Genomic DNA, 57,671 nt, shown 5'->3' with positions numbered 1-57,671 from the left:
TATGTGCAAAAGGGAGATGCGAAAGTGATTAACATTGCAGGTAAACAGCGCATGCTTTCGCAAAAGATAGCTCTTTACGGTAATGCGTTAATTTATCATGAAGCTGATAGCTTTCAGCAACAACATCGTCGATTGCTAGAGCAGGCGGTCGATCAGTTTATTGCAGGTCACCAGTTTTTAATTCAGCAAGATAGTGAAGGTGATTATATTTATCTAAACGAATCATTACAGGCTCACTACTTCTTACCGCCCACAGCTCTTGATGCCCACGTTAAACGCTACATCAGTAAAGCCCAGTTACTTCTCAATAGCCGCGAAAATTATTTAGAAATAGACAGCTCACTATTTGCCAGTAATCAGCTTGAAGCCTTACTTACAAAATTAGATCAAGCCGTAAAGCTCTTGGAGCAAAAGTCAGTGCATAAGGTCACACTACTTGCCGTTCTCGAAATGATGTTTTGGGTTATTGCAATGGTATTACTACTCATTGAGTTACTATTTGTTTTTAAACCAATGGAGAATCTAATCACAAAAGCACTTACAAGTTATAAAGAACAAAAAGATTATGCAGAACAGGTAAATAAAACGAGAGAGCGTTTTATTGCTCGCACTAGTCATGAATTTAGAACACCTTTACAAGGATTAACAGCATCCATAGAGTCTCTTGATATTAAAGAAGAGCAAAAGCTGGCTCAGCAACAAGCACTATATTGTGCTAACCGCTTGGTGGTGATGTTAGATGAGTTGCTTGATTTACAAGAAATGACCACAGGCCAGTGGCAACCTAAACTTGACCAAGGCAACTTGTTAGAAACATTAAAACAAGCGATTGCACCCTATGAATACGCTTGTCACGAGAAAAAGATTACTCTTAGCGTCAGTTTATCTGATTCGCTTAACAGCGATTTCATTACTGATCATCCGCGGTTACAACAAGTCGTTGCTGAATTGATAAATAACGCGGTTAAATTTACGCCGGTGCAAGGGCGAATAGCAATTACAGCGACTAATCAAGGTAAGCAACGCCTGCTATTAGAAGTGCAAGATAATGGTAAGGGGTTTGACGAATTACCCTCAGATATACAAGATAATGAAAATAGAACTGAGCAACATTTTCAAGGCTTAAAAACAGGGCTACTGCGAGTAAAGCACATTGTTAAAGCATTAAATGGCGACATTCAATTTTTTAATGCGCAGCCACAAGGCGCCAAAGTGGTTATAAATCTTAACTTCGTAAGTTCACCGGGCATAGAACAGTCTGCAAAGTTGCCAGGTGCTTTAAACTGCTTAATTGTTGAGGATAATCCTCTTAATGCCACGATACTAGGTCGCATACTTAAGCATTTTAACTACAGTTTTGACGTTGCTGAAAATGGTTTAATCGCCACAGATATGGCCTTGCATACTCAGTATGATGTAATTTTTATGGACCTAAATATGCCCGTAATGGATGGTTTTAAAGCGATAGATATCATTCGTAATGAGCAAGGACAGCAAACCCCAATCTTGGTTGTGACAGCGAACACCTCTAATGATGATTTACAACGAGTATATGAACTAGGGGCTAATTTACACGTATATAAACCGATTTCTGCTGACTCGGTCGAAAAAGCCCTCAGTATTTTATTTACCGAGAGCTCACAGGGATAAACCGGTATTTAGTTAGTTACTTTGATGTCGCCGACACCCACTTCAACGTCAATAGCATATTGACCATTACCACGGTAGCTTGAGTGAGAGCTAACAACTTTACGGCTAGTGTTTGCATCATTTTTTAAGCCACGAATTTTGGTATCGCCAACGCCCGTATCGAGTTCAATACGTTTATAGTCGTCAAGCGCACTATCAATTCGAACGGCACCTACGCCTAGCTCAATATCTACCGAGTTGCTAGCGTCGTTAATTTCAATATCACCAACACCCAGCTCAACATCAATGGCCATTGACTTCGGCATTTTTACATACCAGCTTTGTTGAATGTCATCGTTATCTAGTTTTAAGTTCAACGACCCTGCGCTTTGTGAATGGCTTAATTCGATATCAGATAAATCAACCTCAGATCCAAACCAACCTTTATCATTTTTAGGCTCAATACGAACAGTAACGACCACTTCGCTGCCGTCATAGTTTTCTACTTCTAAGCTGCCTACTGGAAAATCAATTTCAAGCTGGCTTGCACCACTCACTGCGAAGTTATGATTTAATTCACGTGAATCTTTCGCCATTGCGTATGTTGTTGTTAGTGCTAAGCCAATAGCTGCTACATAAAGTAATTTTTTCATTGTCTGTTTCCTGTTGATGACCTTTTATACCTTAGTCGCAGCTATGTTCAAAAAAGGTTTAAACGATTTTTATTTTTTTGTTGAATGTTGTAACGTCAGGCTAGTAATAAGCCGGAATGAGGATTCATAGTGCAATATGTTCAGTTGGTTAATGTTAATGCCAGCCTTAAGGGGCAGGGTAATGAAGAGTATCGTTTACGTGATTTAAGTTTAACTGTATCAGCAGCGCAGCAATGGGTATTACTGGGTGAAAATGGAGCAGGAAAATCAGCAGTAGCAGCTGTAATTGCAGGTTGCTCGCGTATTGAGCAAGGCCAGTTTACCAATAACTTTGCACGAATTGCTGTGGTGTCACCTGATAGACAAAAGCAATTATTGGCCGATGAGCTAAATAAAGATCAGGATGATATTATTGATGGTCTTACGCCGCTAAGTACAGTTAAAGACATTATTTTGGCCGCCAGAAGCGACCATGACATTGATACTGAGTTACTTGAGCTACTCATAAAAACATTTGATTTTGATAGTAAAATGAATAATGCATTTCGTGACCTATCAACCGGTGAAACGCGAAAGCTGATGCTGATCCAAGCGCTAATTGGACGCCCTGAGTTACTTATTTTGGATGAACCGTTTGATGGTTTAGATGTAACAGCACTGCAAACTCTTAATCAGTTATTAGCTGAATTAAGCAAACACACGACGATGATTTTTGTTCTTAACAGGTTGAGTGAAATCCCTGACTTTGTTGATCATTATGCGTTTATAAAACATGCTCAGATCACTCACCAATTAGCGCAGCCAACGAAAGAGCAGCGCCAAGATCTTTTTAAATTGCTACATTTAGCGCAAACCGAATTAAACGTGCCCGAGGCAGATAACGACCATCAAGCGCCAGCCTTAACTGATCCCATATTAGTAAAACTTAAAGATGCCTCTGTAAGTTTTGGCGGAACCGTTATTTTTGAAAAGCTAAACTGGCAAATTAATCAAGGTGAACATTGGCAGTTAACGGGTAAAAACGGCTCGGGTAAAACTTGCTTACTTAATCTAATTACAGGTGATAACCCGCAGTGTTATAACAACGATATTAAGGTGTTTGGCTATCAGCGCGGCAGTGGCGAGAGTATCTGGCAAATTAAACAGCATATTGGTTATATTTCAAATGCCTTGCATATGGATTATCGCGTTAATATAACAGCGCTTAATACCATCGTATCAGGTTTTTATGACAGCATTGGTCTTTATCAAAAAGCCACTGAAACACAGCTATCAATCGCTAAAAAATGGTTAGCCTTACTAGGGTTAAACGACAAACAAAATAGCTCATTTAGCCAGCTTTCTTTTGGCGACCAACGCTTATTATTGATAGCGCGAGCTATGGTAAAACATCCTAGTTTATTGATTTTAGATGAACCATGCCTAGGTCTTGATGAAGCGAATAGGCAACGCGTGTTGTTACTGATAGAAAAAATCTGCGCCGCGGGTACCAGCACTGTGGTTTACGTTAATCACCATGCCAGTGATAAAATTGCAGGCATCGACAACTATTTAGAGATGGCTGATTTCACAAAAAAAGCGCCATAAGGCGCTTTTTTCTGATGTTTATATATTTAGATACGGGTAATGGTGAAACCTTTATCTGTTAATTGTTTTAATAAACCATGTTGCTCAGGTAAGTGTAAAGCACCTACAGCTATGAAAAGTTTTTCTTTACCAATGCGAGTCGATAGTTGCTCAACCCAGTCATTATTGCGATCAATCAGCATAACCTGCTCACTTAGTTCACCGTATTGTGAGTCGTCAAAACTTTCGTTATAAAAAGAGGTTAACGTTTTCATGTCGCCTGACTTCCACGCCTTAATAAGACCTAAAAAGTAGGTATCGACATCAGCGAGTTGCTCAAAGGTTTCCTCAATCATTTTGTCGTTCATGATCGCTAGGTGTTCAAACATTTCCATTTGTCGTTCTAGAGTTTCTAACTCACCTACGGCAATGTTATTTTCTTTAGCGTAAGCAAGAACCTGTTTGTCTATCCCATATTGATCTGAAAATCCAACGCGTTGAAATTCCATTTGCATCATCGTAATCATAACCGCCCAAGGTGCTAAGTTCTTAAACATTGCGATATCAATTGATTTGTCAGCAAAGTACTTTTGCAGTTTCGCATAGTTAGCTGGCGATAATTCTGACTGTAAGGTTTTACCATCTTTTAGCATCATAAATGGCAATGAGCGACGTTGCATCTCCATAGGAGATATTGAGCTAATATCCACTTCAACAATCACTTTATCACTATTATCAAGGGCCTGAGTTACTTTGTTTGGCAAGCCTTTCATGCTGGTATCACCCACATGAACAGTGCCAAATAAATAAGAGGCAACCCCGTTTTTTTCTACCTTCCATAAGCCAGGTTCTGCAAAAACATGCTGACTAAAGCCAAGCACTAAAACAAGACAAAACAAAACCTTGATATGCTGAATGAGTTTCATAACTTTCCTTTTAAGCTGTCGTTATTTTCAATACTAAACTAATTTTTTGTTGGTCGTTAAATTAAATCGCTCTCAAATAGAAATTCAGCAATATCCTAGATAAAAATTAATCAATCATTTAATGGCTTATTACGAGGTATGAAATTTCAAAAAACGAACGATATCGAAAAATAAATCCGTAATAATTGTTTTTGTGCATATATTTTTCTTTAAATTCGCGTTTATCTTGTTTTTTTGAATTGATTTTTATGTTGACTTAACGGGCTTGTCGCGGTACTAATAGAAAAAGGCAGCGGGATGGCTAGATTTCCGCTACAAATGAACAGAATTTGGTTACGGATAATGCTTACTAACAAACTCACTCTTATTCTAATTAACGTCGTGGTGATTATTATTACCGCGGGGGCTAGTTAGTGCTTGGAGAAAAGTAAAGCATTTAAAAAGCCCCCCGCACTTAATAGTCCGGGGGGCTTTTTCGTTTAAAGGGTTTGAATCGCAGCAAATACACAATGTCACTGAGGAATGAGGATTTACGATGACAGGCGCAGAGTTAACAATCGATTTATTAGCCAAACATGGCGTTAAGGATGTTTTTGGATACCCAGGTGGTGCCATCATGCCTATTTACGACGCTTTGTACGGTGCGCCAGTCAAGCATTACCTGACACGCCATGAGCAAGGTGCTGGTTTTGCGGCCGTAGGCTTTGCACGTAGCACAGGTAAGTTAGGTGTGTGTTTTGCAACATCGGGCCCAGGTGCAACTAACTTAATCACTGCACTTGCCGATGCGATGATGGATTCAGTGCCATTACTTGCTATAACAGGGCAAGTGCCAACCGCTGCGATAGGCTCAGATGCTTTTCAAGAAGTGGATGTGTTGGGTATGTCATTATCATGCACAAAGCACAGCTACATGGTTGAACGTGCAGAAGACCTTGCCGAAATCCTGCAAGAAGCCATCCACCTAGCACAAAGCGGTCGCCCTGGCCCTGTGTTAGTTGATATCCCCAAAGACATTCAAATGGCGCAAGTGCCATTCCACCCTTGGCTAGCTGCAGAAGATTATTTACCTAAACTAGATCCGAACCAAGTTGCTATAGCAAATCAAATCTTAAGCGAAGCACAGCGCCCAGTAGCCTACGTGGGCGGTGGCGTACAAGCCGCTGATGCGCAAAACGAGCTTATGCAGTTTTTAGAAAAAACACATATGCCTGCGGTTTCAACCTTAAAAGCGTTAGGTAGTGTGTTACCTGATTACGATTATGACTTAGGTATGCTAGGTATGCATGGCGGTAAAGCGGCTAACTTAGCGGTGCAAGAATGTGATGTATTAGTTTGTATCGGCGCCCGTTTTGACGACCGAGTAACTGGCAACTTGAGTAAGTTTGCGGCAAAAGCAAAGGTGATCCACTTAGATATCGATGCTGCTGAAGTAGGTAAACGCAAGCCTGTAAAAGCGTCGTTAGTGGCAGATTTAAAAACCTCATTACCGCAACTTGATTGTTTTGTGACACCTGACGAGTGGTTGACTCATATCGAAAGTATGATGAAAGAGCATGCTTGGCGTTACGACTACCCGGGCGAAAAAGTATTTGCTCCTTATTTGTTAAACCAACTAAGTCAAAAAATGCCATCAACCGGCGTAGTGTGTTGTGATGTTGGCCAGCACCAAATGTGGGTTGCGCAGCATATGAAATTTAGCCACCCAAGCAATCATTTAAGTAGTGGTGGTGCAGGTACTATGGGCTTTGGTTTACCGGCAGCGATCGGTGCCCAAGTTGCTCGCCCAAATGATTTTGTGATCACCGTGTCAGGTGATGGCTCAATCATGATGAACATTCAAGAGCTGGCAACGATTCGTCGTAACAACTTACCAGTTAAAATTTTAATCTTAGATAACCAGCGTTTAGGCATGGTACGTCAATGGCAACAGCTATTTTTTGAGGGTCGTTATTCTGAAACCAATCTTTCGGATAATCCTGATTTTGTAGCACTTGCGGCAGTATTTGGTATTCCAGGTCAAACCATCACTAAAGCAGAAGAGGTCGATGCTGCGGTTGATGCGTTAGTGAAAAGTGAAGGTCCTTACATTTTACATGCTTGTATTGATGATAAAGAAAATGTATGGCCGCTCGTACCACCAGGTGCAGCCAATGATGAAATGATGACGGAGACAGTAAAATGAAACACACCCTAACGATTACATTAAAAAATCAAAGTGTCGCAGTTGAGCGCTTTTTACGCGTTGTTCGTCATCGCGGTTTTGATTTAACAACAATGAACCTAGAAATGGCTGATGGAACTTTTCATGTCACCATGACAGTCGACAGCGATAAGCCAATTTATTTACTAACATCACAGTTAAATAAATTGGTTGATGTAAGACAGGTCAGCATTGAAAACCAGTTTCACCAACAGGCAATGTAACAACGAATAAACTAATTCAACAGGTCGCTTAAGCGCTAAAACGACGGTTAAGCGAATAAATAAATTTTTGGAATGAGGAAGTCAGTGGCATGCCACTGCAACAACTGAGGTAATTATGGCTAAATTAAGAAGTGCAACAACAACAGAAGGTCGCAAACGTGCAGGTGCGCGCGCACTATGGCGTGCAACGGGGATGACAGATAAAGACTTTGGGAAGCCGATTATCGCAGTTGTTAACTCATACACTCAGTTCGTTCCTGGTCACGTTCACCTTAATCAGTTAAGTGAACTAATGGCCGAAACCATCACCGAAGCAGGTGGTGTACCAAAAGAGTTTAATACCATTGCAATCGATGATGGCATCGCAATGGGTCACGGCGGTATGCTTTATTCACTGCCATCGCGTGATTTAATTGCTGACTCAGTTGAATACATGGTTAATGCACACTGTGCCGATGCTATGATCTGTATTTCTAACTGCGACAAAATCACCCCAGGAATGATGCTGGCAGCGCTTCGTTTAAATATTCCGGTTATTTTCGTATCAGGTGGGCCAATGGAAGCGGGTAAAACACGCCTTGCTGATATCGATATCAAGCTCGACTTGGTTGATGCCATGGTTAAAGGGGCTGATACCTCTGTGAGCGATGAAGATTCAGAAAAAGTAGAGCGCTCAGCGTGCCCTACTTGTGGCTCGTGTTCAGGTATGTTTACTGCCAACTCAATGAACTGTTTATTAGAAGCGATTGGTCTGGCACTACCGGGTAACGGAACCACACTTGCAACGCACAAAGACCGTAAGCAGCTGTATGTTGAAGCGGGCGCACGCATTGTTGATTTATGCCGTGAATATTATCAAAAAGATAATGCAGCGGTATTACCACGTGCTATTGCAAATCGCACCGCTTTTATGAATGCGATGGTGGTTGATATTGCCATGGGTGGTTCATCAAATACGGTGCTTCACTTATTAGCTGCGGCGCAAGAAGCAGGTGTAGACTTTGATATGTCGCACATCGATGAGCTGTCTCGCAAAACACCATTCCTATGTAAAGTGGCACCCGCGACAAACAAATACCACATTGAAGATGTTCACCGTGCTGGTGGCATGATGGCCATCATCCGAGAGCTAGGCAAAGCTGGATTAGTTGATTTATCAGTTGATCACGTAGCAGGTCATACTATGGCTGAGATGGTTGCTAAATGGGACGCGACCGATCCAAGTAACGAAGTGGCGCAAAAATTCTATAAAGCGGGCCCTGCTGGTATTCGAACTACAAAAGCAATGAGCCAAGAATGCCGCTGGCCAGAACTTGATAATGACCGAGAAAACGGTTGTATCCGCAGTGTTGAAAATGCTTTTCGTCAAGATGGTGGCTTAGCTGTGTTATCGGGCAACCTTGCCCTTGATGGCTGTATTGTTAAAAGTGCCGGTGTTGTTGAAGAGATGCTACATTTTGAAGGCCCTGCCGTTGTTTATGAATCACAAGATGATTCGGTAGAAGGAATTTTAAATGGCGAAGTAAAAGCGGGTGATGTGGTTGTTATTCGCTACGAGGGGCCAAAAGGTGGTCCGGGCATGCAAGAAATGCTGTACCCAACAAGTTACTTAAAATCGGTTGGTTTAGGCGAAAAATGTGCGCTTATCACAGATGGTCGTTTCTCAGGTGGTACGTCGGGCTTATCAATTGGTCATGTTTCGCCAGAAGCAGCAAGCGGCGGTGCAATAGCCTATGTTGAAAACGGCGATAAAATAATCATTGATATCGCGACCCGTGAAATCACTTTAGCGCTGTCTGATGAAGAGCTAGAAGCGCGTAAGCAAAAACAATTAGCGCGTGGTAAAGATGCATATAAACCATTAAATCGTGAACGCTATGTATCGCCTGCACTTAAAGCCTATGCGTTACTTGCAACCAGCGCAGATAAAGGAGCTGTGCGCGATTTAGCTAAACTTGAGGAGCTAAGTTAATTATGGTGTCCCAAGAGCTCGATTATTTTCGCGCTATCATCCAAGCGAACATGGAGCCGCTTGCAAAAGTCACTGAGGTCAGCGAAATGGCTGAACTCAGTGCGCGATTAGGCAATCATGTGTGGTTAAAGCGTGAGGACCAACAACCGGTTTATTCATTTAAGTTACGTGGTGCTTTTCATAAGCTGGGCAAGCTGCCAAAAGGGTCTGATGTGATCACGGCTTCAGCTGGCAACCATGCACAAGGCGTAGCACTGAGTGCCTCTTTTTTAGGGCATAAAGCAACTATTGTGATGCCAGTTACAACACCCGAAATTAAAGTCAATGCAGTGCGTGCTTTAGGTGGTGAAGTGGTATTACACGGCCATCATTTTGATGCGGCTAAAGCCCATGCTTTAGAGCTCACAGAGCAGCGCAATGGGGTATTTGTACCACCGTTTGATGATCCTGATGTGATTGTTGGCCAAGGTACGGTTGCCCGTGAATTAATGCAACAGCTTAATGAGCTTGATGCAGTCTTTATTCCTGTGGGGGGCGGTGGCTTACTTGCAGGCATGGCGGTGTACATTAAATCTTTACGTCCCGATATCAAAGTTATTGGTGTTGAAGCCGACGAGAGTGCTTGTTTAAAAGCTGCGCTTGAGGCTGGCAAACCCGTTGAGCTTGACCGCGTTGGCAGCTTTGCGGATGGCGTAGCAGTAAAAATCATCGGTACAGAAACCTTTCGTTTAGCGCAAAAGTTTTGTGATGAAGTTGTCACTGTAACGGGCGATGAAATCTGCGCAGCAATGCAAGATATCTTTGTTTCAACCCGTGCTATAGCGGAGCCTTCAGGAGCACTATCAACAGCGGGTTTAAAGAAGTGGTGCCAACAAAATGGTGTGAAAGGCTTAAACGTAGCTGCGATTTTATCGGGTGCAAACTTAAACTTTGACCGCTTACGTTATGTTGCTGAGCGAACCGCGCTTGGTGAAAAGAACGAGGCACTTCTTGCCGTAACTATCAAAGAAGAAAAGGGCAGCTTCAAGCAGTTTTGCGCTTCTTTAGGTGGGCGTGCAATCACCGAATTTAACTATCGTTATGCAGGACCAGGCGAAGCACAAATTTTTGTTGGTATTGCTTTGAGACAAGGCCAACAAGAGCTTGATGAGCTGAAAGGCGCACTGACTGAAAATGGTTATACGTTTTGCGATCTATCAGATAACGAGCTGGCTAAATTGCATATTCGTTATATGGTGGGTGGTAAAGCACCGGCTCAGTTGCATGAACGTCTGTTACGTTTTGAGTTTCCTGAATACCCAGGTGCACTAGCGCGCTTCTTAGATACACTAGGTAGCAATTGGAGTATCACTTTATTCCACTACCGCAATCATGGTGGGTCAATTGGTAATGTTTTGGCTGCCTTTGCTATTGAGCCGAGTGATTATGAGGTATTTAACGAGCACTTGAACCGGTTGGGTTATAACGTTCAAGATGAAACAAATAACCCATGTTTTACGCAATTTTTAACCACTCAAGGCCAAGAGTTAGCTGATGTAAAAGCGGCTAATCAATAAAACCGATTTAAGGCTCCTTTTGGAGCCTTGATTTTTTATTGGCTTTTCCTATAGTTAATGGATGGTTTTCAAGCAAGGATGATGCGTGCGTGGAACTCGCTATTACATAGGGTTACTTTGTTTAATGTGCAGCTTGAGTGCATTGAGTAAGGATAAGGTTACCCTACAATTAAAATGGACTCATCAATTCCAATTTGCTGGCTATTATGTGGCATCACAGAAAGGCTTTTATAAAGAAGCAGGCCTTGATGTAACAATTTTACCCGCCGATCCAAACGACCCTGATACCTTCCCTAAAGTGTTAAGTGGCAAAGCTGACTTTGCAATTACTCACTCAGGCATATTGCAAAAGCGCCAACAAGGAGCGCCAGTTGTTGCCTTAGGAGCCATACTGCAGTTTTCACCTTATTGTTGGATGGTGAAAAATAACTCAGATATTTTTCAGCCTCGAGACTTTGTAGGCAAGAAGATCAGTAAAGTAAGCTCGTTGGAAAACGCCGAATTACTAGTCATGCTTCGTAAAGCTGGATTAGATTATCAACATTTAATAGAGGCAAGCACCGAAGGAGGAATTGAGCAGTGGCTTAATGGTGAGCTTGATGCGGTGCAAGTGTATGTTACCAATGAACCTTATACAATGACGCTGCGTGGTGTAGGGCACCGATTAATCTGCCCACAAAAGTTTGGTCTAAATGTGTATAGCGATATTTTATATACTTCAGAGTCGATGCTCAAAGCTAATCCTGATGTTGTTAACCGCTTTTATCAAGCAAGTATTAAAGGCTGGCGCTATGCATTACACAACATGAATGAGACGATTGCATTGACCAAAAAGCACTATGCGGTTCATAAGAGTATTCAAGAACTTGCCCATGAAGCTGATGTGTTGGTCAATTATATTCAGCCGCCAGGAATTAACATCGGCAATATGTCGATGGCTAAATGGCGATTGATTGCTGACTTATACGGACTCAGCCAAGATGAGTTTGATCAAACGTTTGCCGGTTTTATGTATCAACACCAGCAAGATGAGGGATTAGAATTATCGTGGATGCTGATTTTAGCAATTTTATTAAGCATTGCCTGCATTCCATTATATATCCACTTGAACAGAAGTAATCTGCGCTTGTAAAAACTGTTATACTACATTTTATTTGTTGTCGTTTTGTAGTTATGACCCTTGCTCAGCAGTTTGCTGCCTTAGATACTTTGCTTTTTTCAACCCGTCAGTACTGGCAATGTACCGCATTTGATTATGATGCAATCCCTTGGCCTGAACTTTCGTCTTTATTATGGGCCCTTGACGATCAACAAGTTAGTGAACTAGATAGTGACCAGAATGCGTTGTATGCCTATTTTGCAAAGGCAATTAAGGGGCTCGATGAGCTTAAATCGTTATGCGAACTTCCCACAACCCAACAAACCCGAGATGAGTTTCCATTTTGGATCAGTAACGGCATTAAAGGGCGTAAGTTCGAGCAACTACAGGACTTTGTTGCAGCGATTAGCCAGCAGAAGTCACAGTATCCAGTACTTGAATGGTGTGCTGGAAAAGGGCATTTAGGGCGCATGCTCGCTTTTAATGGAGCACCGAGTATTCATAGCATAGAACTACAAGCGCATTTGTGTGAACAAGGTCAACACAGTGCTAATCAACAACAATTACCTATGCAGTTTTCGCAAGCTAATGTACTTACCGATGATGTTACTGAGTATTTTAAAGAGCAACAGCATGCCGTTGCGTTGCACGCCTGTGGTCGATTGCATCAAACATTTATGCAGCAAGCAAGTGATGCTAAAACTCAGCAAATAAGCTTTTCTCCATGTTGTTATCATTTATTCACGGATAACGATTATCAAGCAATGAGTGAGCCTGCAAAGCAAAGCCAGCTTGCGTTGACTCATCGCGATTTAAAATTGGCACTACAAGAAACCGTCACTGCTCCGAGTCGTGTTGATAAGGTGCGAAAAACTGAAGTCGAATGGCGGCTTGGTTTTGATGCGTTGCGTAAATCAATCACGGCAGAGCAGCACTATGTTAGTGTCCCGTCGGTGAACAAAGCGATCTTTTCTGATTCTTTTAAATCATTTTGTTTATGGGCTGCTGAGAAAAAATCATTATCACTGCCAGAAGATATTGATTACCATGAATTTTTAGCAATAGGGAAACAACGAAAACGAGTAACTGAGCGTGTTGAACTCGTCCGACATGTGTTCAGAAGGGCAATTGAAGTTTGGCTCGTGCTCGATCGTGCTTTATATTTGCAACAACAAGGGTATCAAGTAACGGTTAGTACGTTTTGTGAAAAGCAGCTCACCCCAAGGAATATCTTGATCCAAGCTAATTATTAAAACATCGTAAAGAGGCGCAATGAGAAAGTTAAAAAATTTATTCGAAAATAATAGACGTTGGGCAGCGCGTACGAGTGAAAATGATCCTGAGTTTTTTAAAATTCTATCAATGCAGCAAAATCCAGAGTACTTGTGGATCGGTTGTTCAGATTCGCGTGTACCGGCTAATGAAATCGTTGACTTGTTACCGGGCGAATTATTTGTTCACCGTAATGTAGCAAATGTCGTTGTTCATACTGATCATAACTGTTTATCAGTAATGCAGTATGCTGTTGAAGTGCTTAAAGTAAAACACATCATGGTTGTCGGTCACTATGGTTGTGGTGGTGTGCAAGCGGTATTAAATGAAGCGAGCTTTGGTTTAATTGATAACTGGCTTCGTCATGTAGGTGATGTAAAAGAAAAACACATCGAACAACTTAACGCATTACCTGAAAAAGAGCGTTTAAATAGTCTGATAGAATTAAACGTTATTGAACAAGTACGTAACGTGTGCCGTACTAACATAGTGCAAGATGCGTGGGCGAAAGGCCAAGAGTTAACAATTCATGGTTGGGTTTATGGCTTAGCGAATGGTCACCTCAATGACTTAGAGTCGGTTGTGACGTGTGCTGAAGAAGCTAATGAGACCTATGGAATTGCGGTTAAGCGTGTATTTGAACGAGTGGCTGAAAAAAGCTAATACCGAATAAAGTAGAAAAAAGGAGAGCTAATTCGCTCTCCTTTTTTATTGTTCGTCTTGTTTGCTAGCAAGTTGCTGCTCAAGTAATGCAACTTTCTCTTCAAGCTCAGTGAGTTTTTCACGAGTACGAATAAGTACTTGGCTTTGAATATCAAACTCGTCACGGCTTACAAAGTCCATCTCAGCAAGTTTGTTTTGAATAGCTTGCTTAGTTTTGCCTTCGATTGTATCGGCAAGGTTTTTCACACCTTGCGGCATGTTATCAGTAATTTGCTTAGCGATTTCTTCAAGTTTTGCTGGGTTGATCATGTTCGTCCCTTGAGTCACGTAAAAAAACAATCTTACCTTATTGGCTAGGCGTAGTGTAGTGATTACGGTAAAATTGCCCGTCCTGTCTTTGGATAATTTCTTTAGGGGCTTATGAAACTCAACCCAAAACAAGATGAAGCGGTAAAGTATATTAGTGGGCCGTGTCTGGTATTAGCCGGTGCGGGCTCTGGTAAAACGCGTGTTATTACTAATAAAATCGCTTACTTGGTGCAAAAGTGTGAGTATCAAGCACGCAATATTGCTGCGGTAACCTTTACCAACAAAGCAGCAAAAGAGATGCGTGAGCGTGTCACGCAAACACTCGGCAAGCAAGAGTCGAAAGGCTTATGGGTTTCAACGTTTCATACCCTCGGTCTTGAGATCATCAAAAAAGAGCTAACCACTTTAGGCTTTAAGCCCGGATTTTCGTTGTTTGATGATCAAGATACCAATCAGCTATTAGCTGAGCTGACCGAAGAAGAGCTTAAAAAAGACAAAGACTTACTCAACCTGCTTAAGATGCAAATAGGCAGCTGGAAGAACGAATTAATTCTACCTGAGCGTGCTATTCGCGAAGCCAGAGAGCCGCAAAAAGCTTTATTTGCCCAGCTGTATGCGCGTTATCAAAATCAACTGCGGGCTTATAATGCGCTTGATTTTGATGATCTGATAATGATCCCCACTTTATTACTTAGCCAAAACGCCACTTCTCGTGAGCGTTGGCAACAGCGTTTTCGTTACTTGCTGGTGGATGAGTATCAAGATACTAATACCAGTCAGTATCAACTGGTTAAATTATTAGTGGGTGAGCGAGCTCGTTTTACCGTGGTAGGCGATGACGACCAATCAATTTACTCATGGCGCGGTGCCAGACCACAAAACCTTGTGTTATTGAGTAAAGACTTTCCGGGCTTACGTTTGATTAAGCTTGAACAAAACTACCGAAGTGCTGGGCGAATTCTTAAAGCGGCGAATATTTTGATTGCCAATAACCCTCATGAGTTTGATAAAAAGCTATTTAGTGAGCTTGGTTATGGTGAGCCTATCAAGGTCATTGGTTGTCGTGATGAAGAGCATGAATCAGAGCGAGTGGTGGCAGAGATCATTTCTCATAAATTTATGAAACGCACCAGCTATAAAGATTACGCAATTTTATACCGTGGTAACCACCAAGCGAGAGTGTTTGAAAAAGCACTCATGAGCAACCGCATTCCTTATAAGATCAGCGGTGGTATGTCGTTTTTCTCTCGCTCAGAAATTAAAGACATCATGGCTTACTTACGCCTATTGGTGAACCAAGATGACGACAACGCATTTTTACGAATCGTCAATACGCCACGCCGTGAGATTGGTACGGTCACTTTGGAAAAGCTAGGTACGCTTGCTAATGAAAAACATATCAGCTTATTTGCTGCCTGTTTTGAGCCTGAGCTTGCGCATCGACTAAAAGGCCGTGGTTTTAATGCTTTAGCTGGTTTTGCCCGTTGGGTGGTTGAGCTATCTGATAACGCTGTACGTGGTGACACCCTTGAAGCAGTTAAAGAATTAGTTAGGCAAATTAATTACGAAGCATATCTGTACGAGTCATCACCGAGTGCAAAAGCCGCTGAAATGCGCATGAAAAACGTCTCAGAGCTTTATCGTTGGATCACTGATATGCTGACAGGGGACGCAGACAATCCGCCGCTGAACCTCGCTGAAGTGGTCAGTAAACTGACCTTACGTGACATGCTTGAGCGTAACGAAGAAGAAGACGAATCCGATGCGGTACAATTACTAACGCTACATGCTTCAAAAGGTTTGGAGTACCCGTATGTGTTTATGGTTGGCATGGAAGAGGGGTTATTACCGCACCAAGTGAGCATTGATGAAGATAACGTCGAAGAAGAGCGTCGCCTTGCTTATGTAGGTATTACGCGTGCTCAGCAAGAGCTGGTAATGACCTATGCTAAGTTACGCCGTCAATTTGGTGAAACCTCAGAGACTGAGTTGAGCCGTTTTGTACAGGAATTACCGCAAGATGACCTAGCCTTTGAATCTAAAAAGCCACCGTCATCGCAAGCAGAGCGTATGGAAAAAGGACAGGCTCGTGTGGCTAATCTAAGAGCAATGCTTAAGAAGTAATCGACTTTGCGTTTGGCACGACTTGATCAAAGGGTGCCAGCGCACGTTGTTTTCCAATAAACAAAGACAAGCCATGCTTTTCTAGCAAGGTGCGGTAATTGAAAATAGACGGCCCTTTAGCGATTACTTGGATATTTTGCAGTTTAGTAATCGCCAGCACACCTTGCAGTTGTAAATGATAATTTTCTTGCTGTAGTACTCGTTTGCTGAAGGTTGAGCTTAACAGTAAGTAATCGAACTCGAACTCAGTAAGCAGATTTAGTTCACAGCGATCTTTAGCAAATTCGTTCAAGCCGATAGATACTCCTAAAGAAATAAGCTCTTTTAAGTTCTCTATTTGCACAGCTGATGCATAACGGATCTCTTGCTCATTAAATAGCAAACAGATTTTGCTCGCATGATTTACTTGTAATAGCTTAGTCAATACTTTGAAATTAATGCGTTCAAGTACTAAGCCTGAGCATGGGAATAATACTTTTTTAAGATTATTCGTATTGATTAACGTAAAAGCTTGTTCAATGAGCTTTAGCTCAACTTCAAAGTGCTGCACGCGATCAGTCGCAAACTTCTTCAAAACTTCAAAGCTAGTACTGCCTAGTACAGGGTGTTCACCAAATGCTTCGAGTAAAGACTCTGGGTGAGGTTGCTCATCAAGGGTAATGATTTCTGCACTTCTAAAGTGCATTGGCAAATCATCCAAGTGATGCATTGATTCTGATTCGTGATGAGTTAGCGACGTATTAAGCAATGGATGAAAAGATTCAAATCGATTACGACCTGCATTTTTAGCGTAATACATAGCAGCATCAGCATCGCGGATAATTTCATCAGTGTGCTTATAACTCGGTTGAGAGTAAGTAATACCAATACTCGCACCGCTTTGAATACATTGACCTTTTAAACAAAACGGCTTTTTCATTATCTCAATAATTCGCTTAGCAACATCTTGTGCTTGCTGTTGCTCTGTTAGATGAGTCAACAACACAACAAATTCATCTCCGCCTAAGCGCGCTAATAAATCATGCTCACGAATACAGTGCGAAAAGGATTCTGCAACACTAATTAAAAACTGATCTCCGGCTTGATGACCAAGCTGATCATTAATGTCTTTAAATTTATCTAAATCGATAAATAACACTGCAAATTGTTGTTCTGGATAGCGCTGGTAGTGCTGAAGTGTTTTCTCAAGCTGAGTTAAGAATAAACTGCGATTTGGTAAACTAGTGAGAGAATCATGATGGGCATCATGATAAAGCTGTTGCTCTATTTTTTTACGTTCTTCCATCTGCATTTGCAAGTGCATATTAGCTTGGCGTAATTCTTTGGTTTTTTCGGCCACTCTATGTTCAAGCTTTTGATGGCTTTGTTTAAGCGCTTGATTGGCTAAATGTGCTTGGATAACGTTGGCAATTTGATGTGAAACAAAGGTAATGAGCTCACAGTCATCTTGGCTAAATTCATGTTTGTTATTATATGCTTGGCAGACTATTAAACCGATAACACCTTGCGATGTTTTAAGAGGGGCACCTAACCAGCTCGTGGCTGTTTGTTCTCGGGGAACATTAACAGGCTTCTCAACTATGCCAAGTTTAACCAGTTCTTGTTCTCTTTTACTATCAATAAGCTGACATTTTTCGGTACTTAGCACTAATTCACTGTACCCTTTAGCAAACGGACGCGGCTTAGCATTGTTATTATATTCATCAACACAATACGGAAAGCTTAACCAGTTTGTGTTTTCATCATACAGTGCAATATATAAATTATCTGCGTATGTAATTGTTTTAATAATTTCATGCACATGCAGATAAACATCCTCTAAGTTTTCACTGAGCGTAGCTAGCTCTGAGATTTTAAACAGGATCTGTTGTCGCTCGAGGGCATTTTTCCGATGTTGAATTTCTTCGTTGAGGGCTTGGTTACTTTGCGTTAGTGCACGAGTACGAATTTTTACTTCTGATTCTAGTAATTCACGTTTTTTGACCCGCTCAATCGCTGTTGCTAAGTACATCGACATCGCTTCGAGTAGTTCAATTTGCTGCTCGGTATAGCCATTTTGTTCATCGTAACTTTGTGCAACCATTACACCAATGATTGTTTTATCTCGGTATACAGGTACACCCACCCAATGCTCCGCCGGGGTTCCAAATACTTTAAACAGACCTTGCTGCTCGGCTAGCTCTGTTTGTTGTTTAGTAAAGTAACTGGTTTCTCCGTGTTTAAACACATACCCCGTTAATCCTTCCTTAAAGTACTGCTCATATTTTAAAGGCACCGATAAACCATCTTTTTCATCGGCAAAATAAGACAGTTCGAGGTTATCGTAAACAGGATTGTGTAAAACGACGAAAAAATTCTTACTAGGAATAAAATCTTGTAAAATTTCGTGAATAGCTGGATAGAGTAGGGTTAATTCGGCAACAGTGCTGGCCTGCTCTGATAATTGTAAGAGAGCATTTTGCAGGTGATGTGATTGCTTATACTGTTGTAAAAGCGATTTTAAACGAGCATTTTTACGGGCTAGTTTATCAATGTGTGTTGCTGAATCTTCCAATGATTTAGAACCAGATCTTATTATTGTTTAAATATCGTCCTATATAGTTCCACTTTTTTATTAGATCGTCAAGTAACAGTTGTTAACAAAATACTAATTAATTGTGGGGCTAATTCGGCGACAGAGCTAGCCTGGCGAGCAAAAATGGGCACAAAAAAAGGGCTTAAAAAATTTAAGCCCTTAGTATTAGTTTTTGAATTGTTACTTGCTAGTCATAAAGTCGATAGCAGCACTGATTTCTTCATCAGAACAATCCATACATGTACCTTTTGGTGGCATCGCATTAAAGCCATTGATAGCATGATCTAATAGTGTATCTTTACCTTTAGCAATACGAGGAGCCCAATCATCAGCTGATTTAGGAGCACCTAATGCACCAGTACCATGGCATGCAAAACATGCTGCTTGATAAACTTGTTCACCAGAACGAGGGCCTGTAGGCTCAGCAGCGGCCGCAGCTTTATCACCTTCTAGATATACAGAACCAATTGGCGCTAGACGCTTTTTAATTGCATCTTCAGTCAAAGAGTTGTCATACGCTTGTGCATATGCCGTTGTTGCTAGCAGTAATAATGCAGCTGATAGTTTTTTCATTTTGCCTTGCTCACTTCGATTTGAACGTGATCAATCACGATATCTGACGGAAATTAGAACGATTATAACGCTAAGCCACAATTTATAAAATGATCTAAAAGGCTTTTTCTTGATAAAAAACGTCATTTTTTTGCGTTAGCGCAAGAAAAGCCAGCATTAGATGCTGGCCTTAACATAAGTAATTAAACGAGTTCTAAGACCTTATTTACTAATTTTTCGATACCTGCATCTGCATCTAAAATGCTTTGCGCCAGCATATATGCAGGAGTCGTGACCACTTTGTGTTGCTCATCAACAACGATATCATTAACTGCACAGCTTTGGTGTGAACCACCAAGTTGTTCAATGGCCGCTGCTGTATCTTCATCATTACCAATGGTTGTTTTGACTCCTTTACCATAGATCATTGGTAACATTGCCGGTGCAATACACATATATCCAGCTGCTTTGTTTGCATCAACAAAGGCCTTTGCTGTTGTAAGTACATCATTTTGCACTTGGGCATCAGCACCTTTCACTGCAAAGTCAGATAAATTTTTCGCGGCACCAAAACCACCTGGTACGATTAAGGCATCAAACTCATTCACATTAAGCTCGGTTAATGCTTTTATTTCACCACGTGCGATACGTGCCGCTTCTACTAATACATTACGGTTTGGCGTCATTTCTTCGCCCGTTAGATGATTAATAGTGTGCATTTGCTCAATATCAGGAGCGAAACACTGATAGCTTGCACCTGCTTTAGCAATGTGTAGTAAAGTTAGGACGGCTTCGTTGATTTCTGCACCATCATAAACACCGCAACCCGCTAAAATTACAGCAACTTTTTTCATTTTTTGTCTCTCCTTAATGTGACTAACGCTAGTGTAACAATTATGCGAGTCAGGCGACAAAATAAAAAATTTTTGATGCTCAGTTACTCGCAAAGCATGATGAATGGCTGTTTATGCCATTTCATAAATAGCTAACGAAAAAAAAAGTATAAAGGATCGCTATGATCTTTGATCCATTATGCTAGAATACTCCTCCGGTTATGAAAAGGGATGTTAATTCGGTATCGAATAAGCACAAGGTAAATCGCTGCTAAAACCGTTTTCCACATCGGATAAAAATAATAAAAAAAGAACCACGCATTATCTTTTTTAAATAAAAACATAGTCTTAATAAAACTTTCCTAAGTGTTTTTACATTTTGGGAGGATTAACTGTGTCCGTTATCTACATAGTTATCCACAGGTTGCTATTGAGTTAAACGCTTGTTGGTTAATAATTCACAGTCGTTTTCTTCATAGCCTTATGGCATGCTTACAAACAATTTAATGTTATTCAATTAGGATCCAATTTCACCATGGCTCAGATCCCTGAAAATCCACTAATTCTTGTTGATGGTTCTTCTTATTTATTCCGTGCATATCATTCGCCACCGCACCTTACTAATTCTAAAGGTGAAGCGACAGGTGCTATATACGGTGTTGTAAATATGCTGAAGAGTTTGATCAAACAATATGATCCATCACATATGGTTGTAGTGTTTGATGCGAAGGGAAAAACCTTTAGAAATGATATGTACAGCGAATACAAAGCTAATCGTCCACCTATGCCGGATGACTTACGCACACAAATTGCGCCCTTACATAACATTATTAAAGCAATGGGTTTTCCGCTTATCAGTATTGAAGGTGTTGAAGCCGATGATGTGATTGGTACTTTTGCACGTATTGCCTCTGAGCAACAGCGCCATGTGCTGATCTCTACCGGCGATAAAGATATGGCGCAGCTAGTAAATGAACATGTAACGCTTATCAACACAATGACCGATAGCATCTCAGATCCAGAAACTGTGGTTGAAAAGTTTGGTGTTGGACCTGAGCTGATCATTGATTACCTTGCCTTAATGGGTGACAAAGTCGATAACATTCCGGGTGTTGATGGCTGTGGTCCAAAAACGGCGGTGAAATGGTTACAAAAATACGGATCATTACAAGGTGTTATTGATCACGCTAGTGAGATCAAAGGCAAGATTGGTGAAAAGCTTGCTGCAGCACTTGATCATTTGCCACTTAGCTATGAGCTGGCAACCATAAAATGTGATGTTGAAGTTGAAACGGACCTTGAAAGTTTCAAACTACAAGAGCCAAACCGTGATGAACTGATTGCACTTTATGGTGAATGTGAGTTCCGCCGTTGGTTAGCTGAGCTACTTGATAACCCTAAAGATGCTGACACTCATTTAGATGTACCAACAGAAGCCAACGAACTACCTAAAGTGGCTGATGCGCACTACGAAACAATCTTAACTGAAGAGCAGCTTGATACCTTAGTTGCGCAGTTAAATGACGCCGAGCTTTTTGCCTTTGATACTGAAACAACCAGCCTTGATTACATGCAGGCCCAATTGGTTGGTATGAGCTTTGCGGTTAAAGCCGGTGAAGCGGCTTACCTTCCGGTTGCTCACGATTACCCAGATGCGCCAGAGCAATTAAGCTTAGACACAGTTATGGCAAAAATTGGCCCAATCTTAGCTGACGAAAACAAGGCAAAAGTAGGCCAGAATCTAAAATACGATAAAAGTGTATTAGCGAATACAGGCTTTGAGTTAAAGGGTATTAAGTACGACACTATGTTGGAGTCGTATGTATTTAATAGTGTAGGCAGCCGTCATGATATGGATTCGCTGGCACTTAAATACCTAGGCCACAAAAATATCAGTTTCGAAGATATTGCAGGTAAAGGTAAAAAGCAGCTGACATTTAATCAAATTGAGCTCGAAAAAGCCGCACCATACGCTGCTGAAGATGCAGATATAACGCTTCGTCTTCATCAAGTGTTATGGCCAAAAATTGATGCTGATAGCCAATTAAAATCGGTATTCGAAGACATTGAATTACCACTTGTGTCGGTGCTTTCTGATATTGAACGTACCGGTGTTGCAATTGATAGCAACATGCTGGCAGCTCACAGCCAGCGTTTAGGCGAACGTTTATTAGAGCTTGAGCAAGAAGCCTATGATATGGCTGGTGAAAAGTTTAACTTAGGTTCACCTAAGCAGCTGCAAGCAATCTTGTTTGAAAAGCTAGAGCTTCCGGTTATCAAGAAAACACCAAAAGGTGCACCGTCGACGGCAGAAGAAGTATTGCAAGAACTTGCTCATGATTACCCGCTACCTAAGGTAATTATTGAACACCGTGGTTTATCGAAACTGAAATCAACGTACACAGATAAACTACCGTTAATGGTGAATGAGCGCACTAAGCGTGTGCATACTTCTTACCATCAAGCGGTAACAGCAACGGGGCGTTTAAGTTCAACGGATCCAAACTTACAGAATATTCCAATTCGTTCGGAAGAGGGTCGTCGTATTCGTGAAGCCTTTATTGCTGCACCTGGCCATAAAATTGTCGCTGCCGATTACAGCCAAATTGAATTGCGTATCATGGCGCACTTATCACAAGATAAAGGCCTACTTACCGCGTTTGCTAATGGCTTAGATGTTCATAGCGCCACCGCAGCAGAAGTATTCGGCGTTAGCCTTGAAGAGGTTACCAGCGATATGCGCCGTAAAGCCAAAGCGGTTAACTTTGGTTTAATTTATGGCATGTCCGCGTTTGGTTTATCACGTCAGTTAGATGTACCACGTCATGAAGCACAGCATTATATTGATAAATATTTCGAGCGTTTCCCGGGCGTACTTGAGTACATGGAAACTACCCGTGAAAAAGCGGCTGATAAAGGTTATGTAGAGACTATTTTTGGTCGTCGGTTACATTTACCAGAAATCAACGCCCGTAACGGTGCTCGCCGCAAAGCCGCTGAGCGTGCAGCTATCAATGCGCCAATGCAAGGTACTGCTGCTGATATCATCAAAAAAGCGATGCTTAAAGTTCATCAGTGGGTAAACGCACAAGCTGAAGGGTCAGTGAAGCTTCTAATGCAAGTGCACGATGAATTAGTGTTCGAAATTAAAGAAGAGTGTGTTGACGACTATAAAGCTGAAATCTGTAAGCTAATGTCAGAAGCTGCCACTCTTGATGTGCCACTGATTGTTGAAGCCGACAGCGGTGACAACTGGCAACAAGCACACTAATAGCTGCAATAAATGAGAGCTGTCAGCTATCAGCCGTCAGCTTTCAGACTGAAAGTTAGCGAGTTTCTAGGGGAAAGTTAGAGCTGTCAGCTATCAGCCGTCAGCTTTCAGACTAAAAGTTAGCGATTCGCTTGACCGTTATACCGTATTTATCTCGAATCTAGCTTCCAATTTAAGGGTCGCGGCATAAAGGCGCTGCTACAGGTAGGCGTGAAGCTTGTTTCGCGCGTCTGACCGCTGAAGGCTGAAAGCTGATCGCTTCTGTATATAGAACATCACTTCTAGCGACCCGACTTAACCAAAAATAAATCATTACTCGTTAACTATAACCCCAACTCTTGTAACCTTTTTACATGTTGACGATAAAGCTCAACAGGGTCGACTTCGCGTAAATGATGCAAACCTATAAATTGATTGATTTCGTCTAAATGATTCATCTTATAATCATCTTTAATGACATGACCTAAGTGACTACTACAGCGTGAAATCAGGCCATCATCTTGACCTACGATCAATATTGATCCAAGCAGCATAGATAAGTCGGTTGGATCAAGAATATTGGTAAGCGCTGCTGTGCCACTCCACGAAAAATAATACACCCCATTACTGGCAAGCATTTGTCCTTGCTCGCATGCCGTTGGCGGTAAACCTTCTGGGTACTTTTGATTGAATACAGAGGCTCCTTGGCTGGTTAAGCTATGTAGTGCTGCTAACGGATCTTGCGGTAAATCACTGTGACCTGATAGTAACGAAATCATGCTGCCTAGTGCTGCAAATACTAGCTTAAACGAATGTTCAGATGGTGAGTTTGGTTTTATTTCTTCGCGAATAAGATCAGCAAGTGTACTGCCATAGTTTGCCCCCCCGATACTGGTCACAGAGGCAACTAAGTTAGGCGAGAACGAAGCGACATAGCGAACCGTTTGCGCTCCTTGACTATGACCAATTAAGTTAACCTTTTCTGCGCCCGTGAGTGCCAAAATATGATTAACCTGAGCCAGTAATTGTTGACCACGAAACTCTGAACTGTGAACAGCTGACACAGCAGCAACAAAAACCTGGTGGCCATCAAGCGATAAAGTGCTAGGGATATTATGAAAATAGTCAACGCCTAATAGGCTATCAAAACCTAACAGCCCATGTACCAAAACAATCGGGTATTGAGTGCTATTATTTTTCGCGTGACAGGGCAAGCTCAGCGAAATGAGTAAGATGGTAGCTAGTGCTAGGAGGCATTTTTTCATTCCTTTTTACTCTTGTGCTAAGTTTTTGCCATCAACATGTATTAATAATGCTGCTATTTTCTCTTATTAATTTAACGATACCTTAAATAACCACTTGATGTAATGTTAATTATAGGTAAACAAGAAAAGATAGTTTTAGAGTTTCGTTATATGTTTATCAAATCGAGCGTTTTCTTTGCGGATGCAATTTCTTTTTAACGCGGACTTTGTTAAAGTCCGCGCCGTCCTCATCCTGTAGGACATCCTGTTGATGATGCATCTGAAAAGATGCAACGTATTGATAGCTTCTCCCCAGTTTGCTATACCGGCTCGCTTGTTATTGAGCGAGCCGTTTTTTCTCTTCTTATCATACAATTCATTGCACAAATTAACGCAGGTGATACCATCTAATAGATTGTTATTATCTTCGAAGGAATGCGTTATGTTTAAATCTGTGGCCTTTGCCGCCTTATCATTATCAAGTTTATTAGTTGCTCCTTTTGCTAGTGCAAACTGGCAGGTTAACAATGAGCAAAGCAAGGTTAGCTTTGTATCTATCAAAAAGAATTCAATTGCTGAAGCGCATCATTTCAAAAAAGTATCAGGTACGTTGAATGAGCAAGGTCAATTCAAGTTAATGATCGATCTTAGCTCTGTTGAAACGCTAATTCCTATCCGTAATGAGCGCATGACTAAATTGTTGTTCGAAACAGCTGAGTTTCCTCATGCAGTTTTAACTGCTGATTTAAGTAAATCATTATTAGCATTGAAGCCAGGACAACATGTATTAACTGGTTTGAAAGCCGAGCTTGACTTCCATGGCAATAAAAAAGAGTTAACGATTGATGTACTGGCAAACATGTCACCCAATGGTGATGTGACAGTTTCTTCGTTCTCACCAGTGATTATTAATGCAGATGATTTCAAAGTAACAGAAGGCATTGCACAGCTACAAAAGCTTGCTGGTTTACCATCTATTGCAACAGCTGTTCCTGTAACTTTTTCTTTGACGCTCGATAAAGATAAGTAATGCAGTCGCTTGCCGAGCTAGAAGCTGCACTTGCAGAGCCTGATAAACCTTTTGATCAATGGCAACCAGACAATTGTGGTCAGTTGCCTATTGAGATCAATGGTCAAGGAGTGTGGTTTTATGCTGGCAGCGAAATTCAACGGGAGGCAATGGTCAAACTATTTGCCTCCGTACTTTGTAAAGAAGCCAATACTTACTATTTAAAAACGCCAGTAGAGAAAATGGCGATTACAGTCATTGATGTGCCATTTGTTATTGTTGATTGGTATTTTGAAGAGACCGAGCAAGGGCAGGCTTTATGCTGTGTTGATAATCTACAACGCACTTGGTTAGTGACATCATCGCAACCACTACAATTACGCAAATTTGAAAATCTGCAGGTACCTTATTTACAGTTAGCACATGGGTTAGCGGCAAGAGTATCGAGAAATGTTTATTATCAATGGGCTGAAATAGCCTGCTCAGACGAGCAGGGCTACTTTATAGAGTCATTAGGTAAGCGTTATTACTTGGCCTAAGCTTCTGGTTCTTCTTCAGATTCAGGAGTTTGAACTTCAATTGGCCCTAAGAACCATTCATCTAGCTTTTTAGCAACTTCTGGTAAGCCTGTTCCTTTTAATGATGAAAATGCATGAACAGTAATATCACCTTCCAAGCTACTTAGCTCACGGCGAACTTGTAAAACTTGTGCTTTACGTGCGCCCTGTTTTAATTTGTCGGCTTTAGTTAAAAGTGCAAGTACTGGGATCTCACTGCCAACGGCCCAGTCAATTAAGTCACGATCAAGATCTTTTAGTGGGTGACGAATATCCATTAAAATAACAATCCCTTTTAAACTTTGGCGCTTTTGTAAGTACTCACCTAACGATTTTTGCCATTTCTTCTTCATTTCGATTGGCACTTTCGCAAAGCCATAACCAGGTAAGTCGATAAGGCGTTTATCAGCATCAAGCTCAAAAGTATTGATCAACTGAGTACGACCCGGCGTTTTAGAGGTACGTGCTAACTTTTGATCAGTTAGCGTATTAAGGGCACTTGATTTACCCGCATTAGAGCGACCAGCAAACGCGACTTCAATCCCCGTATCAGCAGGCAAGCGTGAGATGTCAGGTGCGCTAGTAACAAAGGACGCAGTATTGTATTTGATACGAGATTTGAGCACAGGCTCTCCTAATCTTTTATAAATAATGTTGAACAGTGACTAAAATTCACTTAAGACGCGTATTTTATACTATTAAAGCAGCATTCAAAAGCGTATTTAAGCGTGCTAAATTTAGTTACATAGTGGGAAAATTTCTAGATAGAAACTTAATCTAAGTCAAATCCCTATAAATTATGAGCTTAAAGTGGGCAGAAAACGTGCCAGAGAATTTATTATCGTGTAGAATATAGAAATCACAACATCCATATTGTAGATGATACAGGGTCGGAAACAGAGAATTCACCATGAAAAAAATAGCACTATCTTTAACTATATTGCTTGGAACGTTGTCAGCAAGCAACGCAACAGCATTTGATGGCGATGTAAACGCAGGTAAAGAGAAATCGGCAACGTGTGCGGCCTGTCACGGCCCAGACGGTAATGCACCGGTTAATATCTACCCTAAAATTGCAGGCCAACACGCAGATTATATCTATAAACAATTACAAGAGTTTAAATTAGGTATGACGTCTGGCGGCAAAGAAGGCCGTATGGATCCAGTAATGAGTGGTATGGCTATGCCGCTTAGCGATCAAGACATGAAAGACCTAGCAGCTTACTTCTCTTCTTTAAATATGTCTGAAGGTTCAACACCTAAAGATGTAGTAGAAGTGGGTCAGCAGCTTTATAAAGCCGGTGATGCAGAGCGTGGTATTCCAGCATGTGCTGCGTGTCACGGTCCTCGTGGTAACGGTACATCACTTGCTAAATTCCCAAAGATTTCGTTCCAACACCCAGAATACATCAAGTCTCAACTTGAAAAATTCCGTGATGGTACACGCAATAATGACCTAAACGGCATGATGCAAGACATCGCTAAAAAATTAACAGACAAAGACATCGAAGTTCTTTCAAAATACTTAGGTGGCTTACACTAAAGTCTGATTGCCGAATGTAAATATTGGCATTAAAGTGTACAAATTGTAAAAAAAGCAGCGCAAGCTGCTTTTTTTTCATATTTATCTCATCGAAATTTCTTACTTCCTTGTGAGACATTGCCCACACTTCAATGTGAGCTAAATCTTATTTTTATTTTTTTTTATAATATAACAAATTGTTTTAAAAGGTAATTGTCGTTTTTTAATCTTTTGACTGTAAGAAAAGTTATATAAATTAGTTGTAACAAAATTATTAATGAGTAAATTAACCACTGTCGCTGAGACAATAAAAACAACAAGGACAAAGCAATAAGGAAAGTGATTGCGGCAAATCTTTAGGGGGTTACATCGTTTGATGTACTAAAGGAAATAACAAAAAAGTGTCAGGATTGACCGAGAATAATAAAAGCTCACGGAAGTTTAATAATAAAAACAAAATGGAATGCTACACGGAAGGTTTAAAAATAACAAAATGGATAAAAAATAATAATAAAAATAATAAAGACTAAAAGTCGAAGGGAGAAGTGTCCAAATTATTGGCGCTCAGATTAGTAGGCGGTAGAGATGTTTTCTCTACCGCCTTTTTATTTGTCCTGTTACAATAGCCACCGTTTGTACTAATACCAATCGACTTAAATATTTAGCTGCTAAATAACTTAACACGATTGATATGAGGGTATGAAAAGTGCGCAGTTCGTCATGTTGACAAACCACATCCGCACACCGAATTCTTCTGGTTATGCCAGCATTACAATGCCGCTAAAGGTGTTGTGCACAACCTCTTAAGTGAGACGATCAAGATATGAGTAGAAAGAAAAAGTCGCGTAAAATTCCATCAAATGGCCCGGTACGTCTGAGTAAAGAAAAACTTAGAGAGATGCGAGCGTTGAAGGAGCAGCGAGTTAAAAAGACCAAAGGTGCTAAACCAGGTTCTCGAAACGCCCCTGACGTGCAAAAGGGAGAGAACACAAAGGCTAATAACCAACCGAAAGATAAACGTGTTGGTAGCAAAAAGCCAGTTTCATTAGTTGCACCTAAAGCTGAACCAAAAGTTGAAATGAAACGTAACTTAAAACCAATGGTTGAGCTTAAGAAAGTTAATGAGCCAGAGCTAACACCAGAGCAAGAGCTAGAAGCATTAGAAAATGATGAGCGCTTATTAAAGCTTGTTGAGCGTCACGAACGTGGTGAGCTGTTAACAGGTAAAGATGCTAAGTACTTCAATAGTCGTATCGCACGTCACCAAGAGTTATGTGAACTGCTAGGTATTGAAGACGAAGACGAGTACGAAGATGACTTTGAAGATGATTCATACGATGAAGGTGAATCTGACTTCGATAAGTACTTATCTGATGACCTAGCAAACGAATGGTTAGATGACGAAGATGAGGATGAACGATGAGCATACCCTTGATTATTGCCATAGTTATTGGTGCGGCAATTATCGCAGGACTTGCGTTTTATGCAGGACAACTTCTGTATAAACTAAAAGAGCAAAATAAGCTTATCGCTAAGAAAAAAGCTGAGTATGCGCTAAAGCTTGCTGACTCAAAAGCAAAGCGTAATGCAAAGTTAGCCGACAGCATTCATTTAATTGCCCGTGCGATGAATGAAGAGCAATGTGAGTTCTCAGAAGGCTGTCTACGCATTTGGGTGCTGATCTCTCAATACAGCTTTGCAGAAGAGTTTGAGTTAAGTGAGCGCTACCCAGGCATATTCAAAATGTACGAAGTTGTAAAAGACATGCCAACGCACGATGCCCGTAAAAAGTACTCTAAAAAAGAAATCTTTAAAATGGACACCACTCGTTGGCGTGCTGAAGAGCAGCATAGCGATGAGATTAAAGCCGATTGCGCACGTATCATTGAAGAGTTTAAAGCAGCTCCAGGCAGCGAAAACGTAGTATTTAATTAAGCCGACGTATCGTTGAATTAAGCTAATTAATGAGCAGAGCCTAGGCTCTGCTTTTTGTTGTTAAATTACTCGTGAGAAACGAGTTTGCTTTATTTGTTGTTGTAGGTGCGCATCAAAGCACATACAAATAATACGAATAAATAAATTACCGCGGGCTGTTACTGTGATCTTATCTTGGCTAACAGACACCAAGCCATCAGCTAGTAATGGGTCCAGTGCTTGCAATGCCTCACAGAAATAGCTGGCAAAGTTGATATTAAACTGTTTTTCGATTGAGGGAATATCCAGCTCAAACTGGCAGATCAATTGTTTGATCACCGCTGCACGTAAAGTATCGTCATCAGTTAAAGCAACACCTTTACAGATTGCACTGCCATAGCCTTCTTGCACAGCTTTGTAATAGTGCTTCAACTCTTTTTCGTTTTGTAAAATGGCATTGCCTATTTGCGAAATAGATGACACACCCAAACCTAATAAGTCACACTGACCATGTGTTGTGTAACCTTGGAAATTACGGTGTAATTTACCTTCATTTTGGGCAATCGCTAGTTCATTATCCTTACGAGCAAAGTGATCCATACCGATAAACTGATAGCCCGCCGCTAACATTTGCTCAAGTGTATTTTTGAACATAGTAAGTTTATCGCCAGCAGAAGGTAAGTCAGCGTCTTTAATTTTACGTTGCGCTGCAAATCTATCTGGTAAATGAGCGTAATTAAACACAGACACGCGATCAGGATTTAGCTCAATCAGCTGTGCAATTGTCTCTTTAAAGCTTTCAGGTGTCTGTAATGGCAAACCGTAAATCATATCAGCATTAATAGATTTAAAGCCAAGCTCACGAGCCTCGCTAATTAAACCTTTTACTGACTGCACGCTTTGCGGACGATTAACCGCCAGCTGTACAGCATCATTAAAATCTTGAATACCAAACGAGACACGATTGAAGCCAAGCTTACGCAGATGTACTAACATGCCATCAGCTAAAGAGCGAGGGTCAATCTCAATTCCGCGCTCAGCATCATCAGCAAAATTAAAATGCTGCTCAACTAACGCCATTAAGCGGCTCATTTGCTCTGTAGATAAAAACGTTGGGGTACCACCCCCTAAATGCAGTTGCTCAACGTTATAATCAGCAAAAAGCGTTGCCTGCTCAGCAATCTCAAGCGCTAAATTATCGAGGTATAAATCGGCTTTAGACTGATGACGAGTGATCACCTTATTACAACCACAGTAATAACAAAGCTGACTGCAAAAAGGGATATGGATATACAACGATAAAGAACGGCTTTTCGATGCCGCAATCGCGTTAATCATATCTTGTTGGTTATAACCATCAGCTAGAGACAACGCAGTGGGGTAAGATGTATATCTTGGCCCTGAAATATTGTATTTATTGATCAAAGATTGATCCCAGCTTGGTAAATTTATCACAGTCAGCACTCCGCAATTGATTGAGCGGCTATTTTAACGAGTTTAGTGATTTAGCTATTTGATCTAGAACAATGTCGGAGGCTAGAAATCAATCGACATGCTTTAAGGTCGTTGAAAAAACAAAGAGTTTACTATTTGAGCAAATAGTTTAAGGATTTTTAAAATAAAGAGTTTTGCTAGTGACAAGGTTACAAAAACTTTTTATACTGCAACCCGCTTTAGTGAGTTAACCCTCCTAAACGCATCTCAAAATTAGCAAAAGCTAATACAATGGCCCCTTAGCTCAGTTGGTTAGAGCACACGACTCATAATGAGCGGGTAGGAGCAGTAAGAGTAGAAAAGCAAGTCCAAGCTTTAAAAATGTGGCCCCTTAGCTCAGTTGGTTAGAGCACACGACTCATAATCGTTAGGTCCCCAGTTCGAGTCTGGGAGGGGCCACCATCTCCACTAAATATGTGGTCTGTATGGTGAAAGACCATAATCTTTTTACTGTTTTACCAGATAAGTCGCCAATCCCGACCAAGGTCAACTAGGACCACCTCAATTTTCCCTAAATTTCATTTTAAAAAGTAGTCACGTTTGATAGGGGATCGCCCCTAGTAACGAAATTCGTGTAATTTTTTAGTAACTATGAATTTGGTTGAAACCCTGATTTTAACAGGGCTTAATCTCTAACAGCTCTATCAAAACGCTCATATCCAATAACAACATGGTCAAGCACATCGATACTGAACATCTTTGCGGCTTGTTTAATTTGTTCGGTAAAATGAAAATCTTGCTGACTTGGTTTTGGATCACCTGATGGATGGTTATGAATTAGAATAATAGCTGGTGCGTTAATTAAAATGGCTGTTCTCAATACTTCAGCCGGACGAAGTGATATCTGATTTACCGTGCCAATCGCTATAACTTCATAATTGATGATTTGATGCTGGCTGTTCAAGTTCACCACGATAAAACGCTCTTTGGTTTCATATTTCAAATGCTTAAACACTTGATAGACCTTCTTTGGACTATCAAGTGTTACATTCAAAATGTCATCATCTACTTCCCTAAAGGTATATACACAGCTTATTTCACGTAATATAGCCACGCCTAGACCTTTGCTTTTCTTGGTCCAGTAACGGCTTTTAGCTGAGTATCTAACTCTCCTTTTTCAACACCCTGAATTAAGGTGTCGATTGTTGTCAGTAAATTTTCTTGCTTACCCACTTCAATCGCAACTTTACCTTTCTGTAATTCCAATGACTTGTTGCCATACTTTATTTCAAAGAACCAAGTATCATTCACTTGATAGAACCACTGTCTTAGCTTCTTAGGTTGCTTTACTCGTTTCTTCTCTCCGGTAATACCATCGGTTATCCAAACCTCTTTATAAGCGGTATACACCTCATTTTCCAATAAGCAAGCAGCCATAGCACGTTGTTCGTTTAATCGGGCAATCAGTTTTTCGCGTTTAACTTGAATAGGCTCGATAGCTGGAATAGTCGGGCGGGCTGTACATTTCAGTTTTGCTAGTGTTGATTGACTCATTACTTCACCTGTTGGTTAATTTAGACCCAATTACCATCCAGCGATTAACCTATTGTTGGCAACAGCCAATTTCTTTATTTAGATGACGCCTTTTTACTGTGCTCCCGTTGTCTCTTGCAAGAAGGTGCAAGAAAGTTAACTGATACTTTCAAGGAGGCACCATGCTAACGCAGAAACAAATTAACCAGATCGCTGAAATGCTAATTGAATCAGATATCCATAACGATGATGATATTGGTGAACACATAGGATTAATTTTGGAGAACATTGCTGGTATTGAGCTATTGGATAATGACCAACTTAATTCGCTGCATTCAAAAATTGAGCAAGCAGTAAAAAACCTCAAAAGCTCATAGAAAGCCCACCTGCTTAGCCTGAACCCGAATAATTTGGTGCAGAGTTTATTTCACCTGAAAGGATATCCAGATCCGCTCACTTTATTCTACTTATCAGGTAACGACTTCAAGGTCTATTCATGTAAAATCTGCGTAAGGATCCCATAAGAGTGCTGTCTATGAATTACATTGATTTTATAAAAAGCAGAGAATTTTCAAACACTTTTGAAGTTATAATTCCTGAGGACTTAAGCTTTCCTATAAGTACCATAAAAAATACAATATTCGATTATCTCAGCGAAGATGATGGCTTTTTCGATGAAGGTTTTATCGCTGATATGTTCGAGTTTCTTGAACAATTTAACTTTGGTGAATTTGAGTTACGGCTAGAGAGGTATACAGCAATCGTAACTGAAGTTCTTCGGGGTGATAATCAAATTACAGATTTTGATTTTGCGATTTTTATTGACAATGACTTTATAACTGGCGGTGAAGTAACGTTTTTTATCATAAGAACCCTCGTTGACATGGCTAACGCGAAGTCTTTTGACCTACAACGAATATATAAACTTAACTCGATGGCAGCACAGATAGTATGGTTGGATGCTACCTTTCACTCATTGCTTCAATTTGAGTATTTTCAAAAGGTTCAAGAAAAAGCTCGTAAACCTAAAGTTGCTATTAATGAATATAGTAAGCGCTTAATGGCTGTTATATGGGAGAAACACCCCTATATATCAAATAGACTAGCAACTCAGCTATCGATTACTTATGCAGAAAAAATATTAAGCGATAAAAACGAATTTGGTTGCTTGCAATTTGAACAGGTGGGCCTATATGACGTGTTTGCTAAATACCCCAAGTCTGAAGCATTTAGATACCGTGGCATAGAGTTTGAACTCCGTAAAGAATCTCAGTACGACCGTAAATTTGGTGAAGGCAATTGGGCATCGAAAACAGACAAATACGCAATTACTTATTTTAAGCCTACTGAAGTGTTTGATTCTTCACTTTCAAGGACTGATCTTCATGTGCCGTCTGTAAAACTTAAGGTTAGCGCCATTGAAAAAGCATTAGAGCGTTTTAAAAATACATTGGGCATCCCTAAAGGTAGTGATGGCAAGTTGGCTTTAGCCAAACTGAAGCAAGAGTATTTTGTGGATTACGATAAAAAAACAAAAACTTTCACCTTAGAAAAGGGGCATATTTTATGTAAAGATAAAAGTTGCCCATGTCATAAAAAACGCAAAGCTCAATCTTAATTTATCACTTTCCGACAATTGCTCTGTCGTAAAAAGCTCGTAGCCCTAATAGCAGTGATCATCTCCTTTGTTGGCAATCAAGCCATAGTCTTTACGAAGGAGAAGTCTCATGACTAACAAAAATGATACATTAGCTTTTAACGAATACCCAGCAATTAAATATCTGCAGAGAGAGAAAGGTGATTATCTAATTGGCAGTGATTTAGAACCCATGTTTGTCTTTAGTGCTTTTGGAGCGCTAATATTAAAGGTTGTGTTTGCTCATAAGAAATTACCGAACAAAATCACTAAGAAGCTTCAAAAGAAACTAAAGCCGTTTAACAATCAAAAGCTTACCTTTGAGCATCATGATAAGCATATCGAGCAAATAATTAACGATGCAATTACATGCGAATTAGCCGTTTGCAAATTTCATAATGAATCCTTCCGCTATGTAAATGTAACAGCAATAGGAAACTACAGCCATTACTCAAATGAAGATGCAGTACGTTACCCTGTTTCAAGAAAACACTTCGGTGATTTTTTAAGCATAGTTGAAGATTTTACTTGCAAACTTCGCGAAGACGGTTCGACAGCGATCAATTACCTCAAACTTAAATCAGGGCTAGAATTTGACCTAAGACCGGAAGTTGGTCCATTTTACATGGACGGCATTACTTTAACGGCAGAAAGCCTTCTCATGTTTAAAGACATGGTAACCAACTACGAGTTTAAAGAATCGGAGATATTCTAGATTCCGTTAAAAGTAAAAAGGTGGTGATGGCCACCTTTTTTTATACCTTTTCCAAGCTTTACGACAAATGCCTTGTCGTAAAAAAATCCAATCTGATTTTGCCTCTATTGTACCTACCGAAACCTTGGTTAAGGCTGCTTAACCACTCTTTTAACTAAAAACTACGAGTAAGTATAAATGACTGAACATACGAACAATTCCAGCCATGTAAACCAAAATAAATTCATTACTGATGAGCGTATAGAAATCAAACTATCCAAGGGTAACGATTATGAAGAAATCTTGCCAGATGGCAGTGTCAATTACCCCTACGTTCATGGAATTCCGGCTTTTAGTGAAGGTACCACTTGGTTCTGTGTGAAACCTTAATTTTTATTTTAAAGCGTAAAGCTCATTATCTTTACGCTAAACAAACCTACTTAAACGCTTCACTTTTGCATCGAGTGCCTGTCAGTGAAGCTAAGGAAAATTAAATGTCTAATTCAAATGTTCAATACCACAACTCAATTAAAGCTCAGATCAAGACGTTCAAATTATCAGGCGAGCGAATTGAGCTCGGTGAAAGGGCTTATAGTCTAACATCAGGTTTTATCGCTGATATGTCTAACTGGAAAGTTAGTCTAATTAAAGACTCTACACTTGCTAATATTTCAATTTTTCAAGGCGTAAGCAAAGACTCGTTAGTTATTGAACTCGAACACTCTGATAAGTACGTTACTGCTGATCATTTAAGAGATGTTTATGCGGTTGTAATTACTGAGAATCAACTAGAGTACGTCGTTGTTAAATCGTGGTATCAAAAAGGAGGAATGGAGCTTGATACGTTTACACTACCTACAACTTCTTCATTTGGGTATTTCTCAGCCACAACGTGCTTAAACATCTTACTCGCTTGCAAAATAAGTATTAAAGCATCTACAAAAATCAATGAGCAGAAGAAGCAAGCAATACTCAAGTTAATCGAAGTAGACCACGCTTTTGTTCTTGGGTTTATACAACGCATACCTGCTTCACCGCACGAGAAACAAGCGCAGTGGCTCCATTATGAAATTCAAAGGATGACTGCAGCCTTATATACCAACAGTCGGTATTACTGGTCGCTACTGGTTGATCACAAGCCAAGTGATTATGACCTCCAAGCACTCAACCGTTAACCAAAACTTTTAACTAAACATCTAAATGTATAGGGCGAGCACCATTCTATGGTCAAGTGCGCCCTTAAGGAATTGAAATGAAAAAAGAACTCAATATACCCAAAACATGGCAATACCAAGTCAAAGAAGCTGTTATTTCGTCGATTGATATGAGTTTTGCTGTTGATATGGTGTCACTGATGCCTGTCGATAATTGCTCACACGAAATTAACATTCTACTTCTACCGAATAATGGCCTTAGTTTTACAGTAAAACAAGATGAAAGCTGGCAAAGCTATGAAAACCTAGATGAACTAGCTAAGCACTGCAGTAACCCTAAAATCATTCAAGACGTGTATTTTGGCCTTTTTAAATTATGGCAATGCTTAACACCAGCAAAAGCAAGAAAAATGATACTTCGCAATAAACTGTATCAAGAAACTATCGGCGATGCGGCAAAAGATAAAACGTCGTCAATTTATTTTGACAGACTCGCTTATGTTACAGGTCACCTATACCGCTTTATTAAAAGCTTATTACAAAATAAGTCACCCAATTGGTCAGTGATAGCTGCACCTATAATTTATGACTACACCCCGCCTACTCATCCGCAAACACTTAATGATGCAGAGGCTTAATATGAAATATCTAGAGAATTACGTTTGGCAAAAGCAGCCACTATCCATTGCATATATCTTTGGTGATATTGGTGTCAGTGATGATGTTTGTGTTGACGCAATAGCACTTAAGGGCGGTGATTTCGGTGAAATTGCGATTATCAATAGAGAGCAGCGTGAACTATTGGTGGCATATAAAAAAGTTAGTTACCAAACAATGCAAGTAGAGGATTGTGATCCTGCACGGTCAGAACCAATTAATATCAAAATACCTGACACTAAAGGACAAGCATCGATTAGCAATCTAGAAGATTGTTACTGGCTCTACCGTGATGTCCCGTTCACTCATGCAGTATTAACCGGTGTATTTCGATTAGCACAAACCTTAGGTGTATTAAAAGGTCACGCTTTAATCGAAAAAGCAACACGCATTAATAAGTTAATAGAACAGTACATTGGGCAAGAACCTTGTACCGACTACCACCAAACGCTGTTTAATGAGCTAACTTATCTTGCTCGTATCATTCGTCATTAACTTCAAACGATAAGCACGCTGATATCGTCAGCGTGCTTTTAAGGAATCATTATGAATAAAGTTACAGCTGCACTGTATTTTGCAGGCATGGGTATTCATGTTTTTCGGGTAAAAGAAAACGGTAAGACACCTTTAAACACTGGCTGGCAAGATGAAGCAACAACGGACATTAACACACTAAAAAACTGGTTTAACAGTGGCAAATACAACCTTGGTCTTGCAACGGGTGAAATATCAAAATTTAACGTCATTGATGTTGACGTTAAAAACGGTGTTGATGGTCGAGAATCACTCAAGGAAAGGTATGGAAAGATTGTTAGTCAATCGCCAATTTTACAGTTTAAAACACCAACAGGCGGTTACCATATTCCAGTGAAGTGGACACCTGAAACTAACGTGTCAAATGGCTCAAAAGTTTGTGGTTTGGATGGCGTTGATGTTCGTGGTAACGGCGGATATATCGTTGCTGCACCTTCTACGAGTGTTATCAATGGCAAACTTGTCGAATACGAAATTAATGATCCGGATTTACCAATGGCAGAACCTATTGGCTGGGTGGAAGATCTACTGCTGAGCCATAAAAACAAACAGTCGGATAAGTTTAATCCAACACAAGTGATGCAGGGCTTGTCTCAGGGAGAACGCAATGAAACCCTATTTCGTTATGCCTGCCACTTACGTGCATTTGATATTGACCAAGTATTACTCATTGAATTCGTTCTAGAAGCAGCCAGAAGGTGTACTCCACCGTTCCCTGATGATGAAGCTATGCAAGTGATCAAAAGCGCCTATAGCTACCCTACACAAGTAAGAAAACATAATAAACCACTTACTTTATCGGAGGTATTATCATGAGTGAGACTTTACAGCCGCGCGATACGTTATCACTGGCAATATCAGGTCAATTGGAAGCCATTGAAAAACTAGATTTTAATCAAATAAGGGAGCTTTGCTATTTAGATCCAGAGTTTGATTATACAGATTCTGGTAATGCAAAACTTCAAGTTAATTTAGTAGAGAATAAAGTTGTTTGGGTAGATGAGCTTGGTAATTTTGCTTTTCATGATGGGCGTTGGCAACAAGACGTTAATGGAGCGACAATTCGATTAGCAGACTTGTTGTTGCAACGAAGAAAACAGGAATTATCTGTCTATCGAAAATTAGAAAAGAAGCTTCAAAGCTTCGGTGATGAATTCAATACTAAGCCTGTTATCAGGATGGTTGAAGCACGTATTAAAGAGTTAGTACAGCACTGTAAAAAGGTACAAAGCAAAACTACTATATTTGCCATACGTGAGCTATTTAAAGCGCAAAAAGGAATTACAGTGCCACTAGCAACCTTTGATAGTAAAGCGCATTACATTGGCGTAAAAAACGGAATTGTAGATTTGAGAAATGGTAATTTTATTACTAATAAACCAGAATATCTGATGATGAAATCGATGGCTGTTTCATTTGATAAAGATGCTACTTGTCCGCGCTTTGAAAAGTTTGTCAGTGAAATTATGTTGGGCAATAAAGAAATGGTAGCATTCATCCAGCGGCTTGTTGGGCAAATGATATTGGGCATTACCAATAAAGATAAGTTCGTTATATTAATTGGCTCAGGGCTTAACGGTAAAAGCGTTTTAATTGATTTATTGGTACAAATACTTGCCGATTACGCTGAGCAAACTGAATCCGATATCTTTACCGATAGGCGTAATAACAAGGAGTACTTTAAAGCGGAGCTTGTTGCAAAACGTTTAGTATCTATGAATGAATCAAGCCGTGGTGACAAACTTGACAGTGCTATGATTAAGTCGTGTGTACGCAGTGGTAAAGTGGTTGCTCGCTCTCCGCACGGTAAACCCTTTACTTATCAACCAATGTTTACACCAGTATTATCAACAAATTTCCTATTGGATATACCTCAAGATCCAGCGGTATGGGAGCGATTATTAATAGTACCATTTGATTATGTCGTGACTGATAACAAACGAGATCCAAAGCTCAAAGAAACACTGTTTAAAGAAGAAGGTGCTGGCATCTTAAATTGGATGGTAAAAGGTGCTCAAATGTTTCTAAACGAAGGACTCAATGTACCTGAAGAACTTTTAGCGAAACAAGATGGTTATCGACGTAAATCTGATAAAGTTGCACAGTTTTTAACCGACAGTTGTACTGAAAATGTATCAATTAAAGACGCCCTATATTTACAAGCAAGCTATAATCAACTGCGTGATGGTTTTTTTATCTGGTGTAAGCAGAATAATTACCCACAACCAACTAGTGGTGATTTTAAAGAAGAACTCCGTAAAAAAGGCTACAAAATCGGTAAAGATAATAAAGGTAGTTTAGTAGTAAATGGCGTATCAATAAGCGATTTTACAACGTATATCTCACTTAAATTACACGACCCGAACATAGAATCAGTAGTAGGGCTTTGATTCTAAAAGCTAGCAGATGATACAGACCAAGTTTCAGGTGACAATATTGTAAAAACTATAAGCTGAATTAGTTTTTATATATTTTTACTTGAAAAGTGGTCTGTTTGGTCTGTATATCATTTAACTTGCTTACTTTTTATTTTTTGGTAATACGTTGAAGCCCCAGCTGGAGTTAAACCACAAGTGTTAATAAATTCAGAAATAATATCTTTACGTCTGACACCTTCCTGATTTCTCATTTTCAAATAAACGCGTGTGGCTTTATCCATCTTGGTTTCCGTTGATTCACTCTTGATTATATCCACAATAGTTCTCCATAAATCTTATTTTAGTATCTACGCTTAACTGGGCATCCAGCAACAGTTGAAAAACAACTAACCCTTGTTGATGATTAATTAACTAAATTATGAGATGTTTATGATGATTGAGAAACAAATACGATTACCTAGTGGACAACTGATTGGACGAATTACTGATGTTGGTAATCGTATTGAAGCAAGAAGAACAGACGGTGTATTACTTGGCTGGTATTGTAAAGCTTCGGACAATACCCGTCTGGCAAACGGACATTTATATTGCTGGGGGAATGGGGTTCAAATGTTACTTTGAACCCTTCTTATTTTTATCAACTTTCACTTTTGAATTACTGTTCAAATGTGTTTGTATTGGTGACTGATTAGCGGCTCTAACACGATATTCCAAGTAAATAACATGTTCTCCTGATTTCTGATCAAACACTTGTTTAACACGCTTCAGCTTTGAATTACCGCCAGATTCGAAACCGAACAGTTTATCAAGTATATACAGCGCCTTATTCCACCAGCCAGCTGATGATTCATGTAAAACATCATTTAGCAACATGGTTATCTCCATTTGGTTGTAATCGTTCCAAAATATCACGTGCTTTAGCTGTAATATCTTTTCGTTCAAGGTGTGCATAAATTTGAGTGGTTTTTATGTCTGTGTGACCAAGCACTTCTTTTACTTCATAAAGGTTTAAACCAGCTTGTACTAATCGACTTGCACAGGTATGACGTAAATCGTGAATTTTGAAGTTCTCAATACCAGCTCGTTTTATAGCCGCTCTAATCCCCTTGGCTTGATAACCTCTTGGCTGTCCTGTTGAGTTCGTAAATACAAATTCTTCAGATAACCGATTTTGAAATCGACGTTTAAAAATCTCTTTAACACGGTTTGTCATGTAGATAATTGATTCGTTTCTAACCTTGGGTCGCCATAGGTTTAATGTACCTTCGACAATATTTATTGAATCCCATTTAATAGCTGCAATTTCTGAGTATCGCGCTCCAGTATCTAGAAGGCAGACAACCAAATCGTAATTATCTTGATATCGACGGTTTTCTTCCGCTGTTCTGTACTCATAATCAGGGCGAAACGGGCGTTTGCGTTTGGGGTCTAATTCGGTAAGCAACCTTGCTTCTTCTTCGTGGGATAAGTAACGTAAACGATGCTTAGGTAACTTAATTTTAGGGAACGAAACTTCTTTCACACTGTAACCATGCTCTTTAGCCCAATTTACAGCACTTCTAATCGCTTGAAAGTTATGTTTAATTGTTTGCGGTGCTATACCTTCTTTTTCACGAGACACCTTAAATTTAGTTAAATCTGAGTCACGAATCTGGTCTACGTAAACATCGACATTAACTCGCTCTGTTACTGTTTTGACATTGGAAAATGCATAATTTTGGCTTCCAGTACCTTGCTTTTCGTTAAGGTAACCATTCAACGCATCACGCAATGTAATTCTTGGTCGTTCTCCTAATTCATCAATCTTATGGAGTTCATCTCGCCATTCTCGCTCCATACGCTCAGCTGTACGTTTATTGGTCGTCTTTGAGCTTTTACAGTAAGTTTTTCCGTTGAAATTAAACTGGATGTAATAATTACCAACACCGTTTCTTTTAAATACACTCATAATCATAAATCCTATCAAATTGACTCTTACCGAGTCGTTTAGCTTCATAGTTATTTATGCTTGAGTTCAACGGGCTTACCAAATCTCGGCGAAACTTTTATCAGCGTTCAGTGCCAAGTTAAGTTATTAATTGTTATTGAGAATTTCAACTGCTTGATTTGCTACAGCCTTTTGCTCCAAGTGAGAATAGCGCTGTGACATTGAAATATTTGAGTGCCCTAAAAGTTTAGAAACTGCAAATAAGCTCATACCGTTTTTAACTAGTTTGGACGCTGTTGTATGACGAATGGAGTGAGTGCAAAATCCTTCCAAACCAAGCTCTTTATATACGTTTTGAATTGATTTAGGTGTAGTTCTGCGTAAGCCACCTGCTTTTGATGGGAATACGAGTTCTTTTTGGGTACTCGATTCGTATCGACGTTTTAAAATATTTAATGAACGCTCTGTAAGTTTTAGGACAGATGCCGTATTTGTTTTAGTTCGCCACAAGTGAAGTTCAGCTGTTTCTAAATCGACAGATTCCCAATGTAATTGTTGGATTTCATTTAATCTAGCCGCAGTATCCAGCAATAAAACTACCAGGTCATAATCATCTGGATTTTTGTTCAGTTTCAATCGTTCGAGTAGCTGAACTTCTTCATGGTTAGACAAGGTTCTAGTTCGTTGATTATTAACACGTAGTTTAGGTATTACAAGATTTTCTGGTTGCAAGTAACCGGCTGATTTTGACCAATTAACAACCCCTTTTAAAGTGGTAAGCATTAACCTGATAGTGCCTTCTGTAACCCCATCTTTGCGTCTAAGCGATACCAACCTCGTTAAGTGACCACCATTTAAGCCATGTAAATCAGCTTGGAGTGAATACACACGGGATAGTTGAGCATTCAGCGTTCTAATCTGTGTATCAAGGTTTTGTTGATTGACCGAGCCACTCTTGCTAGTTGCGTATTCCAGTATTGCTTCAGCTAAAGTGATAATCGGTCTATCACCTAATACGTGCTGCCTATACAACGTTTCTCGTAGTTGACTCTCAAAGCGCAATGCTAGTGACTTTTTAGTAGTTTTAGTACTGCGAATTAACGTCTTGCCGTTGATATTGATTTCACAGTAGTAGAACCTTGAATTCTTACGTTTATAGATGGACATGCATTTACACCCTATTTACACAACTATGTATACCGTCCAGTCTTTGAGGGTCGTTTACAACATCTACAACCATCTAATAATTGAAGGTTGCTCAATAGGTTAAGCAAAAAATTTTATAGTTGGCATCCTTTTGTTAGTTATAAATTTAGTTTTATTTGCGATCGCGAGATATAATGCCTCGGACGTTAAGGAGAAGAAATGAGTTCAGTAGTACATTCGAAAATAGCAAACATAGCAGCATCTCTCGGCTTAGAAATGCAGCTTGACTTGGATTTTGACTCAATAATAAAGAATCTCAATGATCTAGATCTAAAAGCAGATTGCACTCTGTTTTGCGGCGACAATTTAGACGTCTTGACATCGCTGTATGAATCACAGCAAAATAACGTTGATTTTTGCTATATAGATCCTCCCTATAACACGACTAATTCATTCATCTACAATGATACTAGGGTGAGTCAGCAGAGCGGCTTATTTGGCTCTCATTCTTCATGGATGTCATTTATGTTGCCAAGGCTTGTTTGGGCGCGTGAACTTTTAAAAGACACAGGGATCATCACTGTTAGTATTGATGATTATGAACAGCCTTATCTAAGAATTCTTCTTGATACTATTTTTGGAGAAGATAATTTTATCGGTAATATAGCTGTTTGCAGAAGCGTGAATGGAAAAGGTAGTAAAAAAAATATAGCGGTGAACCATGAATATGTCCTTGTATACGGTAAATCTAGCAAAAGCAAAATACTTGGAATGGCTGATGACGCTTCAAAATATGATAAAGAAGATGAATATGGGCGCTATAAAGTGGATGGTTTATTTAGGAAAAAAGGTGACGCTAGTAGACGAGAAGACCGGCCCAACATGTTTTACCCACTATATTACAATGATGAAGGAAAAGTATTTACAGAAAATACTACGGGCAATCTAAAAGAAGTATATCCTCTTGATAGCAAAGGGATAGAGCGTCGCTGGCTCTGGGGTAAAGATAAAGCGAAAAATGAGGCTTGGAAGCTATACGCTAGTCCAAATGGTGTCATATATGTTAAAAACTATAGTACAGCAGAAAAGAGAACCAAAATAAGAAGCTTGTGGAGTGATAACCGATATTTAACAGAAAGAGCCACCAAGCAAATAAAAGACATTTATGGAGATAAGGTCTTTGAAACCCCGAAGCCCATTGAGTTAATCGAAGACCTTCTGTTTTCACACACTTCTGATAGTTCGTTAATATTAGATTTTTTTGCTGGAACAGGCACCACAGCTCATGCAGCACATAATTTGAACTGTATCGACGGTGGTAAACGCAAAGTCATTTTAGTTGAGAAAGACGAATCTATAGCGCCTTCCCATATCGCAGCAAAAATGGGATTTAATCTTATATCAGACATCACAGAAAAAAGGCTAAAACACATTTCTAATATTGATACAAATTACAAGTTTTCTGTACACAACTTCAATTAAAATTTTTTATTGTTTTAAATAATTAATTGGCTCTGAAATATCAGAGCCAATTAATTACTAAACTTCATCAATATCGATACAACTAGATCTTTACGCACAAACTGCGACGCGATAACATCTTGGTATATGTTACTTTATCAAGGAATGAAATTTTGCAGTATAGCCGGTTAAACAAAGTTAATAAAAAATATACACAAGGTAGTATTAGAAAACGTATTGAGCAGTTCTTCTTAGATAATTTGGGAGTAATTGTAACTAGAGAGCAAATTCAACAAGTCGCCACCAACCCAGATACAGGTGTTGTTCCCGAGAATTGGCATCAGCGACTTTCTGAACTGAGAACAGATTTAGGTTACACAGTATTGTCATGGAGAGATACAAAGGACCTAACAGTTAGCGAATATGTCATGCCAAATGCTGAAAAACGCGAAACGGCTAAAAGCAGAAAAGCAATCAATAAAAAAATAAAAGCAGACCTACTTAAGCTTAACCCCATTTGTTCTCATCCTGATTGCAACCTGAGAGAAGGTGATATAGACCCAATAGGCGGTGGTACTGTTAAACTACAAGTTGATCATAAGACTGCGCATGCTGATAATGATCAGGGTGAACACACATTAGAAAACTTTCAATTACTTTGTGGTAGACATAATGTAATTAAAAAGAACTTTTGGGATGATCAAACAGGTAAAATTAACACTGTAGCTATTTTGCAAGCTATTCCAGAAAAAGATAAAAAGCTCGCCTTAACTTGGCTAAAAGGATACTTCAAAGAATAGTGTTTGCTAACTAAGTAATAGGTTTTAGGGATCGTGATGGTTTATAAGTCCGCACAAAATAAAATTGAAGATGCATTAGAGCAGGCTGAATTTGAAGAGCGTGCAGATTATTTGGAGTTCGAAAAGCTTAACGATTGGACTGTAACTAGTAAGCACTTCAACAATATTCAAAAGAAGTTGATCCAAGTTGGTGCAAAATTAATAACAGGTCCAAGGGGAACTGGCAAAACACATCAGATGCGCTTTGCTCATTACTCTTGCGTAAATGACAACTCCAAACCTTTGTCAATTTACGTTACTTTCAACCACTATTTACGGCTAGAAACCTACCTTCATGAAAGCTCTAACGCTATCAGCATATTTCACTCATGGGTACTGGCAAAAATAGTGATAGCTTGCTTCGAAGAATATAAAATATTACCCCAGAATATAGAGTTCACCGAGTCGGATTTAAGAAGCTTTGTAATTGATATTGAAAAGCAGAATTACTCTGAAGAATATAAAGAATTAGTTTCTTTTTTAAATGTCAGAACCGTTCAGGATTATATAGAAAGCGTTCTATCTCACACAAATCGTAAACGAGCTATTTTATTATTAGATGACGCTGCACTTACTTTAACTAATGACTATTTAGTAGAGTTTTTTGATATTTTTAGAAGCTTAAAAAGTACAAAAATTTCACCAAAAGCAAGTGTTTACCCCGGCTCTACTAAATATGGTCCAAGATTTCACTTGGGGCAAGATGCTGAAAGAGTTCCGTTATGGCTAAATGTTTCCGACCCTGAATATATTGATTTCATGAAGGCCGTTATTATTGCAAGGTTTAGTGATAATCTAACAATAGACGATGACATGAAACAGCTTTTAATGTTCTGCTCTTTTGGAATACCAAGAGCTTACATTATGTTTATTAGATCATTCATTGAATCCGATCGGAAAACTGCACAATCAAAGTTTAATTCAATACTTGAAGAAAAATGTAAAAATATCATTGAGGAATATAAATCTATATCCCAAAAGCTGAGTCAGTTTACTGGAATTATTAATATTGGAGAGACATTTTTAAACTCAATTCTCAGTGAAGTAAAAGCTTTTAACTACGAAAAGACTCAGTCAGAGGAAAAGGTCATATCGATAGGTATATCGGATATCGATAATAAGGCCGAAAGAATGATTAAATTTCTTATTGAAGCAGGGTTACTTTATGAGCAAGATGAAGTTTCCCATGGGCCTGGAAGAAAGCTTCGAAGATTCATTCCGCATATATCGTTGTTAGTTAATACAAAATCAATAATTAAGAGCCGAGGCTTTAAAGCTTCTGACATATTAGATGTTTTAAATAACAAGAAACCACCGCAACCCGTAAGGCGTAAGTTTAATAAATTACTTTCAAATGATGACATTTCCTCATTAGTCTTAAATTTGCCTCCATGTCCTTCATGTCAATCACAAAGAATTGCTGAAGGGCAGAAATTCTGCCATATCTGTGGCAGTGAATTGGTTGATGGTTCTATTTTCAAAAAGTGTATGGCGCAAAAATTATTAGAAATTCCACTAACACCTTTTCAAAAGAGAGTTATTGCAGAAACTACGTATGAAACTATCGAAGACGTAATATCGTCAAGTGATACTGCTGCCGAGCTTAGGCGAATAAAGGGAGTTGGGAAGGTTCATTCAGAGAGAATCGTTAACAAAATAGTTTCATGGACCAATGAGTTTTTATATTAATGGCGAAAATAAAACAAACATTCAACCCATCAATATCTGGCACACGAAAGTCTTCAAGCATAAAGTCCATCAGTTTCTTCGATAATGAATATATTGAGGAAGATAAGTCTCCGATTGATCTGTTTAATGCAAAAAAGCAAAATAATTTAAGACTATTAGGGGCTTCTCTACTAAACCCTACTACTGGTGCTTATACGTCACTAGCTGCCGAAAAAAGCGCTGAATGGCAACAACTTTCAAACTTGCTAATTCTAGGTTTCGTATCCTCTGTAGAAAGTTATTTCCGCTGCGTAATCAGGCGCTTAATATCAATCGACGAACACAGTCGAAAGCTAAGCTATAAACACATGCTTCCTTATGGTGCAGCGGTGTATCATCATACATCTTTATTGCCTGAAGCATTATTAGAAAGTACTTCATTTCATAGCAGTAAAAATATTAAAGACACTGTCAATAAATTTACAGGTATTAGCCTGAATGATAACAAGTATAAAGAGCTTACAGATATATTTAATGAATTCGATATTGTTGGGCATCTGAGACACTGTGTTGTCCATCGTTCAGGACATTTAGGCTCTACTAACGCCATGGCTCTTGGGTTGGATGAGCATTACACATACCTAGAAAAACCAATACATGTAGATCTACCAGCTATACAAGAGATTGGGCTAGTTTGTGAAAACCTAGTAAGAGTTGTAAATGACGCGCTATTTGCTGAAGTTTTACTACGAAGTTCGAAGTATTTCGATTGGACAGGTGACCTAAGAAAAGACAAAAAGAATTTTGCATTATTTTTTAACTTATTTTCGCCTGACTCAGCTGATAAAGATAAAAAGCTTAAGTCATGTTATGTTGAGTTTATTAGGGTTACAAGCGCAAAAGTAAAAACTCGATAGATATACTAATCACACCTTTACTTATAAAGTATAAGTATGCCTTGCTAAGAAAGCCCTGTAAATCCATAGAGTTAGTTGAATTGAACTATGTGCTATTAGGGAAAGTGTTAGCTCTAAGTATGACCGTTAACAAAAAAATGCCGTAATTTGTTTTTTATTACTAATTCTGATAGATCAGTATCTTGGATCTACTAAGAGGGATTTTTCAATGGAGTGCGAATTAGGAAAAATAACACTGTATTTATCAAAAGCAGGTAAATCATTTGCTGATGTTATAGAAAGTGGCAAGCTTCCAGAGCAAGATAACGATAACTTTAAAATCAGACAGTTTACTGTTTCCGATCATCAATGTGTTTTTTATTGCCAGCAGGTCAAAAATCCAGCCAATGAAACTCCCCCTTGGATAGATTTTATAAATGAAAATTTGGAGGATGGGCAGCTTCTTGAATTCAGACCCCGTTCTGAGCGCCCAAGTGGGCTATTATTAATCGAAAAAGACAATCGCGTATACGCAGCTGCATTTGGAACTAGAGGCATAAGCTGGCTTGATAAGAAAAAGTTTGAGCCTGACTTTGGTATCAAAGTTGCGATGAACATGTGCGGCAACGAAGAAGTTCGTCAAGCTAAAAGCTCAATACAATCACACACAACCCAAGTTATTGATCGCCAACTGAGTAAACCTTCAAACTCCTTTGATTTTGGTATGTCAGAAATAGAGTTTTTGAGATACATATCTGCTCACATCCAAGATAATAAGAATATTACATTACAAGGTAAAGACTGCCTAACAATTAAAATCATTGGCGAAGAAAAGCTAAGTTGGGAAAGGTTAATTGCTTTTCTCGATGAATTTGTAAATTCTTATGGCTCAGAAGCATATAAAGAGTTGTTTCCAAACTACCCCAACCTCTCACCTGTTACAGAAGAAACTCAAGAAACCCTAGATAACTTACTCATAGACAAATTAAAAAGCGAACAACTAGATACAATACATTTTGCTATTCCAGAGTTTTTATCCGATGACGAGTACAGTTTTTCTTACTCGAATAAAGAAAAGTTAAACAATCACATAGTCTCGCATATTAGAATCGAAGATTTGTACCATGGAGCTCAAGCAATATTTAAATCGAAAGACGAGGTTACTCTTAAATCCCTTAATACCAAAAAGGTTTACGCGTACTCTCATGATGAAGACAAGATCTTAGGTAATGTCTGTTGGAGTTTGTATTCCTGTATTGTTGCAGAAATTCAGCATGATTCTCAGTACTACATATTGTCATTAGGTGAGTGGCGACAGGTTGATACTGACTTTTATTCTGCTTTAAATAATTTTATTACGAATGACCTTCCAGAAGATACTCTAGCTGAACATTTTAATGGTATTGATATATCTTGTATTCAAAGCAGCCAGAATCGAGAAGGCATATTCAACGACAAGTATTGTGAAGTAAACAAAAATGCTATTAAATTTGATACTGCAAAACTTAAAATTGGCCTAGCCAGAAAAGACAAGGAGTTTTGCGACATACTAGAGCTTGATAACAATATAGCTCGTATCGTTCAAGTCAAAAAATATGGTGGTTGTAGTTCAATAAATTATTTATTTTCTCAAACTCGATTTTATTGTGAATTCTTTTTAACTGATGATGTATTTCTTAAAGAAATTAGGGAGTTCATTGAAAAATCAGGACACCTTAAAAGCGATGAATTTCTACAGCACATTAAGGCATCTACTGAAGATGTTGTGGGTGCTAATTATGAAGTTCAGATGTTTCTTCTCTACGATGATAAAAAGGAAAAACCTACAAAAGAAAGCTTACCCCTAATGGCTAAGTATGAATTGAAACTCACTTATGAACGCTTGCGAAAAACATTGAAATATAAAAGAGTTAGCTTAGCGATGGTTCCTGTGAAAATAGTAAACTTTACAAAAACAAAGAAAAAAGAAGTGGCTTAAAATGACCGGTCTTTCAAATATTGTTCTCGTCAGAAGTCCTCATGAATTAATCGCCGACAACTTAGCGGGATATGGCTGGGGACAGGCAAATTTTTCAGCGTTTGACTCAATAAACTCTATTTGTAATTACCTTGCAAGTAAGGGCATAACTGTTGGCCGACACAGAAACCAAATGAAGCGATTTTATGAATTGAAAAAAGGTGATGTGGTCGTTATCCCTGTATATAGGGCAATAGTGATTGGCAAGGTACGAGGGCAAAAAAGCTATGCCGAAGGAATCCAATATGGCGAAAACCGAATTACCGTTGATTATTTCAAAAATGAACAAGGCTTCGCTGTTAGAATTCCACGATCAAAGTTATCTCAAGGTCTAGAAAGCAGACTAAAAATCAGGATGTCTATTGCTTCATTAAATGAGTTTCGTGATGAAATATCCGATTATGTATATCAATTAGAAACTGATAATAAGGTATGTTTTGACAGCATATTTCAGCAAAAAAAAGATGAAAAAACGGAATCATTTAAAGCAAACCTTCTTACGAACTTGGTTAATGGAAACACCAAGTTAAAAAGTGGCGGATATGGTCTTGAGCAACTAGTTAAAGAGTTACTGGAGATTGAAGGTTACACTGCACAAATAGAAGCTAAAAATCAATCTTCCGACATATCTGATATAGATATTACCGCAACTCGAAATGATCCAGTGTCTTCAAATAGAGTCTTCATTCAAGTTAAGCACCACAAGGGAAGTACAAGCGACTGGGCAGTAAAGCAATTGATCTCAATTGATGAAGATGAACATCATGACAAGTGGGTCATCACTACGGGTAATGTTGAAGATTCTACTGTTTCCTTTGCCGCTGAGCACAATATTAAGATTATGACTGGCGAGGAGTTAGTAGACTGGATTTATAGCCGTATCGAGTTATTGAGCCCCAAATTCAAAGAACAGCTTGGCGTATCCATCATGCCACAACTCATTGTTTAAAGTGGTACAGGCTTATGCTTACCAAAGCAAATTAATTGTCCAAAATTAAGCCTTACTACGCACAAAATGGGAATCCACCACGAACGAGATAGATGTGGTGGAAATACTGGTAAGCACATGGTGTAGACCACTTTAATAGCTGCTAATTTTGCAGGCTTCCAATCTCGTCTATTGGGCCTCATAATCGTTAGGTCCCCAGTTCTTATGTGGTATAAGAATTTGGTGTGTACTTATAAGGGCAAAGAAAAGGTGCAATGCCTTGAAGTTAAACGGTAATTCCGTTAGTATTTCCACTTATTTTTAAGTGCATACTTAAAATGAAAATTTGGCCCCTTAGCTCAGTTGGTTAGAGCACACGACTCATAAGAAATTGTGACCTATGTCAGTAATGGCATATGGAAAATCGGATGAATTGCTGGAAGGCTTCGTTTATTTAAACATGCTAATCAGCAGCCAAGCTCCAAAAGCGTTTGGAGAAGGTTCAGAGACTAGATGGTTCAGCACGAACTTGCTGTGTAATACATCATTAGCGTCCGACACCCCACAGATAAAGTTATCTAGGGTGATGATATAGTCCAGGCCATTACGAAAGTAGTGGGTAACCAGAATCGTTAGGTCCCCAGTTCAAGTCTGGGAGGGGCCACCATTTCATCTTTAATATTAAAGATTCAATTACCTCTAATATCTCTCTTGATTTCTTTATTCCTATTTTTTACTATGCTTTTGGGACAGTGCTAATATAACTAGCATTCGAAGGCAGTATTTAACTGACTTGGTTGTGGTCGACCATCATCAAATATCTCAATATTACTAAGTCCAAATCATTTTTTAATGCATTAGCTGCTTAAACGACCTCCTATGTCTGATGCTGAGAAAAAATTATGATTTTTACTACAGAGTTACTCAAATTAACCGCTGAGTCTTTTTATGAAAATACCAAAAGTATTGGTATCGGAATAAAGTCAAAATGTAAAAGCTTTGATCTATGGTCGCAGTTCTTGGCAAATAAAAATTACTCATCTCTTCATGCATCTCTCGAAAATAAAGTGAAATACTTTGAGTTAAATGCAGAAAAATTATGTGAAAAGTTTCGCCATAAGAATAGAAAGTTAAGCTTTTCATCAGCATCAAATCTTATTGCTGCTACAATAAAACCTTTCCTCGAACAAGTTGACAAGAACTGTTTTAAACTAGTTTCAGTGCTGAAAGAAAACCGAAATCTTTCATTGATAAGTAACGGTCAAGGCACAGTTGGTTTTATCCAAAAAAATGTTGCTGGCTACAGGGAAATAGATAGTGTGAGGTTTTCAAATTATGAATGCGCAAAAACTTTTGTGAATATTGCACTTCACATTTCAGGACAAGCTTCTCGGCAAAGTGATGAGATATTTTACTCTACAATTACAAAGCAAAATGAGATTTCAAACAAGCGTGTTTTAGAAGAGTTTCGTATTAACAATTATGAATTTATCAAAAAAATATCAGCGTATTTACAATTTCATATAACTACAAGTGATGATCTTTTTTTAATAAGAGAAATTATTACAGATGCATTAAGTGATTACTTTATGTGTGATAATTTTCACTTTGTGGTTGATACGAACTTAATCAGTGATTTTATCGATAGTCTGAGTGGTAATTTCATAACTATTATAGAGGATGCTCATTTTGATAATAAATCAAAAATAGAACTTTCAGATGTAACAAGCGCAGTCAGACATAAACTACATCTGCATTTTAGCTAAGAAGCTTAAATAATTATTTATAATTAGGTTTTTTATTTTTAATTACCGTTTTGTCAGGTTTGATTTATGTGGCACCGATTAAATCTGACAGAGTTGCATGAATTTAGATGTAGCGACAAAATAGCGGCTCAGTCCAACAAGCGATTATGCAACACAGACTGCGTGTCGCATAAATACTAAAATGTTAAGTACTCAGGGAGTATCGGTGAGTAGATTAGATAAATGGAAAGACGGACAGCGTAGGCTCACGATTCTCACAGGAGAAAATAAAGGACTTGCAAATGCTATTCATTCTCAACAGGTTGAGGATGATGATAGTCCCAAAATGAACAACTTTGATCTAATAAATATTGCAAAAGAGCTAATTTATTCTAATGAAGGCGGTAAACGAACTATTCACATTATATGCTTTTCATTCAATGTAGATCGTGGAGAGATGGAAGTTTGTCATCTTCTTGATCAAATTCTAGAAGAAGATTATGAGGAAGATATTCTAAGTACTTTAGCCATAGCTGCGATATCTGAAGTCCCAGTTTATCCAAACACTCCCGATTGCGAGGATGAGCTAGCTATATTACACCGCAAGATGATTGAGGGTGGCTTCAAACTTCAAGGTGAGAGATATCGTCTTACGTCTCGACAATCTGATGAGTTCGAAAGTGCAAAAAAGCTATTATCTAGTATAGACCCTGAAAAACATTACTCCCCATCTGATATTTCTATTATTAGACAAACCATCAAGGAAGAACTCTCGAATCTAGAAAGCGCAGATCGATTGCTACTGAGTTTACAGTTGGCAATTGATGAGTTCACAGTACTGTTAGAGTCTGAAAAACGAAATGAAAACTCTATACAGGAACATTTATCCAGAAACCCCATATTATTCGGGTTTGAATATAAGCGAGTTATACCCAAGCACCGCTTAGGTGGAGAGTACGAAACAGATTATGCGCTCGAGAAATATGATGGTTCATGTGATGTGGTGGAACTTGAATCATCAAATCTCAAGTTATATACAAAGGCTGGTAATCCAACTAGTCATCTCGTGCATGCAGAGCAACAGATATTGGATTGGCTAGACTGGATTGATAAAAACAACCCATACGCAAGAACTTCGTTAAATGGTCTTTATTCACCGTCAGGTTTTGTCGTTATTGGCAGACGGGATAGCTTGTCTGAGTTAGATAAAGAGAGGTTACGTAGAAGAAATATATTCTTCAGCGGTAAAATTAAGGTCTTAACCTATGAAGATCTTTTGGAAAGAGGGAGTGATATGCTCCTGAGATTAAAAGGTGATCGTACTTAATAAGGCGCTGTTGTCGGTCAAATTTTCCGCTGAGATATTTGGGAATAGAGATTGAAGACGCGATTAAAATATCGAGAGAAACCGATTGTTGATGTAACGCAGGCAGTGTTCTTATTGCCCCAAAGTGCGTTTGAGTTAAGGTCTCAATCGAGCGAAAAGCTGTTCCTTGATTTGTAGGCGAGGGGTCACCCCTTGCTTTTAAAATATTGGCAATATCTTCAAGTCAAGAAAGAGCGAATAGCAGATCTACGCTTTTCCCATATTGTGAAGCAAGCGGCTTGACCCCTTAGCTCTCACTACTTGATAACAAAGCTTAGCCTAGAGTCAGGGATTAAAAATATGTTAGATTATTTTATGCCTGTCCTTTTTCTCTTTGATTGTTTTGCCATACATGCTCTAATGGATAGGCAAAAGACAAGACTCGCCCCGGTCCCACTATTTTAGTCGTAAGAGTTTTCCAACATAAAAGCTCTTGGTTGTTAATGTTTATGTCTGCAAAACTTTCCATAAATTAAACCTCGAATTACATCACTACTTTGATCTTAGCAATTTCAGCTTCATAATCATCCGACTTAATTACTGGAAAATTATGATCTCGCTCCATCACGGACATTGGATTCGATTCTTTAAGTATCAGATAACTCTTTGCTAATTTATATGAATCCTCCGTTATGTATGGAAATCCAACATCGTTATACTCGTAGGCATCTTTAGGATCATTGAGCTGGGGCGGACTCGACAAGTATTTTGACAGATTGGCTTTCAGATCATCTAAGTTATCGTACAACTTATACCATGCTATTGTTTTTAAACCAACTCCAGACGAGACTGTCATTAGTTTTACCTTATTAGATAAGAAATAAGCTCTTAAAATACACTCATCGACAACTGGCACATTTGCAAACTGATGACCTACAAAAATGCTACTACTGTTTAATATGCACTGAGCAAATTTGTAGTCTTTGTTCTTATCGTAAGTCCAATCTAAACGTTCAAAAATCTCTTCAATGTTGTCTTGTAAGAACGCTGTTTTCCTAATCACTTGTTCACCAGCATGCTGCAAAATTTCTGAAGTACGATACTTCGAAATTTCTGAATCTGTTGTAACAATAGACTTAGCCTCGCCTACTATGATCAGGTCGTCAATTCTTGCCAACAAATCAAACTCTTCTTCTTTGCCCGCACCTAGTTTTATTCGTCTCGACAACCCTTTGTCGTAGTCGTCGATAAACTCATTACTATCAAGAGCATCATTAAGTTCTTCTATGATTGTTTCTTCATAGGTGTAACCTTTTTCACGAAGATCAATGCCAAACTCATCAGCCCACCTCTCAACAAGCCTAAACACTGATGGAGCACCTAATGCGCTTGTCATTAATGCGTACTTACCTTTGCTAGTTTTAACTAATGGTTGGCACCATAGGTCGCTAGTTGGTGATGGTTTTATTGTTAGGAAATCTACGATCTTTTCAACTTTTAGTGCATCTACACCCGTAGAGACAGTCAGCGCACGCTTCAAAGAAAACGCTTGCACTGTTGGACAGAACTGACACAACTTGTTTATGTTGAAAGCACTATCATCATCTGGAAACTTACGCTGAGCATCATTTGCCATAAGCATTAATGATCGCATTACTTCAAGTGCTTCGGATATAGAAAAGCCTTTTCCATAATCATCAGTTAACCACTTTTCTGGATAGTGAGATTGCAGATCAAACTCTCTAATTCTCCATTGAGTATTCCACGTAATGAGATCGTCTCCACCATCTTTAATGGACATTACTAACGCTATCCGTTTTTTATTCTGTCTTCTAATCACGGGGAACTTATCGTCAAGAAACTTAGCTTTGTTAACGCCTTGCATAGCCATCAATGTGCTATGACCAGATAATCTAGCTTTTCGATTAGCGCTATTTAAAAACGCAAGCTCATATGCCGAGGATGGTTGTTTAATTGAGAAGAACTTCTGCTCTTTGTCCATCTCGACTAAATCAAAATCTGACCAAATAACACATTGCCATAAGTGTGTATAAGTCCAGTACAACTGGGATAACCAAGATTCTTGCATCACAAAACTGATTTCATCTAGGGGTGCTTCAGAAACCTCTAATTTATTTCTTTTAGAAATATTATATAGACAGTTTCGTATCGCAAGTTGAGCACCATCTACAGCACCATGTGCTAACTCTGCTAACTCATGCTTGTTACCCGTGATATTTGCGTCTAATAGAACTGATTGAGTGTTAGTTATGTTCTGCTGTTTTGCCAATTTGAGTGCAACAGCAATTGTTCTGTTAGCATAAGCAACATATGACAGCATTAATCGTTCATAAGATGTTTTCGGAGCCTTTAGATATAAGTCATCTAATGTTGAACGAACTTCACTTAAGACGCTGTCAATAATGACACCGGCTTTATAAACTCTTTTGTCTCGCTCTGATGCATCTGCTTCTACTTTTGCCCACTCTTGATTCCACTTGTCCAACTTAAAGTCATTTCTAGTTGGCGGTTTAATTTTGTTCTTGAATATTTTTTCAACAAACAGGTCTTTTACTTCATCAGCCATTGGATCAATTCCTTATTTTTTATGATGCATATGATACCAGTGGATTAGCCTGTGTCATATCAGATAGTTACGTAAACAGACTCTCAGTCATGATATGCATATTTTGGTATTTCACTGATACAAGCTAGAGATTCACATTTAGTTTAATGGCATGATTTAGAAGATATTATGGCAGACTTATACACTAACAGCAGCTCGAAACAGGACTTCATTCGACATGGACTAATCACTAGCGTTGAATAGCCACCGAATTTATGGACTGTAGCTAGCCAGATTTTGCCCTAACCAAACTTATCCAAACTGCATGGCTTAGAGCACCAACTCTAAGCCGCTTCTGTCCAAAAACGTGTTGAGGCGAATGCCTCAAAAGAGCGATAACCGGTCATTGAGGATGGCTAAATTTTGGGCTAATTAATAGATAAAGTTGTGTCGTTTATTCATATAGTCAAGCAAACGAGCAACGCGTATATCCTACATTTAAATTTATTTAAAATCTTGAAATACCCTCGGTTATTTGTTGGAATGTGGATAGATGAGCTTGAAGTCAGCAAAAATATGCGTGATGAGCGCACTATTAAATTGTTAGGCGTTGCTGAACAAGGAGAGATATTCAATGGCTTTTGCCCTCGCACCAGATCAAGAAAATGCTTACCCATCACTCATTACGGCATTGTGCGCGCGCGATGCGTATACTAGAGGCCATTGTGACCGCGTCTGTGCGCTTGCGTTGGAAGTGGGGCGTGCGGCCGATTTGAGTGCCCCCTCATTAGATGACTTGCGTATTGCCAGTCAATTACACGACGTGGGTAAGATTGGAGTTCGTGATACTGTTCTCTCGAAGCCTGGAAAGCTCACACCTGATGAAAGGGAAGAGATAAAGGCTCACTCGGTTATCGGTGAGAGAATAATTAGTGAGACATTCCTGACAAACAGAGACGAGGTCGCGTCTATTGTCAGACATCATCATGAAGCATTTGATGGAAGCGGATACCCGGACGGACTGGCTGGTGCCGATATTCCCCTGAGTAGTCGAATACTTTCGATCATTGATGCGTATGATGCACTGACGACTAGCAGGCCATACCGCATGGCTAAATCGCACCTTGAAACTATGAATATCTTGAAGCATGAAGTGGACACGAAGTTTGATCCAAATATTTTTTTGTTGTTTACAAAAGTCATAAAGGCCAGTTCGGCACGTGCCTCGTAAACGCTCGTTCCTAGAATACGGTGAACGCTGCCTAAAAAGTCTCTGCAGATGACATTTGATCCGCCACCCACTTTTTTGCTAACGCAAAAGCAGGCGTTGTCTCAAATGCACCTGAGCTCAGGCGTTGCTAATGTCTGCAATTGGCACAGACTGTGTGAAAACTAATTTTTAATAAATTGTCTTGGGTATGTTCTTAGTTTGAAACCATTTAAGATGGTTGCGATCGATTTTTTCTCAGTATCGCAATTTTCTCCGCGCGAGCGAAACTG

General features: G+C 39.3%; 52 protein-coding genes and 1 tRNA gene (1 of these 53 running past the window's edge). 36 read left to right on the top strand and 17 right to left on the bottom strand.

Going from position 1 to position 57,671, the window contains the following annotated elements; all coding sequences use genetic code 11:
• Window positions 1–1,650: the 3' portion of a hybrid sensor histidine kinase/response regulator gene (locus L1264_RS13845; protein WP_135922796.1), read on the top strand. Its footprint begins 102 nt before the window's first position; only the last 1,650 of its 1,752 coding nucleotides appear in the window; its start codon lies off the left edge, out of view; the stop codon is at window positions 1,648–1,650.
• Window positions 1,651–1,658: 8 nt separating this feature from the next.
• Here the strand turns inward: L1264_RS13845 and L1264_RS13840 are convergent, their stop codons facing one another.
• On the bottom strand, window positions 1,659–2,282 hold the full coding sequence (locus L1264_RS13840; protein ID WP_199527134.1) for a hypothetical protein: 624 nt from the start codon (window positions 2,280–2,282) through the stop codon (window positions 1,659–1,661).
• Window positions 2,283–2,411: 129 nt separating this feature from the next.
• On the opposite strand from L1264_RS13840, the gene L1264_RS13835 reads away from it, so the two are divergent.
• Window positions 2,412–3,869 (top strand): ATP-binding cassette domain-containing protein, encoded by a 1,458-nt coding sequence (locus tag L1264_RS13835; protein ID WP_138557998.1) that lies wholly within the window; start codon window positions 2,412–2,414, stop codon window positions 3,867–3,869.
• Window positions 3,870–3,895: 26 nt separating this feature from the next.
• Here the strand turns inward: L1264_RS13835 and L1264_RS13830 are convergent, their stop codons facing one another.
• Window positions 3,896–4,774 carry a TraB/GumN family protein gene (locus tag L1264_RS13830; protein WP_199527135.1) on the bottom strand — a complete coding sequence of 293 codons (879 nt, stop codon included), beginning with the start codon at window positions 4,772–4,774 and terminating at the stop codon, window positions 3,896–3,898.
• 535 nt (window positions 4,775–5,309) lie between these two features.
• On the opposite strand from L1264_RS13830, the gene ilvG reads away from it, so the two are divergent.
• The 7 genes from ilvG (at window position 5,310) to can (ending at window position 13,763) form a co-directional block, all read left to right on the top strand.
• Window positions 5,310–6,959 (top strand): acetolactate synthase 2 catalytic subunit, encoded by a 1,650-nt coding sequence (gene ilvG / locus L1264_RS13825; protein WP_135922792.1) that lies wholly within the window; start codon window positions 5,310–5,312, stop codon window positions 6,957–6,959.
• Window positions 6,956–7,201, top strand: a complete 246-nt coding sequence (gene ilvM, locus L1264_RS13820; RefSeq protein WP_135922791.1) for an acetolactate synthase 2 small subunit — start codon at window positions 6,956–6,958, stop codon at window positions 7,199–7,201. The genes ilvG and ilvM overlap by 4 nt, the downstream gene beginning before the upstream one ends.
• A gap of 115 nt (window positions 7,202–7,316) precedes the next feature.
• Window positions 7,317–9,173 carry a dihydroxy-acid dehydratase gene (gene ilvD / locus L1264_RS13815; protein ID WP_135922790.1) on the top strand — a complete coding sequence of 619 codons (1,857 nt, stop codon included), beginning with the start codon at window positions 7,317–7,319 and terminating at the stop codon, window positions 9,171–9,173.
• A gap of 2 nt (window positions 9,174–9,175) precedes the next feature.
• On the top strand, window positions 9,176–10,729 hold the full coding sequence (ilvA, locus tag L1264_RS13810) for a threonine ammonia-lyase, biosynthetic (protein ID WP_135922789.1): 1,554 nt from the start codon (window positions 9,176–9,178) through the stop codon (window positions 10,727–10,729).
• Between the two features lie 124 nt (window positions 10,730–10,853).
• Complete coding sequence (locus L1264_RS13805) at window positions 10,854–11,861, top strand: ABC transporter substrate-binding protein (RefSeq protein ID WP_199527153.1); 1,008 nt, start codon at window positions 10,854–10,856, stop codon at window positions 11,859–11,861.
• Between the two features lie 41 nt (window positions 11,862–11,902).
• Window positions 11,903–13,081, top strand: coding sequence for a methyltransferase (locus L1264_RS13800; protein ID WP_199527137.1), 1,179 nt, complete (start codon window positions 11,903–11,905; stop codon window positions 13,079–13,081).
• Between the two features lie 19 nt (window positions 13,082–13,100).
• Window positions 13,101–13,763 (top strand): carbonate dehydratase, encoded by a 663-nt coding sequence (gene can / locus L1264_RS13795; protein WP_135922787.1) that lies wholly within the window; start codon window positions 13,101–13,103, stop codon window positions 13,761–13,763.
• A gap of 45 nt (window positions 13,764–13,808) precedes the next feature.
• Here the strand turns inward: can and ubiK are convergent, their stop codons facing one another.
• Window positions 13,809–14,072 (bottom strand): ubiquinone biosynthesis accessory factor UbiK, encoded by a 264-nt coding sequence (gene ubiK / locus L1264_RS13790; protein ID WP_036971505.1) that lies wholly within the window; start codon window positions 14,070–14,072, stop codon window positions 13,809–13,811.
• Between the two features lie 111 nt (window positions 14,073–14,183).
• Here ubiK and rep point away from each other — a divergent pair, with 111 nt between their 5' ends.
• Window positions 14,184–16,196, top strand: coding sequence for a DNA helicase Rep (rep, locus tag L1264_RS13785; RefSeq protein ID WP_138557993.1), 2,013 nt, complete (start codon window positions 14,184–14,186; stop codon window positions 16,194–16,196).
• Here the strand turns inward: rep and L1264_RS13780 are convergent.
• The 3 genes from L1264_RS13780 to elbB all read right to left on the bottom strand — a co-directional run bounded on the left by L1264_RS13780 (window position 16,186) and on the right by elbB (window position 20,177).
• Window positions 16,186–18,750 (bottom strand): bifunctional diguanylate cyclase/phosphodiesterase, encoded by a 2,565-nt coding sequence (locus L1264_RS13780; protein ID WP_199527138.1) that lies wholly within the window; start codon window positions 18,748–18,750, stop codon window positions 16,186–16,188. The genes rep and L1264_RS13780 overlap by 11 nt on opposite strands.
• Before the next feature lie 201 nt (window positions 18,751–18,951).
• Complete coding sequence (locus L1264_RS13775; RefSeq protein ID WP_062568504.1) at window positions 18,952–19,344, bottom strand: c-type cytochrome; 393 nt, start codon at window positions 19,342–19,344, stop codon at window positions 18,952–18,954.
• Between the two features lie 182 nt (window positions 19,345–19,526).
• On the bottom strand, window positions 19,527–20,177 hold the full coding sequence (elbB, locus tag L1264_RS13770) for an isoprenoid biosynthesis glyoxalase ElbB (RefSeq protein ID WP_199527139.1): 651 nt from the start codon (window positions 20,175–20,177) through the stop codon (window positions 19,527–19,529).
• A gap of 514 nt (window positions 20,178–20,691) precedes the next feature.
• Here elbB and polA point away from each other — a divergent pair.
• Entirely contained in the window at window positions 20,692–23,427 is a 2,736-nt protein-coding gene (gene polA / locus L1264_RS13765; RefSeq protein ID WP_199527140.1) for a DNA polymerase I, read from the top strand.
• Window positions 23,428–23,750: 323 nt separating this feature from the next.
• Here the strand turns inward: polA and L1264_RS13760 are convergent, their stop codons facing one another.
• Complete coding sequence (locus tag L1264_RS13760) at window positions 23,751–24,671, bottom strand: lipase family alpha/beta hydrolase (RefSeq protein WP_199527141.1); 921 nt, start codon at window positions 24,669–24,671, stop codon at window positions 23,751–23,753.
• Between the two features lie 421 nt (window positions 24,672–25,092).
• Between L1264_RS13760 and L1264_RS13755 the strand changes: the two genes are divergently transcribed.
• Both L1264_RS13755 and L1264_RS13750 read left to right on the top strand, forming a co-directional pair.
• Window positions 25,093–25,680 carry a YceI family protein gene (locus L1264_RS13755; protein ID WP_135922781.1) on the top strand — a complete coding sequence of 196 codons (588 nt, stop codon included), beginning with the start codon at window positions 25,093–25,095 and terminating at the stop codon, window positions 25,678–25,680.
• Complete coding sequence (locus L1264_RS13750) at window positions 25,680–26,198, top strand: DUF1285 domain-containing protein (RefSeq protein ID WP_135922780.1); 519 nt, start codon at window positions 25,680–25,682, stop codon at window positions 26,196–26,198. Before L1264_RS13755 ends, L1264_RS13750 begins: the two co-directional genes overlap by 1 nt.
• Here L1264_RS13750 and yihA read toward each other — a convergent pair.
• Window positions 26,195–26,842, bottom strand: a complete 648-nt coding sequence (yihA, locus tag L1264_RS13745) for a ribosome biogenesis GTP-binding protein YihA/YsxC (protein WP_135922779.1) — start codon at window positions 26,840–26,842, stop codon at window positions 26,195–26,197. The two genes, L1264_RS13750 and yihA, sit on opposite strands and share 4 nt — an antisense overlap.
• 284 nt (window positions 26,843–27,126) lie before the next feature.
• Between yihA and L1264_RS13740 the strand changes: the two genes are divergently transcribed.
• From L1264_RS13740 to L1264_RS13730, 3 genes are all read left to right on the top strand, one after another.
• A complete protein-coding gene (locus L1264_RS13740) occupies window positions 27,127–27,759 on the top strand; it encodes a c-type cytochrome (protein ID WP_135922778.1) in 633 nt (210 codons plus the stop codon).
• Window positions 27,760–28,561: 802 nt separating this feature from the next.
• Window positions 28,562–29,161: a Der GTPase-activating protein YihI gene (yihI, locus tag L1264_RS13735; RefSeq protein ID WP_135922777.1), complete on the top strand. Its 600-nt coding sequence runs from the start codon at window positions 28,562–28,564 to the stop codon at window positions 29,159–29,161.
• Window positions 29,158–29,673 (top strand): DUF2489 domain-containing protein, encoded by a 516-nt coding sequence (locus L1264_RS13730; RefSeq protein WP_135922776.1) that lies wholly within the window; start codon window positions 29,158–29,160, stop codon window positions 29,671–29,673. The genes yihI and L1264_RS13730 overlap by 4 nt, the downstream gene beginning before the upstream one ends.
• A 60-nt stretch (window positions 29,674–29,733) precedes the next feature.
• Here L1264_RS13730 and hemN read toward each other — a convergent pair whose 3' ends face one another.
• Window positions 29,734–31,107, bottom strand: coding sequence for an oxygen-independent coproporphyrinogen III oxidase (gene hemN, locus L1264_RS13725; RefSeq protein WP_199527142.1), 1,374 nt, complete (start codon window positions 31,105–31,107; stop codon window positions 29,734–29,736).
• A 364-nt stretch (window positions 31,108–31,471) separates the two neighbouring features.
• Here hemN and L1264_RS13720 point away from each other — a divergent pair.
• Window positions 31,472–31,548 (top strand) — tRNA-Ile (locus L1264_RS13720).
• A 223-nt stretch (window positions 31,549–31,771) separates the two neighbouring features.
• Here L1264_RS13720 and L1264_RS13715 read toward each other — a convergent pair.
• Window positions 31,772–32,200, bottom strand: coding sequence for a JAB domain-containing protein (locus L1264_RS13715; protein ID WP_235383219.1), 429 nt, complete (start codon window positions 32,198–32,200; stop codon window positions 31,772–31,774).
• 2 nt (window positions 32,201–32,202) lie between these two features.
• A complete protein-coding gene (locus tag L1264_RS13710; protein WP_235383220.1) occupies window positions 32,203–32,640 on the bottom strand; it encodes a DUF6641 family protein in 438 nt (145 codons plus the stop codon).
• Between the two features lie 161 nt (window positions 32,641–32,801).
• Between L1264_RS13710 and L1264_RS13705 the strand changes: the two genes are divergently transcribed.
• From L1264_RS13705 to L1264_RS13665, 9 genes are all read left to right on the top strand, one after another.
• On the top strand, window positions 32,802–32,996 hold the full coding sequence (locus L1264_RS13705) for a hypothetical protein (RefSeq protein ID WP_235383221.1): 195 nt from the start codon (window positions 32,802–32,804) through the stop codon (window positions 32,994–32,996).
• 158 nt (window positions 32,997–33,154) lie between these two features.
• Window positions 33,155–34,237: a hypothetical protein gene (locus L1264_RS13700; RefSeq protein WP_235404138.1), complete on the top strand. Its 1,083-nt coding sequence runs from the start codon at window positions 33,155–33,157 to the stop codon at window positions 34,235–34,237.
• A 109-nt stretch (window positions 34,238–34,346) separates the two neighbouring features.
• Complete coding sequence (locus L1264_RS13695; protein ID WP_235404136.1) at window positions 34,347–34,970, top strand: hypothetical protein; 624 nt, start codon at window positions 34,347–34,349, stop codon at window positions 34,968–34,970.
• 177 nt (window positions 34,971–35,147) lie between these two features.
• Window positions 35,148–35,339 (top strand): hypothetical protein, encoded by a 192-nt coding sequence (locus L1264_RS13690; protein WP_235404134.1) that lies wholly within the window; start codon window positions 35,148–35,150, stop codon window positions 35,337–35,339.
• 104 nt (window positions 35,340–35,443) lie between these two features.
• Window positions 35,444–36,124: a hypothetical protein gene (locus L1264_RS13685; RefSeq protein WP_235383225.1), complete on the top strand. Its 681-nt coding sequence runs from the start codon at window positions 35,444–35,446 to the stop codon at window positions 36,122–36,124.
• A 77-nt stretch (window positions 36,125–36,201) separates the two neighbouring features.
• Window positions 36,202–36,741 (top strand): hypothetical protein, encoded by a 540-nt coding sequence (locus L1264_RS13680; RefSeq protein WP_235383226.1) that lies wholly within the window; start codon window positions 36,202–36,204, stop codon window positions 36,739–36,741.
• Window position 36,742: 1 nt separating this feature from the next.
• Window positions 36,743–37,255 (top strand): hypothetical protein, encoded by a 513-nt coding sequence (locus L1264_RS13675; protein WP_235404133.1) that lies wholly within the window; start codon window positions 36,743–36,745, stop codon window positions 37,253–37,255.
• Between the two features lie 51 nt (window positions 37,256–37,306).
• Window positions 37,307–38,110 carry a bifunctional DNA primase/polymerase gene (locus L1264_RS13670; RefSeq protein ID WP_235404131.1) on the top strand — a complete coding sequence of 268 codons (804 nt, stop codon included), beginning with the start codon at window positions 37,307–37,309 and terminating at the stop codon, window positions 38,108–38,110.
• Entirely contained in the window at window positions 38,107–39,684 is a 1,578-nt protein-coding gene (locus tag L1264_RS13665) for a DNA primase family protein (protein ID WP_235404129.1), read from the top strand. Before L1264_RS13670 ends, L1264_RS13665 begins: the two co-directional genes overlap by 4 nt.
• A gap of 116 nt (window positions 39,685–39,800) precedes the next feature.
• Here L1264_RS13665 and L1264_RS13660 read toward each other — a convergent pair whose 3' ends face one another.
• Window positions 39,801–39,953, bottom strand: a complete 153-nt coding sequence (locus L1264_RS13660) for a hypothetical protein (protein WP_235383230.1) — start codon at window positions 39,951–39,953, stop codon at window positions 39,801–39,803.
• A gap of 148 nt (window positions 39,954–40,101) precedes the next feature.
• Here L1264_RS13660 and L1264_RS13655 point away from each other — a divergent pair, with 148 nt between their 5' ends.
• Window positions 40,102–40,293: a hypothetical protein gene (locus L1264_RS13655; RefSeq protein ID WP_075594324.1), complete on the top strand. Its 192-nt coding sequence runs from the start codon at window positions 40,102–40,104 to the stop codon at window positions 40,291–40,293.
• Here L1264_RS13655 and L1264_RS13650 read toward each other — a convergent pair.
• The 3 genes from L1264_RS13650 to L1264_RS13640 all read right to left on the bottom strand — a co-directional run bounded on the left by L1264_RS13650 (window position 40,285) and on the right by L1264_RS13640 (window position 42,766).
• On the bottom strand, window positions 40,285–40,545 hold the full coding sequence (locus L1264_RS13650; protein ID WP_235383231.1) for a hypothetical protein: 261 nt from the start codon (window positions 40,543–40,545) through the stop codon (window positions 40,285–40,287). The genes L1264_RS13655 and L1264_RS13650 overlap by 9 nt on opposite strands.
• The gene (locus tag L1264_RS13645) at window positions 40,532–41,620 is read right to left on the bottom strand and encodes a tyrosine-type recombinase/integrase (RefSeq protein ID WP_235383232.1); all 1,089 of its coding nucleotides are present in this window, start codon (window positions 41,618–41,620) and stop codon (window positions 40,532–40,534) included. Before L1264_RS13645 ends, L1264_RS13650 begins: the two co-directional genes overlap by 14 nt.
• A 126-nt stretch (window positions 41,621–41,746) precedes the next feature.
• Window positions 41,747–42,766, bottom strand: coding sequence for a site-specific integrase (locus L1264_RS13640; RefSeq protein WP_235404127.1), 1,020 nt, complete (start codon window positions 42,764–42,766; stop codon window positions 41,747–41,749).
• Between the two features lie 198 nt (window positions 42,767–42,964).
• On the opposite strand from L1264_RS13640, the gene L1264_RS13635 reads away from it, so the two are divergent.
• The 8 genes from L1264_RS13635 (at window position 42,965) to L1264_RS13600 (ending at window position 53,626) form a co-directional block, all read left to right on the top strand.
• The gene (locus L1264_RS13635; protein WP_235404125.1) at window positions 42,965–44,227 is read left to right on the top strand and encodes a site-specific DNA-methyltransferase; all 1,263 of its coding nucleotides are present in this window, start codon (window positions 42,965–42,967) and stop codon (window positions 44,225–44,227) included.
• 119 nt (window positions 44,228–44,346) lie between these two features.
• Window positions 44,347–45,006 carry a hypothetical protein gene (locus L1264_RS13630; RefSeq protein WP_235404123.1) on the top strand — a complete coding sequence of 220 codons (660 nt, stop codon included), beginning with the start codon at window positions 44,347–44,349 and terminating at the stop codon, window positions 45,004–45,006.
• A 36-nt stretch (window positions 45,007–45,042) separates the two neighbouring features.
• Window positions 45,043–46,734: an ORC-CDC6 family AAA ATPase gene (locus L1264_RS13625; protein WP_442960444.1), complete on the top strand. Its 1,692-nt coding sequence runs from the start codon at window positions 45,043–45,045 to the stop codon at window positions 46,732–46,734.
• Window positions 46,734–47,630, top strand: coding sequence for a hypothetical protein (locus tag L1264_RS13620; RefSeq protein ID WP_235404120.1), 897 nt, complete (start codon window positions 46,734–46,736; stop codon window positions 47,628–47,630). Before L1264_RS13625 ends, L1264_RS13620 begins: the two co-directional genes overlap by 1 nt.
• A gap of 208 nt (window positions 47,631–47,838) precedes the next feature.
• A complete protein-coding gene (locus L1264_RS13615) occupies window positions 47,839–49,587 on the top strand; it encodes a DUF6119 family protein (RefSeq protein ID WP_235404118.1) in 1,749 nt (582 codons plus the stop codon).
• A gap of 1 nt (window position 49,588) precedes the next feature.
• A complete protein-coding gene (locus L1264_RS13610) occupies window positions 49,589–50,575 on the top strand; it encodes a restriction endonuclease (RefSeq protein ID WP_235404116.1) in 987 nt (328 codons plus the stop codon).
• An 881-nt stretch (window positions 50,576–51,456) separates the two neighbouring features.
• Window positions 51,457–52,320 carry a hypothetical protein gene (locus tag L1264_RS13605; protein ID WP_199528338.1) on the top strand — a complete coding sequence of 288 codons (864 nt, stop codon included), beginning with the start codon at window positions 51,457–51,459 and terminating at the stop codon, window positions 52,318–52,320.
• 205 nt (window positions 52,321–52,525) lie between these two features.
• A complete protein-coding gene (locus L1264_RS13600) occupies window positions 52,526–53,626 on the top strand; it encodes a Shedu anti-phage system protein SduA domain-containing protein (protein ID WP_199528339.1) in 1,101 nt (366 codons plus the stop codon).
• 352 nt (window positions 53,627–53,978) lie between these two features.
• Here L1264_RS13600 and L1264_RS13595 read toward each other — a convergent pair whose 3' ends face one another.
• Window positions 53,979–54,134 carry a hypothetical protein gene (locus L1264_RS13595; protein WP_199528340.1) on the bottom strand — a complete coding sequence of 52 codons (156 nt, stop codon included), beginning with the start codon at window positions 54,132–54,134 and terminating at the stop codon, window positions 53,979–53,981.
• Between the two features lie 15 nt (window positions 54,135–54,149).
• Window positions 54,150–56,192 (bottom strand): hypothetical protein, encoded by a 2,043-nt coding sequence (locus L1264_RS13590; RefSeq protein ID WP_199528341.1) that lies wholly within the window; start codon window positions 56,190–56,192, stop codon window positions 54,150–54,152.
• 613 nt (window positions 56,193–56,805) lie between these two features.
• On the opposite strand from L1264_RS13590, the gene L1264_RS13585 reads away from it, so the two are divergent.
• A complete protein-coding gene (locus L1264_RS13585) occupies window positions 56,806–57,402 on the top strand; it encodes an HD-GYP domain-containing protein (RefSeq protein ID WP_004589546.1) in 597 nt (198 codons plus the stop codon).
• Window positions 57,403–57,671 lie beyond the last annotated feature (269 nt).

It is taken from the genome of Pseudoalteromonas sp. APAL1 (genome assembly GCF_021532475.1).
Lineage (GTDB): Bacteria > Pseudomonadota > Gammaproteobacteria > Enterobacterales > Alteromonadaceae > Pseudoalteromonas > Pseudoalteromonas lipolytica_C.
The sequence above is the reverse complement of the archived record's forward strand: the minus strand, read 5'-3'. Positions and strand labels throughout refer to the sequence as shown.

Coding starts and splice junctions, on each gene's coding strand:
- L1264_RS13655 (WP_075594324.1), top strand. CDS start 40,102: ATGATGATTGAGAAACAAATACGATTACCTAGTGGACAACTGATTGGA.
- L1264_RS13740 (WP_135922778.1), top strand. CDS start 27,127: ATGAAAAAAATAGCACTATCTTTAACTATATTGCTTGGAACGTTGTCA.
- L1264_RS13700 (WP_235404138.1), top strand. CDS start 33,155: ATGAATTACATTGATTTTATAAAAAGCAGAGAATTTTCAAACACTTTT.
- ilvM (WP_135922791.1), top strand. CDS start 6,956: ATGAAACACACCCTAACGATTACATTAAAAAATCAAAGTGTCGCAGTT.
- L1264_RS13640 (WP_235404127.1), bottom strand. CDS start 42,766: ATGTCCATCTATAAACGTAAGAATTCAAGGTTCTACTACTGTGAAATC.
- L1264_RS13675 (WP_235404133.1), top strand. CDS start 36,743: ATGAAATATCTAGAGAATTACGTTTGGCAAAAGCAGCCACTATCCATT.
- L1264_RS13710 (WP_235383220.1), bottom strand. CDS start 32,640: ATGAGTCAATCAACACTAGCAAAACTGAAATGTACAGCCCGCCCGACT.
- L1264_RS13685 (WP_235383225.1), top strand. CDS start 35,444: ATGTCTAATTCAAATGTTCAATACCACAACTCAATTAAAGCTCAGATC.
- can (WP_135922787.1), top strand. CDS start 13,101: ATGAGAAAGTTAAAAAATTTATTCGAAAATAATAGACGTTGGGCAGCG.
- polA (WP_199527140.1), top strand. CDS start 20,692: ATGGCTCAGATCCCTGAAAATCCACTAATTCTTGTTGATGGTTCTTCT.
- L1264_RS13805 (WP_199527153.1), top strand. CDS start 10,854: ATGTGCAGCTTGAGTGCATTGAGTAAGGATAAGGTTACCCTACAATTA.
- L1264_RS13840 (WP_199527134.1), bottom strand. CDS start 2,282: ATGAAAAAATTACTTTATGTAGCAGCTATTGGCTTAGCACTAACAACA.
- L1264_RS13635 (WP_235404125.1), top strand. CDS start 42,965: ATGAGTTCAGTAGTACATTCGAAAATAGCAAACATAGCAGCATCTCTC.
- ilvA (WP_135922789.1), top strand. CDS start 9,176: ATGGTGTCCCAAGAGCTCGATTATTTTCGCGCTATCATCCAAGCGAAC.
- L1264_RS13755 (WP_135922781.1), top strand. CDS start 25,093: ATGTTTAAATCTGTGGCCTTTGCCGCCTTATCATTATCAAGTTTATTA.
- L1264_RS13750 (WP_135922780.1), top strand. CDS start 25,680: ATGCAGTCGCTTGCCGAGCTAGAAGCTGCACTTGCAGAGCCTGATAAA.
- L1264_RS13760 (WP_199527141.1), bottom strand. CDS start 24,671: ATGAAAAAATGCCTCCTAGCACTAGCTACCATCTTACTCATTTCGCTG.
- L1264_RS13620 (WP_235404120.1), top strand. CDS start 46,734: ATGGCGAAAATAAAACAAACATTCAACCCATCAATATCTGGCACACGA.
- L1264_RS13670 (WP_235404131.1), top strand. CDS start 37,307: ATGAATAAAGTTACAGCTGCACTGTATTTTGCAGGCATGGGTATTCAT.
- rep (WP_138557993.1), top strand. CDS start 14,184: ATGAAACTCAACCCAAAACAAGATGAAGCGGTAAAGTATATTAGTGGG.
- L1264_RS13800 (WP_199527137.1), top strand. CDS start 11,903: ATGACCCTTGCTCAGCAGTTTGCTGCCTTAGATACTTTGCTTTTTTCA.
- L1264_RS13625 (WP_442960444.1), top strand. CDS start 45,043: ATGGTTTATAAGTCCGCACAAAATAAAATTGAAGATGCATTAGAGCAG.
- L1264_RS13615 (WP_235404118.1), top strand. CDS start 47,839: ATGGAGTGCGAATTAGGAAAAATAACACTGTATTTATCAAAAGCAGGT.
- L1264_RS13830 (WP_199527135.1), bottom strand. CDS start 4,774: ATGAAACTCATTCAGCATATCAAGGTTTTGTTTTGTCTTGTTTTAGTG.
- ubiK (WP_036971505.1), bottom strand. CDS start 14,072: ATGATCAACCCAGCAAAACTTGAAGAAATCGCTAAGCAAATTACTGAT.
- L1264_RS13590 (WP_199528341.1), bottom strand. CDS start 56,192: ATGGCTGATGAAGTAAAAGACCTGTTTGTTGAAAAAATATTCAAGAAC.
- L1264_RS13645 (WP_235383232.1), bottom strand. CDS start 41,620: ATGAGTGTATTTAAAAGAAACGGTGTTGGTAATTATTACATCCAGTTT.
- L1264_RS13690 (WP_235404134.1), top strand. CDS start 35,148: ATGACTGAACATACGAACAATTCCAGCCATGTAAACCAAAATAAATTC.
- yihI (WP_135922777.1), top strand. CDS start 28,562: ATGAGTAGAAAGAAAAAGTCGCGTAAAATTCCATCAAATGGCCCGGTA.
- L1264_RS13610 (WP_235404116.1), top strand. CDS start 49,589: ATGACCGGTCTTTCAAATATTGTTCTCGTCAGAAGTCCTCATGAATTA.
- L1264_RS13695 (WP_235404136.1), top strand. CDS start 34,347: ATGACTAACAAAAATGATACATTAGCTTTTAACGAATACCCAGCAATT.
- L1264_RS13665 (WP_235404129.1), top strand. CDS start 38,107: ATGAGTGAGACTTTACAGCCGCGCGATACGTTATCACTGGCAATATCA.
- L1264_RS13605 (WP_199528338.1), top strand. CDS start 51,457: ATGATTTTTACTACAGAGTTACTCAAATTAACCGCTGAGTCTTTTTAT.
- ilvG (WP_135922792.1), top strand. CDS start 5,310: ATGACAGGCGCAGAGTTAACAATCGATTTATTAGCCAAACATGGCGTT.
- elbB (WP_199527139.1), bottom strand. CDS start 20,177: ATGAAAAAAGTTGCTGTAATTTTAGCGGGTTGCGGTGTTTATGATGGT.
- L1264_RS13595 (WP_199528340.1), bottom strand. CDS start 54,134: ATGGAAAGTTTTGCAGACATAAACATTAACAACCAAGAGCTTTTATGT.
- L1264_RS13730 (WP_135922776.1), top strand. CDS start 29,158: ATGAGCATACCCTTGATTATTGCCATAGTTATTGGTGCGGCAATTATC.
- L1264_RS13585 (WP_004589546.1), top strand. CDS start 56,806: ATGGCTTTTGCCCTCGCACCAGATCAAGAAAATGCTTACCCATCACTC.
- L1264_RS13775 (WP_062568504.1), bottom strand. CDS start 19,344: ATGAAAAAACTATCAGCTGCATTATTACTGCTAGCAACAACGGCATAT.
- L1264_RS13680 (WP_235383226.1), top strand. CDS start 36,202: ATGAAAAAAGAACTCAATATACCCAAAACATGGCAATACCAAGTCAAA.
- L1264_RS13705 (WP_235383221.1), top strand. CDS start 32,802: ATGCTAACGCAGAAACAAATTAACCAGATCGCTGAAATGCTAATTGAA.
- L1264_RS13660 (WP_235383230.1), bottom strand. CDS start 39,953: ATGGATAAAGCCACACGCGTTTATTTGAAAATGAGAAATCAGGAAGGT.
- ilvD (WP_135922790.1), top strand. CDS start 7,317: ATGGCTAAATTAAGAAGTGCAACAACAACAGAAGGTCGCAAACGTGCA.
- L1264_RS13650 (WP_235383231.1), bottom strand. CDS start 40,545: ATGTTGCTAAATGATGTTTTACATGAATCATCAGCTGGCTGGTGGAAT.